Below are 56825 nucleotides of genomic sequence, written 5' to 3'. Positions count from 1 at the left end.
CCGAGGTACAGCGCCGTACCGCTGAGCAGGTCGTCGGCGAACGCCTTCGCCCGGTCGTACTGGCGTGCAGTGAGCAGAATGCTCACCACCTCGACGCCGACCTCAGCACGCAGCGGATCGTCCACGCGTGTCAGCTCGAACGCATCCTGGATGATCTCCGCGGCTGTCGTCGCCATGGTGGCCAGCAGGTCACGCGCGGCTTCGCGCAGCGTCTCCACGGCAGCTACGTCACCGGATTGCGCGACCGCGAGCACATGCGGCGCCGCAGCAGCCGCACCGCGTCCCGCGGACATCAGCTGGTTCGCAATCGCGCCATGCAGCGCCCGCTGGGCAGATGGCGGTACGTCGGCCAGCGCGGCAGATCGCAGCAGCTCGTGGCGGAACCGCAGTACCGAACCGGCGTCCGTCAGCAGACCGGCCTGGATCGCCTCCTCCAACGGCGCTGCCAACCGGGCGACCGGCGCGGCCATCAGTACGGCGACGTCCTCGAGCCGGAACTCGCTCCCGAAGACCGCAGCGGTCCGCACGAGCTCACGACTCGATTCGGACAGACCGCTGGTACGACGGCGTACCCCTTCGACCAGGCCGGCTGGGAGCGGACCAGCGGCGTTCTCGTCGCTCAGGTATAGGCCGGCGACCAATTGCTCGGCCAGGAATGGGATGCCCTGCACACCTGCGAGCTGGACGGCGAGAGCGGGGTCGACCGGGTGATTCAACCGGTCCGCGGCGAGGTCCTGGATCGCGTCCGCGGTGAGTGGCTCGAGCGGAAGGTGGTGGACAGGGACCTGGTCGCCGACCGCGTCGATCAGCTGGTCGATCAGGTTGCCGGGGCGGCTGGCGAGGAGCCACAGCAGGTTGGCGGCCGAGAGGCGGGCGATGGCGACCCGCAGTACGAAGGCAGTGAGCGGATCGGACCACTGGGCGTCGTCCAGCACGATCAGCGTGCGGGTGCCGGCCAGGCGCCGGCCGACGAGGTCAGCGAGGCGTTCGGCCAGCCAGAGCGGCTGGGTGTTGAGTGACGCCAGCTCCAGGAAGTCCTGGGTAGCGATCAGCGGCTCCGGTCCAGCGCGCAGAGCGGGTGCGAGAGAGGCCAGCGGGCTGATGTTGTCGTTCTGGTGCGCAGCCGCACTGGTGACCAGGAAGCCCTGCCGCTCGGCCTGCTCGACCGCGGCCGCGAGCAGTGCCGACTTGCCGATCCCCGGTTCACCACTGACGACGGCGAGCGAGGCGCGACCGTTGCCGGCCGAGCGCAGCGCGTCGAGGAGCTCCCCGAGCTCCCGGGACCGTCCCCGCAGCGGCGCCACCGTGGATCAACCGCACCGACGGACGGCGAGGAGGGCGTAGGTGCGGGCGGCGTGCAGTACGTCGGCCAGCACCACGTGCTCGTCGGCGGCGTGGGCGTAGCGGACATCGCCAGGTCCGTACTGCAGCGTCGGGATGCCGGCCGCGGCGTACAGCCGGAGATCCGAGCCATAAGGAGCGCCTCGGACCTCTGGAGCCGGCCTGCCGGTGTCGATCACGGTCTGCACGGTATCGGTGAGCAGTGGGTCACCGTCAGGCAGGACCCCCGATGCGAACGCACCGCCCGGCCAGGTCACCTTGACCGGGTGATCGCGCAGCCATTCGTCCTCGATTCCGGCGACCGCGTCCTCGAAAACCTTGCGCGCTTCGTCGAGCGGTTCGCCGAGGCGTACGCCGTACCTGCCCTCGGCGATCAGGTGGTCGGGAACGGTGCTCGCCCAATCGCCGGCGGAGATCGTGCCGACGGACAACGGGTTGGCGAGGTCGAGGTGGGTGAGCAGCGGATGCGGGTCCTGATTGCGCTTGGCCTCAAGCTCCTGCAGGGCGTGCTGGATCACGGTGAACTTCTCGATCGCGCTCACGCCACGACTGCGCGTCGAGCCGTGGGTGGCTAGTCCAGGGACCTCCAGCCGGAACGTCAGCGAGCCGGCGTTGGCGGGGATCACGGCCTCGGCGGTCGGCTCCGCGATCAGGCACGCCTCGCCGCGATGACCGCGGCGCAGGGTCGCGAACGCGCCGAGCCCGCCGTCCTCCTCGCCGATCACCGTGTGCACCGCCAGCGGCTTGAGCAACCGGATGCCGGAGGCAACAATCGCCGCCACCGCGCCGAGGATCGCCGCGACGCCGCCTTTCATGTCACACGTCCCGCGCCCCCACATCACGCCGTCCTCGATCCGCGCCTCGAACGCATCACCCGGCACGACATCCACGTGCCCGTTGAAGATCAGCCCCGGCGTCCCGTCCTCACCGAGCAAGCCGACACAGCCCCAGGCCTCGTCCCGCTCGACCTCCATGCCCGGGAACTCCGGGTCAGAGGTCAACGCCTCGAGATCCAACCGCCAGTGGTCGACCGATACCCCGAGCGCGCCCAGCCGCTCAGCACACCACGCCTGTACGACGGTCTCGGCCGCGGTCCCGTCGACACTGGGAATCTGCACCAGGTCACGCAGGTCCGCGATGATCCGCTCGTCGTCGATCGCGGCCAGCACGGCCCGCTCGGCCTCACTCGTCATGCGCACATCATGCATCGAGCAGGTCGAGCACCCTCCGAGCGCCGTACTCGATCAGCTCGGCCGACCCGACGCGGTCATGGACGAACTCGGCGATGCTCACGTACGCCGCCCCGGCGCACAACGCGACCGCCGCCCGCCCGCCGGCCCGCAGCGCCGCCTCGACGAACAGCTCATCCACGCCTGGTGCGGCACCGTCCCGCGCCGCCGACGTCGCCAGCGAGATCAGGTCGTACGCCCGGGAGCCGGCACCAGCCGCCTCGATGTCGACGATCCCGGTGACGCGCCCGTCCTGGACGATGAGGTTGCCGAGGTTCAGGTCGCCGTGCACGAAGTCGTCGTCGGGCAGCTCCGCATCGCGGTACGGCCGGCAGAGCAACTCGTAGCGCCGGAGCAGATCACCGCCGTACTTGCTGACGCGTTCCCACACGCCGTCCCAGCCCTCCAGGACCACGCCGCGCGACCACGCCGACCAGCTGATCCCGGGCTCCGGCACGAGACCGCGCTGCAGCTCGCAGATAGCGATCAGCTCGCGGGCGAGTGACTCGTCGACCACCGAGTAGTCGCGCACCGGCGTACCGGACACGAACTCCTGCAGCTGGTACGGCGACCCCGCGGCCGTCGTACCCACGGTCAGCCAGGCAGGTGTCGGATACCCGACCGCACGGGCGCGGCGGACCAGCTCATCCGCCCGCCGTACCCGTGCTGCCCATCCAGGGTTGTCGGTCCACTTGAGGACGACACCGCCGGTGAGCTCGAACGCACCCGACTGGAACCCACCGGTCAGTTGCCGCACGAGCCGATAATCGGTGCCCAGGGCAACGTTCAGCTCGGCGACAACCGACTCGGTGGTGTCCATCAGGGCGTGAGGCGGTGCAGGTCGCGGGGGAACAGCGTGACCTCGCGGATGTTCTCGGCACCCGTCAGCCGCGCGACGAACCGCTCGAGCCCGATCGCGAATCCGCCGTGCGGCGGCATCCCGTGCTTGAACGCCTGCAGATACGAGCTGTACGCCGGTGCCTCCGCCGACTCGCCGCGGGCTTCCAGCGCCGCGACGTAGTCGGAGTACCGGTGCAGGCGCTGGCCACCCGTGACCAGCTCCATCCCGCGGAACAGCAGGTCGAACGAGTTCGACCACCGCGGGTCCGACGGCTGCGGATGCGTGTAGAACGGCCGTTTCACCATCGGGTAGCCCTCGACCGCGACGAACTCGCTGCCGTGCTCCCGCCGCGCCCACTCGCCGATCGCGCGCTCGTCGGCCGGCGCCAGGTCCGGCTCGTCCGGGTCCGCACCGGCGATCTTCAACGCCTCGCTGAAGTGCACCACCGGTACGTCGACCGGGATCTCGGGCAGCTCGACCTGGAGCCGCTCCAATGCGCCACCGGCCCGTTCGCCTACCGCAGCGAGCATTCCGGCGACCGCCGAGCGCAGCATCACCAGCACGTCGCGGTGGTCGGTGATGAAGCCGAACTCCGCGTCCAGCGACACGTACTCCGCCAGGTGCCGGACCGTGTCATGCGGCTCGGCCCGGAACACCGGACCGACCTCGAAGACCCGCTCGAACACTCCGACCATCTGCTGCTTGTAGAACTGCGGCGACTGCGCCAGGTACGCCGGTCCGCCGAAGTAGTCCAACGCGAAGACGTTCGCCCCGGACTCCGTCGCCGTACCGACGATCTTCGGCGTCTGGATCTCCGTGAAGTCCTGACTGCTCAGGGCCTCGCGGAATCCGTGCATGGCAGCCGCGGCGATCTCCCAACCGGCGCGGACCACTGGGTGCCGAAGAGCGACCGGTGCGTTGTCCAGTACGACGGGAAGCCCCGCGCCGACGGTCGGACGCCACAGCTCGATCGGCAGTGTGGCAGCCGGTTCGGTCAACGGCTCGATCACCGGGTCGACGATCTCCGCGCCGCCCGGAGCCTGCGGGTTGGCGGCGACCGTACCGGTCACCTGAACGACAGTCTCCTCACCCAGTTCGTCCAACAACTGGGCCTGTGTGCCCTTCACGACGATCTGGGCCAGGCCGGACCGGTCGCGCAGGATCAGGAAACTGACGGCTGCGAGCCGTCGTCTTCGGTGCACCCAGCCGGCCACCGTGACGGACTGGCCTACTGCTGAGGGGATCTCATGACTGAGAATGCGCATTGCTGTTTCACCTCCAGGTCTGTTCTCGAACCCCGGAGGTGTGGGCGAAGGGGAATCTCGCGGTGCCACCACACCTTCACCGGACCCGACGGGCCCGGCCTCTTGCACAGCAGTCGCTCGGGAGTGTCTTCGCCACCGCTCCACGTATCGCCTTCACAGCTACCGGCGACTCTCTCGAACGTGGTGTACGGCGCTACTCGGTTCCGTCAGCGCGAACAGTTCCAGGATAGGGGACCCGGCAACCCCATTTTGAAACCAGCACCGCTCACCGCCGGCTGGACGTCGGCGGGATCTGGACGCTGTCGGTGTCCTCGCGACCGCCGACCCGGGCGTGGACGGTGAGCGCGTTGTTCGACCCGGTGCCGGGCAGCCACGCGTTCCACTCCGAGTTGAGCGGCTTCTTGTAGTTGTTCGTCCAGCAGGTCGCGCGCCGGATGTCACTGGTCCGGTCACAGGTCCAGCCGTTGGCCCACGACGGCAGGAAGACCAGGTTGCGGCCCCAGGAGATGTCCAGGGTCACCTTCCGCCCGCTGGCGCCGTTGACCTGCAGGAACCGGTTGTAGACGAACGGGTTCGGGTCGGTCTGCGGTGTCGGCGTGAGGATCTGCAGCAGCGACTCGTCCTGCTGGACGGCCGGCAGCACGTCGGAGTCGGTGTCGCTGACCAGGTCGGCCGTCGCGGCCACCGTGAACGTCCGGGCCGCGTTCGACGAGTCATCCGGTACGTCGAAGTTCGCCGGCAGCGAGGCGGGACGGTCGGGGTTGGTCGCCGTACACGTCTTGGTGGAGGACGAGCACTTCCAGCCGGCCGGGTTCGCCGCGATCGGCCACTCGAGCTCGGAGCCGTAGCTGAGCTTGAGCGTCACCTTGGTCCGGTCGGTGCGCGGGGCAACGGTGATGATCCGGTGGTGGACGTCCGGGTCGGCCTTGCCGTCGAGGATCTTCAGCAGGTTCTCGTCCGTGCTCGGCTGGGCTGCCACGGTCGCCGAGTCGTCGTCGTAGAGGCGGCCGGTCTTGGCCGAGACGGTGAACGTGCGGTCCACGGCCGTGCCGCCGGTCGGGCCGCTGAAGGTCACCGGCAGGGCCGACGGTGCGGCCGGGTTGCTCGCCGTACACGTGCCGGCTGATGCGTTGCAGGTCCAGCCCGGCGGGTTACCGGTGAGCGGCCAGTCCAGCTCGGCGCCGTACTTGAGCCCGATCACCACCGGGTTCGGGTTGGCGGCCGGGGTCTTGATCGTGATCACGAACCGGATCCCGCTGGCGGCGCTTGCGGTCGTCTCCCGGTTGGCCGGGCTGCCGCCGCCGCTCGGCATGCTGATCGTCACCAGGGCCTCGTCGAACACCGGGGTGGTCGGCGTTGGCGTCGTTGGCGTCGGAGTGGGTGTCGTCGGGAGCGGCGTGGTCGCGGTCGGGGTCGGCGTGGCACTCGGCTGCGTCGGCGCTGTGGTCGGCGCGGTCGTGGGCGCCGTGGTCGGTGCCGTCGTCGGGTTGGACGCCGATGGCCGGGTCGACGGCGGTTTGACCGAGGGCGGCACGACCGGCGGGACCGTCGGCTTCTGCCCGGGCGGCTGGGTCGGCTGCTGTGTCGGGGGCTTCTCGATCGCCGCCTGCGGCTTGTCGTTGCCGGTCAGCGCCATGGCCGCGAGTACGGCGGCGATCGCGACGACCACGACCGCGCCGGCGCCCACCGCAGTACGCGTGCTGTTCTCGGTGGCCTTCTTCCAACCTGTGACGACGAAGCCGACCAGTCCGACCTTCGCGCCGGACGCAGCGGCCAGGTAGCCGAGGCCCGCGGTGCCCAGCAGGGCCGGGGCGAGCAGCGCCGGCAGAGCGCTGTTGACCTCGACGAGCTCGAGGTACACCGCGGTGCACTTCGCGCAGTCGTCCAGGTGCTCGCGGACGTTCCGGTTCTCGCGCTTGGTCAGACCGCCGCGGACGTAGGCGCCCAGGCGCTCGGTCGTCCACCGGCAACGGTCGCCGGCGACGTCGGCGAGGTGCTGCTGCAGGTACGCCTGGCGCAGACCCTCGCGGGCCCGGTAGGCCAGCGCGGACACACCGTTCGCGGTCAGGCCGAGCAGGGGAGCGATCGCGGCCGGCTTCTCGCCCTCGACCTCGGTGTGCCAGAGCACGGCCTGCCAGCGCTCGGGCAGGCTGGCGAACGCCTTCGCCGCCGCACCGCTCTCGAAGCCGGTGACGGTCGGGTCGTCGAACGTCTCCGGCTCCCGCTCGTACGACGCGATGTCGTCGGTGGACTGCACCTTCTTGCCGGAGCGGATCCGGTCGACGTGCACCCGCCGTACCGTCGTCAGCAGGTATGCGCGGAAGGAGATGTCCGGGCCGCCGCCGGCCCGGAGCGCGTCGAGGACCTTGGCGAACGCGTCACTGGCCAGATCGTCGGCGTCGTTGGCCGGCACGAGCTGGCGTGCCATCCGCTCGGCGGCGTGATGGTGCCGCGCGTAGAGCTCGCCGTACGCCTCGAGGTCACCGTTGCGGACGCGCGCGATCAGTTCGGCGTCGCCGGCAACATCCGGCTGGCCTGGCGGCGTGTCCATCGATCTCCCCGTGGGTCTGACTGTCAGTGCAGCAACGTGACGGTCCGTCACTTAGTTGCCGGAGACAAGGCTCCCACGTGAGACGGATTCGCGCACCATTCCTGACGCGGAATGGTGCTCCTTCTCTGACGAGATCGCCAGCCCAGAAGTTACGCGAAAAAACTTCTGGGAATCCGCGTCATGAACCGCGTCACGGTCTGTCTCTTCGGCGTACGACGCTTCCGGCCGACCGGTCGGGAGACTGACGGGGCTGTTTCGAGGAGGGCCATGTCGCTGTTCGCGGATCTCCGCAGACGGTTCGACCTGCGTCCGGCCAAGTCCCTGAACCTGGCGGGGTCGCCCGCCCGGACCCGGCCGGAAGCGTCGTCCATCACAAGCTCGGGGGAGCAACCGTGCGGTGGGAGGGATCCGCACGGCACAGCTGGTATCGACCACAGCGCCTATCTCGCGATCGCCGAGGCGCTACAGGACGGTGCCGATGTCGTGCCTGCATCCGACGAGGTCGGTCGCCGACTGGCGACCGACGGAGTCTCGCTGGTGGAGGCACTTGATGGGCTGAGTGCGTTGTACCGCTCGATCGCCGGGGGCGAGCCGGCCTTCGAAGCGGTACGCGCACTCAGTTCCAGCTGGGCCGAGGCATCCCTCGTCTACCTGCACTCGCTGTCCTGCGAGGACCCGCTGACCGGGCTGTCGAGCCTGGCGCACCTGCGGTCCCGGCTGGGAGAGCTCTACCGAGAGGCGGAGTTCCGTGGAACTTCCGTACCGCAAACCCATGCACTGGTGGTTGTCGAACCGCTCAATCCCGCGGGTACGTCGCCGTTCGACCGCGAACTCCGCCTCGTCGACGTCGCGGAATGCCTGCGGATCGTCTTCTGCGGCGGTGACGTACTGGGTCGCGTCGGCTCACGCCGCGCGGCGGCGCTCGTCGGCCGCGAGCCGAACCTGCCGGAGCAGGTCGCGACGGTACGAGCCCTGATCACGCAGTGGCGGCTGGACACCGACGTACCCCAGCTCGCCCGGATCTGGATCGAAGGTCTGCCCGGCACCGACGAGATGGCCGGGAGGTTGCTCGACGAGCTCGCCAGACCGTGAGACCTGCGTCCGGGCGCCAACAGGGGGGCGGCCGGGCGCATCAGTCCGACGGTGGATCGCCTAACACGGGGTGGGCGATCCACCGTCGCTCATGCACGTCCAACTGCTGCTCCGGCGTACTGCGGCCGCCCCCGCGTGCTACGCAGCCGCCTCTCGTCGCTGCGCTCCTCGGCGCGACTGCTCCACACGCTCCCACCCACCCCCGGCTCATCGCCGTGCATCCTTTCCGGCTATCGCCGGACCTGCCGGCTATCGCCGGGTTTGCCGGCTGCCGCCGGCGGTCTGCTCGCTGTCGCTCGCAGGTGACTACCAGGTGGGTGTGCTCTGTTGCGCGGACTGGTCTGCGGGCTGCTGGGGTCCACTCCCGCCGGCTCGTTGCCCTGGGCGACCACTCGGCGGGCTGCCCCGTGTGTGGAGCGGCCCGTCGAGTGGTGTGGGGTTATGCCGAGCGTTGACCCTCGGGCACCGCATTGGCGGGTGTTGGGATGGTGTCTGGTTCGGTGTGGATGTAGCGGGGGCCGCGGAAGACCGAGGCGGCCGCGCCTACCAACGACATGCCGATGGCGACCGCGAACACGATGACCAGACCATGGTGGAACGGTCCCGAGATCAGCTGCGGGAAGAACTGTTTGCTGGTCAGCGTCCCAAGGTCAGCGCCCTTGATGGCCGACGGTGGCACCGCGTTCAATGCAGTCCCGATCGGGTTGTAGCCGAGGAACGCGGCGAACAGACTGCCGACAGGCGGTTGGTTCCCGATGCCCGCGGCAACGGCTTGGGGGACGCCGTGGGCTCGTAGGCCGTCGGTCAGGACCTGGGGGAGGGTCTGCGCCAGCCCGGCGATCATCATCGTGAAGAAGACGCCGATCGACAGGGACGTACCCGAGTTGAGGAACGTGCCGCTCATGCCAGCCGCCGCACCCCGGCGGTTGGCCGGGACGCTGCTCATGATCGCGCTCGTGTTCGGCGCCGAGAACAAGCCGGAGCCAACGCCGTTCAGGACCAGCAACCCGGCAAAGGCCCAGTAGCTGAAGTCCGTCGGCAGCACCATGAAACCGGCGAAGCTCAACGTGACCAGCAGCAGTCCACCGGTCGCGAGGCTGCGAGCCCCGAGGCGATCGGAGAAGTAGCCGGATAACGGCCCCGCGACCAGGAACGCCACGGTCAGCGGCAACAAGTAGATGCCGGCCCACAGCGGCGTACTCGAGAAGCTGTAGCCGTGCAACGGCAGCCAGATGCCCTGCAGCCAGATGATCAGCATGAACTGCAGCCCGCCGCGGCTGATCGACGACAGCAGGCCGGCGAGGTTGCCGGCGGAGAAGGCCTGGATCCGGAACAGCGACATGTCGAACATCGGGTCCGTGATGCGCGACTCCACCACCCCGAACACGACCAGCAGTACGACGCCGCCGATCAGCCCGGACAGCACCCACGGATTGGTCCAGCCCATCGTGTGCCCGCCGTACGGCTGGATCCCGTACGTGATCGCGATCAGCAGCGCCGTCAGCCCGACCCCGAACAGGGCGTTGCCCCACCAGTCGATCCGGGCCGCGGACCTCGTGCTCGTCTCGCGCAAACTCCGGTACGACCAGACCGTGCCGAGCAGCCCGAACGGGACCGACACGAAGAACACCAGCCGCCAGTCGACCGGCGCGAGCACACCGCCGACGATCAGCCCGATGAACGAGCCGCCGATCGCGGCCACCTGGTTGATGCCGAGCGCGAAGCCGCGGCGATCCGCCGGGAACGCGTCGGTCAGGATCGCCGCCGAGTTCGCGAACAGCATCGCGGCGCCGACTCCTTGGACGACTCGCCACAGGATCAGCCAGAGCGCGCCGCCGCTCTGCGTCAGTGGATCGAACACCAGCGCCACCGAGCCCACCGTGAACACGGCGAACCCGAGGTTGTAGATCTTCACCCGGCCGTAGATGTCGCCGAGCCGGCCCAGCGTCACGACGAGGACGGCGGTGACGACCAGGAAACCCATCAGCATCCAGAGCAGGTAGCTGACGTTCCCCGGCTGGAGCGGGTCGAGCTTGATACCGCGAAAGATGTCCGGCAGCGAGATGATCACGATCGACGAGTTCACTGTCGCCATCAGGACGCCGAGCGTCGTGTTGGACAGCGCCACCCATTTGTAGTGCGGATGGTCACCTTCGACCGCGAAGCGGCGTACGGACTTGTCGCCTGAAACCACGGGTCACTTCCCCACAGAGGTGATTGCTTAGCAATGCTAAGTATATCTCGTACCCGGAGGCGATCCTCCGGTGGGGCCCGTCGGGCTGCGATCAGGGGACGACAACGACGACCGGGGCGTCCTTGCGGCAGGTGAGGCGGTGGCCGAGTGAGCCGGTCAGGCGGTGCCAGCGCTTCGCGGACCGGCCGACCACGATCAGGTGGGCGTCGACCGTGCGCGCGATCTCGGTCAGCGTGCCGATGGCATCGCCGTACTCGCTGACGAAGCTGATCGGTACGCCGGCCTCGCCGGCTCGGCGTACTGCGTCGGCCTTGATCTCGTCGGCGAGCTCCTGGCGGCTGCTCGCGGCTGCTCCGTACGCGTACGGGGCGGCGAGGATGGCGGTCGGTTCGGCGTACGGCATCACGTAGACCGCGACGAGGTGGCCGTGGGTGCGGACGGCTTCGCCGGCGGCCCAGGCGAACGCGTCCCAACTCGTGGCGGACCCGTCGATCCCGACCACGATGGCCGGTGTACCGGGGGCCTTCTCCTGACGGAGCTGGATGCGCCGTTCTTCGGCGTCGTAGTTCATCTGGTCACCTCTTCGGCAACGGGGTACGGCTGTCCTGACTTTCGCCGGCGAGCTCCATCAGGCGGAGGAGTGCGGGCAGGGCCGCGGTGAGCGTCTCGGTGTCCTGGTCGTCGAGCTTCTCGATCAGCTCGGTCAGCGCCGACGCACCCGCCGTACGCATCGCACGGAGCTGCCGGCTGCCGGCCTCGGTGACCGCGACCAGGACCACGCGGGCATCGCCGGGGTAGCGGCGCCGCTCGGCGAGACCGAGGTCCGTCAACTGGGTCACCAGCGCCGTCATCGACGGCTGGGTGACCTCCTCGCTGACGGCCAGATCGGTCAGGCGGCGCGGGCCGGTGCGCTCCAGCGTCGACAACACGGAGACGGCGGTCAGGCTCAGGGTGCGGTCCCGGCGCCTGATCGCCACGGCGGCGAGGCCGAACAGAGCCTCGCCCACGGCGTCGTTGCCTGTGGTCATGCGACAAGTATAGGCACGTCTATATAGATATGGTGATGAAACGCGGGTTTTTGTCCGCAGGGGTCATTAGGCTGCTGGTATGTGCGGTAGATACGCGTCCGGCCGGGCCCCGTCCGATCTCGTCGAGGAGTTCGAGATCGAGGCGGGCAACGTGCGTGAGTCGGTCGAGCAGCTGGGGGAGAACTACAACGTCGCGCCGACCAACCAGGTGGTCGCGGTGGTCGAGCGGAAGAACCGCGAGGTCCCGGACGAGACGATCCGCAAGCTGACCACGGTCAAGTGGGGGCTGGTGCCGTCCTGGGCCAAGGGCACCTCGATCGGGAACCGGCTGATCAACGCCCGGATGGAAACGGTCGCGGAGAAGCCCGCATTCAAGAAGGCGTTCCAGACCCGGCGCTGCATCCTGCCCGCCGACGGGTACTACGAGTGGTACACCGCCGAGGAGAAGGTCAACGGCAAGCCGGTCAAGCAGCCGTACTTCATCCACCCGCCGGACGGCAGCATCCTCTCGATGGCCGGGCTGTACGAGATCTGGCGGGACAAATCCGTCGAGGACCCGGACTCCGACGACGCCTGGCTGTGGACCTGCACCGTCCTGACGACCTCGGCGACCGACGACCTCGGCCGGATCCACGACCGGATGCCGCTCCTGGTCGAGCGCGAGCGGTACGACGCGTGGCTCGACCCGCTGTCGTCCGACACCGACGATCTGCTCGACCTGCTCGTCCCGGCGGCGCCCGGTCGACTCGAGGCGTACGCCGTCTCGAAAGCGGTCAGCTCGGTCAAGAACAACGGCCCGCACCTGCTCGATCCGTTGCCGCCGGACGGGGTGGATCCGATCGACAAACCGCCGGCTCCTGAGGAGACGACGCTCTTCTGAGTTTCCTGTCCACCGAATCCCGTCGCTGATGACAGGATGGGGCGGGTGACCGACGAACGCATTGTGGGGACGCCGCACGGGGACGCCCGGATCGTCGCGTACCGCGCCCGCCGGCCGGTGGCGACGTTGGCTCTCGGTCATGGTGCCGGGGCCGGGATCGAGTCGGGTGACCTGGCCGCGCTGGCCGGCCGGCTGCCGAAGCAGGACATGAACGTGTTCCTGATCGAGCAGCCCTGGCGTCGCGCCGGCCGCAAACTCGCGCCCGCGCCGAAGGTGCTCGACGAGGCCTGGATCGCGATCATCGGACAGCTGCGGGTGCGTACGCCGCTGGTGATCGGCGGCCGCAGCGCCGGCGCCCGGGTGGCCTGCCGGACTGCGAGCAGCCTGGGGGCTTCCGGCGTACTCGCGATGTCGTTCCCGCTGCATGCGCCGGGCAAGCCGGAGAAGTCACGGGTCGGTGAGCTGGAGCAGGCGGGGCTGCCGACGCTCGTCGTCCAGGGGGAGCGGGATCCGTTCGGTACGCCGGAGGAGTTCCCGCCGATGACCGAGATGGCGGTCGTGCCGGACGCGGACCATTCGTTCAAGGTGCCGAAGCGGGCCGAGCTGGATCAGCAGGAGACGTACGACCTGCTGGTCGAGGCCGTGTTCGAGTGGGTGACCCGCGAGGTGTCCGGATAGCGGTCGGCGCTGACGGCGTCCGCAGTACGGGAATGGCCCCGCGACCGGGCGTGTTGTGACGAACATGATGGCGACGAGAGTGGCTCCGGAGCGGAGTACCGGGAAGACACCGGTATTCTCGATCACGATGCCGACTCCCACCACGACCGAGACACCCGAGCAGCGCACCGCGCGGTTCGAACGCGAAGCGCTGCCGTTCCTGGACCAGATGTACGCCGCGGCGATGCGGATGACCCGTAATCCGTCGGACGCCGAGGACCTGGTTCAGGACACCTTCGCGAAGGCGTACAGCTCGTTCCACCAGTTCACGCCGGGTACCAACCTCAAGGCGTGGCTGTACCGGATCCTGACCAATACCTTCATCAACGGTTACCGGAAGCGGCAGCGTCAGCCGACGCAGTCGCCGACCGAGGAGATCGAGGACTGGCAGCTGACGGCTGCCGAGTCGCACACTCCCGGTGGGCTGAAGTCGGCCGAGGCGGTCGCGCTCGAGCACCTGCCCGATTCCGACGTCAAGTCGGCCCTGCAGTCGATCCCGGAGGATTTCCGGCTCGCTGTCTACCTGGCCGATGTCGAGGGCTTTGCCTACAAGGAAATCGCCGAGATCATGGGCACGCCGGTCGGCACCGTCATGTCGCGGTTGCACCGCGGCCGGCGCCAGTTGCGTGACCTGCTGGGCGATTACGCACGGGATCGCGGCCTGATCCCGGCGGACGACGAGAGTACGGACGCTTCCGCCCCGGACGTCAGCACCGACGCGACCGCGTCGGTGTCCAGCACCGGCGGAGATGCGGAGAAGGAGGAGTCGTGAGCTGCGGCGAGCACCACGACGTCGACTGCGGAGAGATCCTGCAGCGGGTCTACGTCTTCATCGACAACGAACTCGAGGACGCCAGTTCCGACGAGATCCGGCAGCACCTCGAAGAGTGCGCCCCCTGCCTGGACGAATACGACCTGGAACGCTGCGTCAAGAAACTGGTCCACCGCTCCTGCGGCTCCGACCACGCCCCCGACGCCCTCCGCCAAAAAATCCTCCTCCGCCTAACCCAAATCCAGGTAGAAACCACCATCACCACCACGGATTGACGTTTCGCCGGATGCTGTAGCGATCTGGTCACGTAACGTGTGAGTCGTCGAATCTGTAAACGTAATCGTGGCCGTGCCGAACGTCTTCGAGCAATTTCGCCGCGACGACTTCCAAATGCGGCGAGTTGGTGTGAAGTATCTCCATCGCGGACTCGAGGTACCGGGTAGCTGCCGGAAAGTCGGCTTCAGCGGCACTGATCTTGCCGTGCTCGAGAATGAAGGAGCCTTCGCGCAGCCTGTTGCCAAGGGCGCGGACCAGGACGATTCCCTCGTCGAGGATCGCGTGAGCTTCTCGGTATTCACCGCGGCTGGCGTGGGCGCCCGCAAGGCCTTGCATGGCCTGGGTCTGGAGATCATCGCTCTTGCCACGCTTCGCGGCGTCAAGGCTCTTGAGCAGCGGCCCGACCGCGTCGTCGACCCGCCCGACGAGCAGATGTGAGAATCCGGTGTTGAGGTAGCGCTTGCTGACCGACCGTGAATCCTGGGACTGCTCGGCAAGCTTGATACCACGCTGGTACGACGCGTCCGCGAGAGCGTAGTCCCCGTTGCGGTCGTAGAGAGCTCCGAGGGCTACATGGGCCACTCCGACCACGGTCTCGTCACCGAGTTCCTGGCTCAGTTGCAGGGCTTCGTTCCCGTAGTCGATGGCGTCGGCCACCCGGTTGAGTCGGCCGAGTACGTGCGCTATGGAAGTGCAGCAGCGGGCCTGGCCGCGAAGATCCGGGAGGGCGCGGAACCTGGCCAATGCCCGGAGCAGACGCTCGGCCGCAGCCTCGAGACTCCCGTTCTCCACTTCGGGAATCGCGGTGTCGTGCTCCAGCCAGGCTGCCATCGGCCCCAGTTCGAGCTGGGTCGCGATCTCCAGCGCCGTGCCACACATCTCTCTCATCTCCACCCAGCGGGATCGCGATTCGAGATACCCGAACAGCGACAGCACGAGCTCCGGGATCTCCGCGGTTCGAGCGAGGGAGGACTGGCTCGCCTGGTGGTAGCGATCCGTCAGGTTGCGCTGCTCGTCGTCCAGCCAGCTGAGCGCCGCTTCCGTGTCGCTTGTCGTCGGCAACGGCTCGAAAGGTGCTGTCGCCAGCGCGATCCGTGGATTTGCCGGATGCGTCCGGCTCTGAACCGCCCAGCCGATCTCCGTGTAGAGGCGGAGCGCCCGTTGCACGCCGGCGTCGCGCTCCTCGGTCGTGAGGATCTCATCAGCTCGTTCGCGAGCGTAGGCGCGGATCAGGTCGTGGAAGCGATAACGCTCGGGCGCGACCGACTCGAGCAGGTTGAGGTCGACAAGACGCTCCAGAATCGCATCGGTGCGGTGCAGCGGTAGCTCGAGGAGCCGTGACGCAACGACCGTGAGCAGGTCAGAGCCATCGAGCACGCTGAGCAGCGGCAGCACGCCGGCGGCATCCCGGTCGAGCGGACGATCACTCGAGTCGAGGAAGTCCACGGAACTGGCGATGCTCGCACGGACACTGTTCTCGTCCGAGCCGAAGCCGTCGAGACGACGCTTCTCGTCCTGGAGCACCGCTACCAGGTGGTGAATCGGCCAGGTCGGCCGGGACGCGAGGCGGCCGCCGATCAGACGAACGGCGAGCGGTAGGCGGCCGGAGATCGCGGTCAGATTCCTCGCGGCGTCCGGCTCGGCGGCCACTCGCGCTTCGCCGATGACACCGGTCAGAAGCTCGACGGACTCGGACTCGGACAACGCGTCGAGATGGACCTGGCGTGCCCCGGCTAACGTGGCAAGCGATCCACGGCTGGTGATGATCGCTGACGATCCTGCATGTCCAGGCAACAGTGGCAGCACATGCGTTATGTCGACGGCGTTGTCGAGCAGTATGAGCAGTCGACGGCCGGCGAGCTCGGACCTCAGGACTGCGGCCGCTTCCTCCACGTCACCGGGGATGAGCCGGACGTCGACGCCAACCGACCGAAGGAGCTGCCGCTGCGCGTCCGCGACAGCCATCGGGGTCCCCGGGCCGTAGCCGCGCAGGTTCAGGTAGAGCTGACCATCCGGGTAGCTGTCCGTCAGGATGTGCGCCGCCTGGACAGCCAGCGCGGTTTTGCCGATGCCGCCCATGCCGGTCACCGCGACCAGACCGACGGGCGCCGAGCCGGTGGGATTGCGCAGTACGGACAGCATCGCGTCGAGTTGCGCGCCCCGGCCGGTGAAGTCGCGCGCGGCCGGAGGTAGTTGCCATGGCACCGGAGATGCGGCGACACCGGCGGTTGCGTCCGCGGCCTGTGTGGCCGGCGCAGAACCGTGCCCCTTGCCGCGGGCAACGGCAAGGAACTGGTCCGCCTCAGCAGGGGTGAGATCAAGCGCTTTGGTGAGCCCGCGGATCGTGTCCATCCGTGGGCGGCTGCGGGTACCGCGCTCGAGAACGCTGATGGCCTGTTCGCTCAGGCCCGCCTTCTCTGCCAGGGCGGCCTGGGTGAGGCCGGACCGGGTGCGGAAGGTGCGGAGGAGCTCGCTCAGGGTCGTCGACAGTTCGGCCACCTCCTCACACCTCGGATCCGCGCTGGATACGGTCAGTACCGGAAACCTCCGGGGCCAACTCTAGGGGGATCCGCCGACGGTCGGTCGCCGTTATCCACAGCGGTGTCGGGCCGGGGGCAGGACCAGGGTTCCGGGATGCGACCGAACCAGTCACCCGAATACCCAACGATCGTTTGAAAGATCGCATTCGGTACGCAGCCGGAGACTCTCCGAATACGGGACCTCTTAATAAACTGGTCTGCTGTAAAGCTGTGACCAAATCGCAAAGACCCCGGATTTCTCCGAGGTCCTCGCTGTCTGTAGCCGCCCTGCGTTCAGGCGTTGGGGCGCTTGCCGTGGTTCGCGCCCTTCTTCTTGCGTGCGCGACGCTTCCGGCCGGTCTTTCCCATTCCTAAGCCTCCTTGAAACAACTGCAAAGAGTCACAGTCTCTCATACCGCGCTCATCGGCTCCTGTCATGCGGCGAGTCACGGTCTGGCCTACAGTGTTTCGCGGCCTGCCTGCTTAGGCAAAATAATGAAGAGTCAGCGACGTGCTGTCTGCCCCCCTACGTCCCTCCGATCACCGGGACGTAAGACTGCGACCCGCTGATCGGAGGTGACGTGTCGTGTTTGGTAGTGACGGTTGGGAGTGGTGACGGTTAGAGTTCGCAGGTGAACAGCCGCTGGCCGCTTCGCTTGACAGTGGCGATCAGCTCAGCTGTCGCCGCGCTCGTACTCGTCGTTGCGTTGTTCAAGACCAGGCTGGACGTGCCAACAGTCGCTCTTGGTCTGCTGTTGCTGGTCGGCGTGCTTCTTCGTTCGAAGGTCGGACCCGTCCGGGCGGTTCTGGACCATGTTGTCTGTATCGCTCTGCTGTCTTTGTCCGGGCCGGCATCGACCGTCGTTGTCGCCGTCCTGCTACCTCTTACACAAGACCGTCGTTTGCCCCTGATGCGACGGGTCTTCAATGGCGCGCAGGCTGTTCTGTGCGCTGCTATGGCCGGCCTGGTGTATGTGCGGACCGGCGGTGTTCGTGGCGACGCCGTTCTGGAGCAGCCCGGACACGCAACTGTTTCCGGCTTCCTCGCGATCGTTACCTGGTTGACGGTGAATGCGGCCTTGATGTGCCTCGTCCTGTGGCTCGATCGTGGCGGCACATCGCCGCTGACCTTCCTGCGTCGGGTGGCCGCGCCGACTGCGCCCGCGATGACGGGCTACGGGCTGCTCGGAGTTTTGCTGTCGGTCGTGTGGCTCGGAGGACTGGGCATTGTCGCGGTTTTCCTGGTCGTCGTGCCGTTGTTGGTCGCCCGGTGGACACTGAGTCTCTACGAGACCGAGCGCAACGCGCAGGCAGCGACCATGCGGGCGTTCATCCAAGTCATCGAGACGAAGGACCTGTACACCAGAGGTCACTCTGAACGGGTCAGCGAAGGAGTCGGCGTGCTCGGCCGGCACCTGAGGCTCACCGACGACCGCCAGCAGGCTCTGGAACATGCCGGACTGCTGCACGATGTCGGAAAGGTCGGCGTCCCGACGCGGATCATCCAGAAGCCCGGCAGGCTCGAAGATTTCGAAATGGATGCGATCCGCCTCCATCCCGCCAGAGGTGTCGAACTGATCGGCAACATCCCGTTCCTCGAAGAGGTCAAGTCTGCCGTGCTGCACCATCACGAGAAGTATGACGGCACCGGCTATCCGGCCGGTCTGGCCGGCGAGAACATCCCGTACTTCGCTCGCATCATCGGCATCGTCGACGCCTTCGACTGTCTGACCTCGACGCGCTCGTACCGTGCTGCCCGTGGGGTCGAGGAGACTCTCGAGATCCTGCTGCAGGACCGGTACACGCATTTCGATCCCCGCCTCGTCGACGCGTTCGTCGAGGTGATTCGGAAGGACGGCTGGAAATCCGCGGCGGCAGACCAGCCTGCACCGGACGAGACCGTGCGGGTTGCCATCGACCACGACGATCTCAGTCTCGGCAGCGGCGGTGGTGCCTCCGGCTCGGCGGCGGGACCGGACGCAGGCTGATGGTCGGTGTTTCCGAAGGGTCCGAGGTCCGGCGCCTGGGCAGCGGGGTCGTGATCCTGTTTGCCGGTGCCGTCGTAGGAGTCACCGCACTTGCCATGACTGTTCGCCGTGGTGTCACGGACTGGCCGTACGCGGTCACGTTCGGGCTGCTGGTCGCGATCGGCGAGACGATCCAGTTCCGCGTGGATCGAAGTAAGAACCGGGCGCCGATCGCGACGAGTGCGGCACTGGGTTATGTTCTGCTGCGTCCGCCGGAGGTTTCGATTCCGCCGGACGTCGCCCAGGTCATCGCGGTGACCGGGTTGGCTACGCTCGCGGGGCTTCTGCCGCGCGTGATCGCCGGTCTGCCGTGGGACGTGGTGGTTTCGGCCCGGCGCACGCTGTCGGTTGCTGCCGCTGCCGCTGTGTTCTCGGCCGTGACGCCGGCCGACCTGTACTGGGACCGCTCCTGGACCTCGGCGATCGAGTTGACGGGCGCGATGCTGCTCGCAGTCCTGACGGCCGCGGTGCTGGATGCGCTGGTCGGGGCGGGGCAGGCGACCGAGAAGTACAACCAACCGTTCCCGGCAGCGTTGCGCGACGAGACGATGATTGCCGCGCGCATCGGTATGGCGATGGCGATCAGCGGGATGCTGCTGGCGATCGGGACCTCGTTGCTGGGTTTGTGGGGACCTCCACTGGTCGTGGTGCCGTTGTTCCTGACGCAATTCGCGTTCCGGCGGTTCGCGTCGGCGCAGCGGACTTATCGGACCACCGTTCGTTCGATGGCGCGCAGTACGGAGATAGCAGGCTTCAGCAGCCCGGGGCAGAATGCGCGGACGGCGCAGCTTGCGGTGGCGCTGGGGCATGATCTGGGGTTGACGCCGGCCAGGATGGAGGCGTTGGAGTATGCGGCGCTGCTGTCGGGGGTTGGGCAGTTGGCGTTGGCAGATCCTAGTCCGGGTGGGGCTTCGTTGTTGCGGACTCGGGAGGAGCGGCAGCGGGCGGCGGAGATCGGGGCTTCGGTGATCGAGCGGTCGGGGGTGCTGGATCATGTGGCGGAGATCGTCAGGCACTCCAACGATCCGTACCGGCAGGGGCGGGCCAACAACGCGGATATCCCGGTGGAGAGCGGGATCGTGAATGTTGCGCTGGCCTACGAGCAGTTGGTGGGGGAAGGGTCGGGGCAGTCGCCGGACAAGGCGATGGAGTCGATCGGGTTGGGGATCGGTGCGGAGTACGACCCGGTCGTGGTCGAGTCACTCAGGCGCGTGATCGGTCGCGGCTTCCGCTTCTGAGCAGGCCTCGGGTGACAGCCTGAGCAGCGCGGGAGTTCCGGCGCAGGGTTCCAGTTCGTCCCAGACCGGGGCGGTTGTCGCAGGCACCCGCCCGGAGGCGCCCATCCCGGCGTACAGCAGGAGGCCGGCGCCGGCGGCGATGAGTACGTCGCCTGGGCTGACGGCCTGGCCGAGCCCGGGAAGAGCGACGGGTACGACGTCCCCGAGCCACGGCAAGCGGGTCGCAGCATCGGACAACTCGTGCCGCGGATCGCTCACCACCCCGGAGCCCACGCCCGCACGAGCGAGCGCTGCGAGTGACACCGGCATCGCTCCGTTCAACGCGACCACGAGCGCGTTGCTGAAGAAACCCAACGCCAGCAGGCCGACGCCGGGATGGCGCACGTTGAGCCGCAGGAAGACCGCGATGCACACCGCGGACCCGATCAATCCGACCGGGTAGACCGTGCCGCCGAAGGCCGAGCCGAGCAGTTGCCCGATCGCGGCCGCGGCCAGCCAATGCACGCCGGTCAACGTGTTGTTGGCCAGCCGTCCGAAGCCGCCGCCGGTCGCGAGCGCCGCCCCGGCAGCGAGCACCATGACGAGGAGGACCAGCAGCACGTGTGCGATTCTGCCGAACCCGCGGCCCGAACCCGGGCAAGCTGACCCCGCAGCGTGTCGACTTAGCTGCAAAAGGTAACGGCGGCCCCGCAGGACCGCCGTCACCCATCAAGCTCAGGACTTCGCCGTAGCGGCTCCGCCGTCGTCGAGGATCTCCGGCAGGTCCTTCACACCCGGGTCGCCGCGGTCGGCGAGGTAGTCCGTCGGGTGCGTGGTGTCCTGACCGTCCGGCACCTTCAGCGCGCGGAACACGAACGTCAGCACGATCACGATGAGCAGGTTCAGCACGAACGCGGTCAGCGCGATGTACGCCGGGGTGTTGGTGCCCGGGATGTTCGCCAGCGACCCACCGAAGTGCTTCTTGGTCGCCGGGTTCACCACGTTGTACGCCGAGATCGTGCCGAACACCATCGCGACAGCCCAACCGGTCAGCAACGCGTACCGGTGGAACCAGCGCGTGTAGAGACCGACGACGATCGCCGGGAACGTCTGCAGGATCCAGATACCGCCCAGGAGTTGCAGGTTCAGCGCGATCGTCTTGTCCATCGCGAGCACGAACACCAGCGCGCCGACCTTCACCAGCAGCGACGCCAGCTTGGAGACCTTGGCCTCCTCCGCCGGTGACGCCGACGGCTTGATGAACGCGCGATAGATGTTGCGCGTGAACAGGTTCGCCGCCGCGATCGACATGATCGCCGCCGGCACCAGCGCGCCGACCGCGATCGCCGCGAACGCGATCCCGGCGAACCAGGACGGGAACTCCTGGTCGAACAGCCGCGGGATCGCCAGCTGCGGGTTGGCCAGCCCGTCCAGACCCTTCACGTTCACGTTCGCCTTGATCGCCATGAAGCCGAGCAGGGCGAGCAGGCCCAGCAGCAGCGAGTACGCCGGGAGGATCGCCGCGTTCCGCCGTACGACGTTGCGGGTCTTCGTCGACAGCACGGCGGTGACCGAGTGCGGGTACATGAACAGCGCCATCGCGGAACCCAGACCCAGCGTCCAGTACGACACGTAGCCCGCGTTGCCGGGGATGAACGACCCGGTCGGCTTGCCGGTGGCCGGGTTCGTCTTCGCCATCTTCTCCTGGGCCGCACCGAAGATCGAGTCCCAGCCGCCGAGCACATGCGGCAGGTAGAAGATCGCGACCAGGATCACCACGTAGATCAGGAAGTCCTTGACGAACGCGATCATCGCCGGCGCCCGCAGCCCGGACGAATACGTGTACGCCGCGAGCACCGCGAACGCGATCAGCAGCGGGAGGTCCTTGGCCAGCGTGTTGCTGCCGCCGAGACCCATCGTCTCGAAGACCGCCTGCATACCGACCAGCTGCAACGCGATGTACGGCATCAGGGCGAGGATGCCGGTCACCGCGACCGCCAGCGACAGCGCCTTACTGCCGTACCGGCCGGTGACGAAGTCGGCCGGCGTCACGTACCCGTGCCGATGCGAGACCGACCACAAGCGGGCCATGAAGACGAACACGATCGGGTAGGCGACGATCGTGTACGGAACGGCGAAGAAGCCGCTGATCGCACCTGTCGCGTACATCGCGGCGGGCACCGCGATGAACGTGTACGCCGTGTACAGGTCGCCGCCCAGCAGGAACCAGGTGACGAACGTACCGAAGCTCCGGCCGCCCAGACCCCACTCGTCGAGGTTGTCCAGATGGCCGGCGCTACGCCAGCGCGACGCCATGAAGCCCATCACGGTGACACCGCCGAAGATGACGATGACGATGATCAACTGCACCCAGTCGACACTCGTGTTCACTGTCCGGCCTCCTTGGTGTCGACGTCGGCATCGGGGGCGTCAGGGTCACCAAGTCCCTGCGCGGCCCGGCGCCGGCGTTCCTCGGCACGCAGCAGCCGGTAACTGATGCTGACCAGGATCGCGGACAGGAACACCCACATCAGCTGGTACCAGTAGAAGAACGGGAATCCCCACAGGTGGGGGTCGGCCTTGGCGTACGTCGGCACGAGCAGCGGTACGACGACCGCCACAACCAGAAGCACACCGGAGATCCAGTACGCGGGCCTGACCGCGGACAATCGAGACACTGCAAACCTCCTCGGGACACAGGCGCAACGCAGCACGCTACCGTTCGATGACAGTCGGTACTAGACCTTCAGGTTGGTGCATGGATAACGAAAAGGCATGGTTCGTACGGCGCGTCGTGCTGTCCGTCCTGTTCCTCGTCATCGTTGCCGTGCCGCTGTATCCGGAACTGTTCGGGCTGGACGAGGTCACCCCGTTCACCCAGCTGGCCGCCTTCCGTCCGCAAGGTCTGGTCGTGGTCCTACTGCTGGCGCTCCTGATGCTCGTACGACGCGGCTGGCGCATCGCCGCCGTACTCGTCGCTTCGCTCGCGCTGATCGGCGGCGCCCTGATCGCGCCGCGTCAGTTCTCCGATGCCAGGCCCGCTCCGGCCGGCGCGCGGGTGCTGACGATCATGGTCGCGAACGTGCTCGGCGGTGGTGCCCGCGCCGCGGATGTGGCGCAGGTGATCCGAGACCGCAAGCCGGACCTGGTTTCGTTGCCGGAGGCACAGGTTGACGTCCGCGAGGAGATCCGGGCGCAGCTGCAGGACCAGCAGTACAAGGGCTTCACGGCCCAGCCGAGCAAGGCGCCCGAGAGTGCGACCAGTGTGCTCGTGTCGTCCTCGCTCGGGAACGTGGCGTTCGCGTCCGAGCCCGGGACGACCTTCGGCAACATCATCGTGACCGGTGGCAACCTCGGCGCGATCCGGCTGATCGCCTACCACGGCTTCCCGCCGCTGACCGACTCGGTCACGACCTGGAAGAACGACCTCCTGCACGTACGGCGCTGGTGCACCGAGGACGCGCCGACGATAGTTGCAGGGGACTTCAACGCGACCGTCGACCACGCGGACTTCCGGCACGCGCTGGGCGGTTACTGTCGCAGTGTCGCACCGACCGTCGGCGCCGGCCTGCAAGGTACCTGGCCGGCCGACCAGCCCGTCGTACTGCGGACGCAGATCGACCACGTGGTGGTGACGCGGCAGTTCGAGCCGGGTCGGTTCACGACGTACCCGATCGAGGGCACGGACCACCGGGCCGTCGTGGCGACGGCCGGCATTTCTACGACGGGTTAGTGGCCGGGCGGTAGATGTAGGGCTGCGAGGCCTGGACGGCTTCGGTCAGCATCAGCAGCAGGTCGGCGCGGGCCTCGATCGGGCGGCCGAAGAGCTCGTCGTCGCCGGGGATCGGGAACCCCTTCACGCCGATCGCCAGCTGGCTGAGCAGGACGTGCAGGACGCCGCGGGCGTTGAACACCGCGGGCGTCGGCCACTCGGGCAGGGTCTCGTGCATCAACGGCTGCTGGCCGGCGGTCGCCGCGATCGGCTTCAGCCAGCGCTCGAGCTCGTCGCTGCTCAGCATGTTCCGGTGCAGGATCGTCATCACCGCGTGCGCGACCCGGTCGTGCTCCTCGTGCACCCAGCGGTACGGCGTGTCCTTGACGATCCGGTCCGCGAGTACGTCGAGCAGCGCCCGCAGTACCCCGGCGTCGCAGTGCCGGGACCGGGCCAGCGCGCCGATCGCGTCGGCGCCATGGGCAACGGCATGCGCCCAGCCGCAGTCCTTGACGAACCCGCGCAGGTCGCGTTCGCGCAGCAGCCAGGTCGCCAGCCGGTCGCCCCAGCGCATCACCACCTCGTCGTGCACGAGGAACTCGGCGTTGTCGCGGTGGATCACCTCGGCCAGCGTCAGCGCGGTGAACGAGCGGCGGAACACACTGTCGGTGCCGTCCTCGCCGAGCCCGTAGTTCAGTCCGGCACAGAGGCCGTCGCCGAACCCGGGCAGCAGGTCGTCGTACACCCCGCGCTCCAGCCAGGTGGCGAGCGTCGGGTAGGCGAGGGCATCACGGACCTGCGGGTTGGTGCTGGCCAGCCCGCGGACAAGCTCCTCGGTGAGCTCGGTCAGCGTACGGTCGTGCGGTACCGCGTAGTCCGCGGCCATCACGTCCTGCCAGTACGTCGACTCCACCCGAGCATCCTTTCATCCGTGCTGAATCAACTAACACCTGTCTACACCAACTTGTCGAGCGGACCACTCCGAGTGCTGGTATAAGACCGTCGGTAGCATCGAACCTGTGCCGTCTCTGACCGACGTGGCCCGAAACCACACCACCCTGGACCAGGCCGACCTGGACCGCCTGCAGCTGCTGATCTCCGACTGGCAGATGCTGGCCGATCTGTCGTTCGCCGATCTCGTGCTCTGGCTGCCGGACACCGAAGGGCTCGGGTTCTGGGCCGGTGCCCAGATGCGCCCGACGACCGGCCCGACGGCGTACCTCGACGACATCGTCGGCAGCTTCATCCCGCGCGGCCGCCGGCACCTGCTCGACCAGGCGTACGACGGCGGCCGGATCTGCCGCGAGGGCGATCCCGAATGGCGCGACGACGTACCCGTCCGGGTCGAGACGATCCCGGTACGACGCGGCACCCGGGTGATCGCGGTGATCGCGCGGAACACCAACCTGCTCGGTGTCCGTACGCCGTCCAGGCTCGAGATCGCCTATCTGCAGAGCGCGACCGACCTGGCCCGGATGATCACCGACGGCATCTTCCCGTACGGCGGTGAGCGGCTGCTCTCCACCACGCCACGCGTCGGTGACGGCTGCATCCGGGTCGATCGGCACGGCATGGTGACGTTCGCGAGCCCGAACGCGTTGTCGGCGTACCGGCGGATGGGTCTTGTCACCGATCTCGTCGGCAGCAGGCTGAAGGATGTCACCGCGGAGTTGCTGCATTCCGGACACAAGGTCGACGACGTGCTCGCGTCGGTGGTCACCGGCCGCGCGGCCAAGGAGATCGAGATCGAGAACTCCGACGCGACGCTGTTCCTGCGCGCGATCCCGCTGCGGGCCGACGGTGCGCACGTGGGGGCGCTGATCCTGCTCCGTGACGTCACGGAGCTGCGGAGCCGGGAGCGGGAGCTGGTCACCAAGGAGGCGACCATCCGGGAGATTCATCATCGCGTCAAGAACAACTTGCAGACGGTCGCCGCGTTACTCCGGATGCAGGCCCGAAGAATCGCCGTACCGGAAGGACAGGCCGCCTTGTCCGAAGCGGTCCGGCGGGTCGGGTCGATCGCGATCGTGCACGAGACGCTGTCGGAGTCGTTCGACGAGCATGTGGACTTCGACGATGTGGCCGACCGGGTCGCCGCGATGGTCGCGGATGTGTCGACGGTCTCGACCGCGGTGGAGACGCGGCGGAGCGGGACGTTCGGCGTACTCGACTCCGAGGTGGCGACTCCGCTGGCGATGGTGCTGACCGAACTGATGCAGAACTCGGTCGAGCACGCCTTCGGCGCACGCGACGGGGGAGAGGCGCACGGCACGATCGAGCTCACCGCCGAGCGGTCGGTCGGACGCCTGCACATCGACGTGATCGACGACGGCAAAGGGTTGCCGACGAACTTCGACTCCGAACTGTCCGGCAACCTGGGCCTGTCCATCGTCCGCACCCTCGTCATCGGGGAGCTGGACGGGACCCTTGAATTCGGCAACCGTCACGACGGAAAGCCCGGCACCCAGGTCACCCTGGACATCCCGGTCAAGGATTAGGCCGGGGAAACACAAAGGCCCCGCGGTGTTTTCCGCGGGGCCCCGAGAGGACTTACTCAGGCGGTGCGGATGCGCTGGCGGGCGTTGCGGCGCTTGAGAGCGCGGCGCTCGTCCTCGCTCAGACCGCCCCAGACACCGTGGTCCTGGCCGGCTTCCAGCGCCCATGCCAGGCACTGCTCACGCACGTCGCAGCGTCGGCACACCTGCTTGGCTTCCTCGATCTGCATGATCGCGGGGCCGGTGTTGCCGATGGGGAAGAACAGTTCCGGGTCCTCGTCGAGGCATACGGCCCGGTGGCGCCAATCCATGGCGGATCCCATCTCTCTCAGTAGTTGACGTAAGCTGACGGGTAGGTCTGTGCCCAATCAGCGGTGCTGTACTCGTCGGTTCGTCTCGCACTGGGGGGTTTTAGTGCGACGCGTTGTGAACGCATTCACGAACGAGACCATGTTCCCAATCTTGGCGGATCGAAACAAGGGTTATGGAGTTGTCGATCCGATCACAACGCTTCCTTAACACTCGGAACTGGCGCAGGGTCGTACGCTCCATCCGGTTATCGGACGGAGCCGCTCTTCCGCAATCACCCGTTCACTGCAGGTAACCGTTCCAACCTTCTTTTGGTTACGCACAACCCTCAAATCCCTGTAGGGCCTTGGGTCCGCGAGGCCCCCGAGAACATGCGGCACTAAGCTGGCGAAGTGCCGACCGACTCCCCAGCTGCCGCCGTCCCGAGACCGCTCAAGTTAGCTGCGGCAGTGGTCGCTTTGGAAGGCCTTGCGCTGATCGTTCTGGGAATTGGCGAAGCCTTGACGCTTCATGGCGATCGCTTGGTGCTCGGCCTCACCACGGCCGGCTTCTTCCTCGTGTACGGCGTGGCCCTCGGCTTCGTCGCGCGTGGTCTGTCGAAGGCCGTGCGCTGGAGTCGCGGGCCGACGGTATTCACACAATTGATCCAGCTCCTGGTCGCGTACAGCTTCTGGGGCGGATCGACCAAGGTGGTCGCGATCGCGCTCGCCGTCGCGGCCCTCGCAGTACTGATCTGCGTGTTCCAGAAGGCTTCCACGGACGCACTGGCCGGTGGCGAGGCCAACGATCACCCGGTGCTCTAGGCAGCTATTCCTTCAGCAGGCCGGTGCGGAGCTCGGTCAGCGTCCGGGCCAGCAGCCGGGAGACGTGCATCTGTGAGATGCCGATCTCCTCGGCGATCTGGGACTGCGTCATACCGCGGAAAAATCGCAGTGTCAGGATGCGCTTCTCGCGGGTGTCCAGCTGTGCCAGCAAGGGTTTGAGCGACTCCCGGTACTCGACGCTCTCCAGCGCTTCGTCCTCGCCGCCGAGGCCGTCCAGGACCGTGGTCGCGTCGGTCTCGTTCTGGTCGGGAGCGTCCAGGGACAAGGTGTTGTAGGCGTTCGCGGACTCGAGCCCTTCGATCACCAGATCCGGTGAGAGTCCGAGCCGGTCGGACAACTCGGCCACGGTCGGCGCCCGGCCCAGCTCCTGGGTCAGCTCGGCGGTGGCTGCGGTCAGTGACAACCGCAGCTCCTGCAGCCGCCGCGGCACCCGGATGGCCCAGCCCTTGTCGCGGAAGTACCGCTTGATCTCACCCAGGATCGTCGGCGTCGCGTACGTCGAGAACTCGACACCGCGATCCGAATCGAAACGGTCGATCGCTTTGATCAGGCCGATCGTGGCCACCTGCACGAGATCGTCGTACGGCTCACCGCGGTTGCGGAACCGGCGGGCCAGATGCTCCACCAGCGGCATGTGCAGTGCGACCAGACCGTCCCGCGCCGCCGTGTGCGCGGCATCGGAAGGCCCCGAGGCGGCAGCCATCCGCTGGAAGAGGTCTGCCGTTCGGGTACGCAAATCCGTGGTCTCCCGAGGCTCGCCCGGGGTTTGCTCGACGGTCACGCGGTCTCCGTCGCGGTGGCCGTGGCCGTCACGGTGATCGTCAGTCTGCCGTCGATGGTCTCGGCGGCAGCCGACTCGACGAGCGCGGTCAGAACTGTCCACCCGAACGAGTCGGTGTCCGGCATCCAGCCGCCCGGCACGATCGCGCTCGCGCGCACCGTCAGCTGCGGCGGCTCGATCTCGAACACGCACTCCAGCACGCCGTCGGCCGCCTCCGGCAGCAGCAGCGCGCAGGCCTCGTCGACCGCGATCCGCAGGTCGTCGATCGCGTCCAGGGTGAAGTCGTTGCGGGCAGCGAGATTGCCGACCACAGATCGCGGTACGGCGATGTAGGCACTGTCCGCCGGGATACTCAGGCGGACCTCGGCGGCTCGTCCCGTGCTGCTCACATCGTCTCCCTCGATCGATCCCCAACGCCGTACATCATCCAACCTCACGGACGCTGATGCACAGCGAACGGGGCCGACCGAGGCAAATCCCCTGAAATCAGGGGTGTTCGTGCTCCGAACGCAGCCGCGAGAGGAACGCCTGGGTGCGGGAGTGCTGCGGATTGCCGATCACGTCCTTCGGCGGGCCGGCCTCGACGACCACGCCGGCGTCCATGAAGACGACCGTGTCCGCGACGTCGCGGGCGAACGACATCTCGTGGGTGACCACGATCATCGTCATTCCGTCGAGCGCGAGCTCCCGCATCACCGCCAGCACCTCGCCGACCAGCTCGGGGTCGAGCGCCGACGTGGGCTCGTCGAACAGCATCAGCTTCGGCTGCATCGCCAGCGCCCGCGCGATCGCCACCCGCTGCTGCTGGCCGCCGGACAGCTGCGCCGGGTAGGCGTTGCAGCGGTCCGCCAGCCCGACCCGGTCGAGCAGCTTCATCGCCCGCTCCCGCGCGACCTTCTTGGACTCACGCTTCACCTGCGTGGGCGCCTCGACGATGTTCTCCAGCGTCGTCTTGTGCGGGAACAGGTTGAACCGCTGGAACACCATCCCGATCTCGCGGCGTTGCGCCGCGATCTCCTTGTTCTTCAGGCGGTACAGCTTGCCGTCGCGCTCGTTGTACCCCATCAGTTCGTCGTCGACCCAGATCCGGCCGCCGTCGATCGTCTCGAGCTGGTTGATGCAGCGCAGGAACGTCGTCTTACCCGAACCCGACGGCCCGAGCAGACACACCACCTGACCGCGATCGACATCGAGGTCGATGCCTTTGAGTACTTCGTTGTGGTGGAAGGACTTCGTCACATTCACCGCGTGGACCAATGGCATCAGGCGCCTCCCGCCCCGGCCGGCCGCGCGGCTCGTGGTGCCTTGGTCCCGAAGCCGCGGCCGAAGTGCCGCTCCAGGAAGTACTGGCCGACCATCAGCACGCTCGTCGCGGCGAGGTAGTACAACGTCGCCGCGACCGCGATCGGGAACGTCTTGTAGTACGTGCTGCCGATCGACTGCAGCTGGTAGAACAGCTCGCCGATCACCGGTACCGCGAGCAGCAGCGAGGTGTCCTTCAGCATCGCGATCGTCTCGTTGCCGGTCGGCGGCACGATCACCCGCATCGCCTGCGGCAGTACGACGCGGCGCATCACCTTGCCGCTGCTCATCCCCAGCGCCTCGGCCGCCTCGGCCTGCCCCTTGTCGACGCTCATGATGCCCGCCCGGGCGATCTCGGCCATGTACGCCGCCTCGGACAGCCCGAGCCCGATCACACCGGCGACGATCCCGGTGAACACCTGGTTGGCGTCGAGGGTGAAGAACCGCCAGTCACCGGACATCCCGAGCCAGTCGATGATCTTCCAGTCGAACGGGATCCCGAACGCGATGCCCTGCGGGAACAGGATCCCCAGCGTGCCCATCGTGAACAGCAGGATGTACCGCGGGATGCTCCGGAAGAACCAGGTGAACACCCACGACACCCCGGCCAGGATCGGGTTGTCCGACAGCCGCATCACGGCCAGCAGCACGCCGCCGCCGACACCGACGATCATCGACAGCACGGTGACCAGCAGCGTGCCCTTGAGGAAGCCGTTGATCACCGGCTGCTGGTTCATCGCCTGGAAGACGAAGCTCCAGTCGAAGGCCTTGTTCGTCACGAGCAGGTGCACCAGCATCGCGGCCAGGATCACGATCACGGCGATCGCGACCCAGCGGCCGGGATGCCGGACCGGTACGGCGTTGATCGCCCCCGGCCGATCGGGGCTTGCGTCCGTCGGCCGGGTCTCCGTTGTGTCGGTGCTCATGGGAGCCTCACGGGTTCACGGCGAAGTCGGTGAGCGCACCCGAGTCGTTGTTCCACTTCTGCAGCGTGCTCTTGTAGGTGCCCTCGGTGTTCAGGGCCTTCAGCGCCTCGGTGATCGACTGCGCGAACGCCGTCTCCGCCTTCGGGATCACATAGCCGTACGGCGCGGCGTCGTAGATGTCACCGAGCTGCTCGAGCGCACCGTTGGTCTGCTTGATCGCGTACAGCACGACGGGGGAGTCGGCCAGCATCGCGTCGGCCTTGCCGCCGACCAGGTCCGCGGTGGCCTGGTCCTGCTTCTCCCGCACGACCAGCTTGATCTCCGGCTTGCCGGCGGCCTTGCATGCGGCCTGCCGCTTCGGCATGTCGTCCTCGAGCTGCGTCGTACCCTTCTGCACCGCGACGGTCTTGCCGCACGCGTCGTCGGCCTTGACGCCCTTCGGGTTGCCCTTCGCGGTCGCCCACAGCGTGCCGGCGTTGAAGTAGCTGACCATGTTGACCTGCTGCTTGCGCTTGTCGTTGATCGTGAACGACGAGACGCCGACGTCGTACTTGCCGCTCTGGACACCGGTGATGATCGTGTCGAAGCCGGCCGGCTGCCAGTCGACCGTGACGCCGTACTTCTGCGCCACCGCGTTGAACAGGTCGACGTCCATGCCGACGACGGTCTTGCCGCCCTGCAGGAACTCGTTCGGCGGGTAGCTGGCGTCCACGCCGACGACGATCTTCCCGGCCGACTTGATCTTCGGCGGCAGCGAACCACTCAGATCCGGTCCGCTGCTGGCGGGACCGCTCGAGGGAGCGCTGGAGGGGGCGCTCGACGGAGAGGTGGACGAACCACCTTCGAGAGAGTTCGAACCGCAGCCGGCGGCGGCGAGAACCAGGACACCGGACAACGCCAGTGTCCTACGCAGGACAGACATCTAGGTCCTCCAAACCCGGGCACCGGTCGGCCCCGGTGCCATGTGTCCGCATCTTGACACAAGGACCTGTGGGCAGCGCACGGACCAACCCCTAATGGAGACCGATTCGTAGTCTGCGGCGTTTCACACTGCGGCCCGTCGATCGCCCGGGCACGCAGCGTGACGATCAAACAGTTGGTTCGACGTGCGTCGGGTCGAGGACACGGCGCAGGAACGTACGGGTGCGCTCCTCCTTGGGGCTTCCGATCACGTCGGCCGGCGGGCCTTGCTCGACGATCACGCCGCCGTCCATGAACACCACCCGGTCGGCCACCTCGCGGGCGAACGCCATCTCGTGCGTGACGACGAGCATCGTCATACCGTCCAGGGCGAGTTTGCGCATCACCGTGAGTACGTCGCCGACGAGCTCGGGGTCGAGCGCGGACGTCGGCTCGTCGAACAGCATCAGCGCCGGGTCCATCGACAACGCCCGCGCGATCGCGACCCGTTGCTGCTGGCCGCCGGACAGCTGGGCCGGGTACGCGTCGATCTTGTCGCTCAGCCCGACCCGCTCCAGGTTGGCGCGGGCGATCCGGTCCGCGTCCTGCTGCCCGCGCTTGAGAACGGTGCGCTGGGCAACAGTGCAGTTGGCCAGCACCGAGAGATGCGGGAACAGGTTGAACTGCTGGAACACCATCCCGATCTGCTGCCGGGCCGCGTCCAGGTGGCAGTCCGGGTCGGTGATGTCCTCACCGCGGACGATCACCTGTCCCTCCTGCGGTTTCTCCAGCAGGTTCACGCACCGCAGCAGCGTCGACTTGCCCGAGCCGGACGGCCCGATCACGCAGACGACCTCGCCCTGCTCGACGGTGAAGTCGATCCCGCGCAGGACGTGGTTGCTGCCGAACGACTTGTGCAGGTTCTTGATCTCTACGAGTGCCATTTACCGGGTCCTCGCCGTTCGCGCCTCGAGCCGGCGGGCCAGGATGCCCAGCGGCAGGGTGATCGCCAGGTAGCAGAAGCCGCAGACCACGATCGGGGTCAGGTTCGAGTCGGTGTTGGCCAGGTCCCGCCCGAAGCCGGTCAGCTCGTACCCGTCGGCCGAGACGCCGATCATGAACACCAGCGAGGAGTCCTTCACCAGCAGGATCAGGTCGTTGGTCAGCGGCGGCAGCACGATCCGGAACGCCTGTGGCAGCACGATCTTCCGCATCGCCACCCCGGCCGGCATACCCAGCGAGCGAGCCGCCTCGACCTGTCCCTTCGGCACCGCCTGGATACCTGCCCGGATCACCTCGGCCATGTACGCCGAGGCCACGATCCCGAGCGCCAGCCAGACCACGCCGTACGGGTCCCAGGGGATCGTCATACCCGGGAACGCGAGCGGCAGCAGGCTGAACGCGATGAACACCACGATCGCCGGCAGCCCGCGGAAGAACTCGATGTACGCCGTCGCGATCCACCGGTACGGGCCGACCTGGCTGAGTTTCATCAACGCCAGCAGCGTGCCGCCGGCCAGACCGATCACGAAGGCGCCGGCCGTGTACTCCAGGGTCTTCACCAGGGCCTGGAGTACGCCGGCCTCGAAGGTCGACTTGATGAACTCCGGCCGGAAGAACACGCTGCCGACCTGGCGCCAGTTCGCGCTGACCGCGGCGACCACGATCAGGAGGACCAGGACGGCGTACTGGATCCAGCGGGAGCGCTGAGCCCGCTGCCGCGGGCTCAGCCCCTTCCGCTCAACGGTTGTCGGGGTCGAGGTACTCACTTCGCCGGCTCAACCCCGAACCACTTCTTGTAGATCTCGTTGTACTTGCCGTCGGACTTGGCCTTGGTCAGCAGCTCGTTGAACTTCGACACCAGCTTCGGGCCGCTGCCGTCCTTGAGCGCGCCGAAGCCGTACTGCTCACCGGTGTTGAACTCGGCGACCACGGCCATGTCCGGGTTGTCCTTGACGAAGTCGTACAGCACGCCGTTGTCGTTGATCGCGGCGGCGACCCGGCCGGACTTGACGTTGTTCTCCTGCAGCGCCAGGTCGTTGAACGGGATCACCGTGTACCCGTTGGCGGCGGCGTTCTCGTCGGCGTACTTCTTGCCGGTGGTGTCGGCCTGGGCGCCGAGCTTCTTGCCCCGCAGGTCCGCCAGCGTTTTGATGCCGGAGTCCTTCTTGGCCATCAGCACCTGGGTGGCGTCCATGTACGGGTCGGTGATGCTGATCGCGGCCTGACGCTCCTTGGTGATCGTCATCGCGCCCATGCCCATATCGCACTTCTTCGCCTGGAACGCGGCGCCGGACGTCACCTGGGCCCACTCGATGTTCACCACGTCCTGCTTCAGGCCCAGGTCGTCGGCGACCAGGTTCAGCAGGTCCACGTCGAAGCCGACGACGTCGGTGCCGTCCTTGTACTGGAAGGGCTTGTACGGCAGGTGGGTGCAGACGGTGAGCTTGCCGGGCTTGACCAGCGTGATGCCGGCCGCCTTCGCCTTGTCATCGGAACCGCCGCTGCCCGAGTCGCTGCCGCAGGCGGACAGGGACAGTCCGAGTACGGCGGCCACGGCGACAACAGCTCGAGTCTTGCGGAGAGTGGGGACGAAATTCATCGCGAGTTCTCCTCGACAGGGGTTGTGAATGCCGCATCTTGGCACACGGGAGGGCATGTGGGACCCCTCACAGCAGACCAGTTACGCCTGTGGTTTACTCGGACGCACGGGCGATCCCCTGTACTCGAACGCTTTCTTCCGCTGATTTTCGAAAGGGCTCTCATGGTCGCCCAGCCTCTGGAAACCCCTATTTCCGACCCGTTCGCGGGTGATGCCGTCTTCGAGCTGCACCGCGGCGGCAAGATCGAGGTCACGTCCTCGGTCCACGTCCGGGACGCGGACGATCTCTCGAAGGCCTACACGCCCGGTGTCGCGCGCGTCTGCACCGCGATCGCCGAAGACCCCTCGCTGGTACGCCGCTACACCTGGAAGTCCAACGTGGTCGCAGTCGTCACCGACGGCACCGCCGTCCTCGGGCTGGGCGACATCGGCCCGGCCGCGTCCTTGCCGGTGATGGAGGGCAAAGCCCTGCTGTTCAAGGAGTTCGGCGGCGTCGACTCGGTGCCGATCGCGCTGGACTGCACCGACGTGGACGAGTTCGTCGAGACGGTCGCGCGGATGGCGCCGACGTTCGGCGGGATCAACCTCGAGGACATCTCCGCACCGCGCTGCTTCGAGATCGAGCGCCGGCTGAAGGAGCGGCTCGACATCCCGGTCTTCCACGACGACCAGCACGGTACGGCGGTCGTCGTACTCGCCGCTCTCCGGAACGCTCTGCGGGTCACGGGCAAGCAGATCGAGGACATCCGCGTGGTGATCTCCGGCGCCGGAGCGGCCGGGGTGGCCTGCGCGCGGATCCTGCTGCAGGCGGGCGTCGGCGACCTCGCCGTGGTGGACAGCAAGGGCGTGCTGCACGAGGACCGCGCCGACCTGAACCCGGTGAAGCTGTCGCTGGCCCGCGACACGAACACCGGCGGTCTGTCCGGCCGGTTGGTCGACGCGCTCGTGGGTGCGGACCTGTTCCTCGGCGTGTCCGGCGGAACCGTGCCGGAGGAGGCGATCGCGCAGATGGCCGACAACGCGATGATCTTCGCGCTGGCCAACCCGAATCCCGAAGTGCACCCCGATATCGCGCACCGGCACGCTGCGGTGGTCGCGACCGGCCGCTCGGACTTCCCGAACCAGATCAACAACGTGCTGGCGTTCCCGGGCATCTTCCGCGGCGCCTTTGACGCCGACGCCACTCGTATCACCGAGGGCATGAAGCTGGCCGCCGCCGATGCGTTGGCGGGCCTGATCGCGGCCGAGGACCTGCGGCCCGACTACATCATCCCGTCACCCTTCGACGAGCGCGTCGCACCGGCCGTCGCGGCAGCGGTAGCCGAGGCCGCGGTGCGGGACGGCGTCGACCGCGGGTGAATTCGGTAACTGACTTGCTGCGGACCACCGCCTAAGGTGGTCCGCATGCTTGCTGCTTACGCCTCCAAGTTCGACGCCGACAACCCGATCGCCGCGCTGGAGGTGGGGGAGCGGCCGGAGCCTGAGGTCCCCGAGGGTTGGGTGACGATCGAGGTGAAGGCGACGGCGCTCAACCATCACGATCTGTGGTCGTTGAAGGGGGTCGGGCTGGCCGAGCAGAACCTGCCGATGATCCTCGGTTGCGACGCGGCCGGCGTGGACCCGGACGGGAACGAGGTCGTCGTGCATGCGGTGGTCTCGGATCCGGCGTGGAAGGGCGACGAGACGCTCGACCCGAAGCGGTCGCTGCTGAGCGAGCGGTACCAGGGCACGCTCGCGCAGAAGGTCGCAGTACCGGCGCGGAACGTCGTACCGAAGCCGGCCGGGTTGACCTTCGAGCAGGCGGCCTGCCTGCCGACGGCGTGGTTGACGGCGTACCGGATGTTGTTCACGCAGTCGGGGCTGAAGCCGGGCGACACCGTGCTCATCCAGGGTGCGGGCGGTGGTGTCGCTACCTCGCTGATCACGTTGGCGCGGGCTGCGGGGATGCGGGTGTGGGCGACCAGCCGGGACGAGGCGAAGCGGGCCAAGGCGGTCGACATCGGCGCGCACGAGGCGTTCGAGTCCGGCGCGCGGCTGCCGGAGCGCGTCGACGCGGTGATGGAGACGGTCGGGCAGGCGACCTGGTCGCACTCGCTGAAGTCGCTCAAGCAGGGCGGCACGCTGGTGATCTCCGGTGCGACCAGCGGTCAGGCGCCGAAATCCGCCGAGCTGAACCGGATCTTCTTCCTCCAGTTGCGCGTCCAGGGCTCGACGATGGGCACCCGGACCGAACTGGCCGAGCTCCTGCAGTTCATGGCGACCGCGGGCATCTCGCCGCATATCGACTCGATCTTTCCGCTCGCGGACGCCCGCGACGGCTTCGCCAAGATGAACGCAGGCGACGTCTTCGGCAAGATCGTCTTTACTGTCTGAGTGCAACCCGAGATCCGCCCCGTCACGGTCGACGACGCCGAGGCCGCGGCCTGGTGTCACCTGCTCTGCTGGCGGGAGGCGTACGCCGGGCTCGTGCCGGCCGACCTGCTCCTGGAGCGTACGTCGAACCTCGAACGCCGGATCGAACGCTGGACCACGCCCCTGGGCGAGGGGCGGCGGCGCTGGATCGCGCTGAACCCGGACCCGGAAGCGCCGGTGCAGGACAGGGTGGCCGGTTTCGTCGGGATCGGCCCGGGCCGCGACGACGACGCGCCGGTGCCGTTCGAGCTGGAGGCGATCTACACCCGGCAGGCGTTCTGGAAGACCGGGCTCGGCACCCGCCTCCTGGATGTTGCCGTCGGCAAACAGCCCGCGTTCCTCTGGGTCTTCGAGGGAAACGAGCAGGCGCTCGGCTTCTACCGCCGGCACGGGTTCGCGCCGGACGGGGTCGGCAAGCACGATCCGTACTTCGATCTGCGTGAGATACGCCTCGTCCGGCGCTGACGTTTCATGCCGGAAACATTGGCGTCGCACCGGGGCAACGCGACGGGTTCAGTCTGTTCCTACCGATCCGCCCGATCGATGAGGAGCGATGAGCCCATGAGGCCTACTTTGACGGTGATCGTTGACCCGGCCGACCGCTGGATGACGAAGGCCGCGTGCGTCGGACAAGCGCCGTCGTACGACGAGACCGCGACCCAGTGGGAGCAGCGGAAGGCGCAGGCGATCTGCCTGACCTCCTGCCCGGTGATCGAGGAATGCCGGGAATGGGCCCGCCGGACGAAGTTCACCGGCACCGCCGCCGGCGAGAAGTTCCTCTACGGCCGCCGCCGCGGCCGCCCGGGCCCCCAGGAACGCCGCAACCGCCCCCCGATCATCGAAGAGCAGCAGGCTAGTTAGACCTCGAGGAGCTCGTCGGCGCGTTCTGCGTCGGCGGGCTTTTCCGTGCGGCGGAACGGTGAGGTGATCGTCCGCAGCACCTGGTCGCGGTTGTGGATCGCCGCGCCGATCGCCAGCACGAGGTAGACCGCGCTGATCACGTACCGCCCGGTCTGGCCCGGTACGGCGAACTGGACCGCGAACAGCCCCAGCAACGTCCACGCCGCCCAGCGCGGGAACCGCAGGTTGAGCAGGATCGCGATCCCGAGCAGCGTCTGCGTCGCGGTGAGGAGGAACTCCTCGATCTGCCGCCCGTCCAGGTGCAGCGCCGGGCCGCCGCCACCGATGCCGTACGCGATCGGGAGGCTGCCGATCAGCAGCGTCCACTGGTTCACCTTGGCCGAGATCAGCAGGCCCAGCGCCGCCGCGCCCTTGCCCCGCCAGGCGAACAGGATCGCCACGATGAACTCCGGCGCCTCGGACGCCAGCGGCGCCAGCCACTGGACCAGCAGGAACTGGTCGATCCCCAGCGCGTGCCCGCCCTGCACCAGCGAATCCGCGAACGGCTCCGCAGCCGCCAGGATGATCCCGGCCGAGACCAGGAACATCGCGGTCACGGTGATCCGGCGCTGCAGCTGAGGCAGCGCGCCGATCGTCGCGGCCGGCCCGATCAGGTCCGGCTCGTCGTCATGCTCGGACGTGGCCGCGCGGTAGAGGTAATAAGCGAAGAAGGCGAGCAGCAGGATCCCGAGCACCAGGTGGATCTCGCCGGTCACCGGGATCACGAACGCGACCACACCGGCGACGGCCAGGAACCCCAGCTCCCGGCGGTACCCGGACTCGAGCACCAGCGCCTTGACGGACTGCCCGCTGCGGCGCGAAGCGACGTACAGGCTGATGAGTACGACGCTCGACCAGCCGAGGCCGAGGAGCAGTCGGTTCGACCCCGTCATGTTGGCGGCGGCGAACTGCACGTAGTCCGGATTCGAGCCGGCGGTGTGGGCGAAGTACAGGTCCACCGCGTACTCCGGCAGGACCGCGATGACGGCCAGCAAGGCGATCGCCAGACCGCCGGAAATGTCCATCTCCGCCGCCTCGGCGGCCCAGGCCAGTACGAACGATGCGGCGACCACGGCGAGGCCGAAGATGAAGATCGAAGCCAGTGCCGGGGGATGGGTGCCGGTGAGCCGGAGGGCGACCGCGGGGATCGCCACCAGGAACAGCAACAGCACGGGGCGGAGCGCTCGGAACATGGTTCCAGCCTGCCACCGTTTCGATACTTTCGCAATTGCGAAAGTGTGAGACCGTCATCACCACGGCCCGGCGAGCTGTCCGCAGACCGGTCTACCGGTCACAATGACTGCGCGATGACCAACCCTGAACCGACGAAGGCTCAGCTCGATTCCGCCGCGGGCACCTTTGCCATGCTCTCCGCACCCGTCCGGCTGCACCTGGTGTCGCTGGCCGCGCAGGGGGAGTACGACGTCGGCACCCTGGCGGACCGCGTGGGCGTGAGTATCGCCACCGCGAGCCAGCACCTCGGCAAGCTCCGGCTGGCCGGGATCATCACCGCCCGCCGCGAGGGCCGGCGACACATCTACACCGTCGACGACCCGCACGTGCTCAACCTGGTCGACCAGATCTTCGAGCACATCGCCCCCGACGGCTCACTCGCGCCCGACCCACCACGCCGTACCCGTCCGCCACACACCGACTAGAGCACGTGCCGCAGATACCGCTGCGGCCCCTCCAAGTACGCCTTCCAGTTCCGCACGAGTTCCAGCTCGTCCCACGTCGTACGCCGGATGCCCCACTCGCCGACCTCGAGGATCGCGGCGCCGGGCAGGGCTGAGATGAGGGGCGAGTGGGTCGCGCAGAGGACCTGGGAGCCGGACTCGGCCAAGCGGTTGAGGACGCCGACGACGGCCAGGCTGCTGGAGAACGAGAGGGCGGACTCCGGCTCGTCGAGGCAGTAGAAGCCCTGGCGGGTGAAGCGGCTGCTGATGAGGTTGAGGAAGCTCTCGCCGTGGCTGAGCTCGTGGAAGACCGGGTCGGGTGGGCCCGAGGTCTTCGGGTTCTGTTCGAGGTAGGTGTAGAAGCCGTGCATGGTCTCGGCGCGGAGGAAGTAGCCGGCGCGTTTGCCGCCGACGCCGCGGGTCAGCTGCAGGTCGTCGGCGAGGGAAGACTCGGTGGCTCGGGTTGTCAGCCGGGCGCCGGTCGAACCGCCCTCGGCGGACAGGCCGAACGCCATCGCGACCGCCTCGACGATGGTGGACTTGCCGGCGCCGTTCTCGCCGACCAGGAACGTGACGCCGGGGTCGAGGTCGAGGCCGTCGGTGAGGAGTTGGTGGACGGCCGGGATCGTGTGCGGCCAGGTCCCGGACGGACGAATGCCCTCCGCCGCGGCAACCCGGCGTACGGGCTGCGAGGCGAAGGGCATTCGCTCAGGTTACTAGTCGTCCTCGTCGTCGAGCCGGGCCAGCCAGGTGGCGAAGCGCTCGATCGGCGTTTCGAACTCGGGGTTCAGGTCGACGAACTCGCGCAGCCGTTCGGCCACGAAAGCGAGCGTGACATCCTCCTCGCCACGCCGCTTCTCCAGCTCCTCGATCCCGCGGTCGGTGAAGTACACGTCAGCTGAACGCCTGCTTCAGCAGCGTCGTCTGCTCGGTGCCGTGGACACCGTGCGAGCCGACCGCCGGGGCTGCCATCGCCGGCCGGGACACCCGGTAGAACGGCTTGCCGCCCAGGTGCTCGGTCAGGTTCAGCGCCATGAACGGCCACGGGCCCTGGTTCGCGGGCTCGTCCTGAACCCAGCGGATCTCGGTCGCGTTCGGGTACTTCGCCAGCTCGGCCGCGATCTCCTCGGCCGGCAGCGGGTACAGCTGCTCGACCCGCAGTACCGCGGTGCTGATCTTGTCCGGCTCGACCTTCTTGCGCTCGGCCAGCAGGTCGTACACGATCCGGCCCGACGCGAGGATGACCCGCTCGACGGTTGCCGGGTTGGCCTCGGCCTCCGCGTCGTTGATCACCGGGCGGAAGGTGCCGTGGGTCAGCTCCTCCGGCAGCGACACCGCCTCCTTGCGCCGCAGCAGCTGCTTCGGCGTGAACACGACCATCGGGTTGTGCTCCTCGCCGAGCGTGTGCCGGCGCAGCAGGTGGAAGTACGACGCCGGCGTGGACGGCTGGGCGACGGTCATCGCGTTCTCCGCGCACAGCGCGAGGAACCGCTCGATCCGGGCCGAGGTGTGGTCCGGGCCCTGGCCCTCGTAGCCGTGCGGCAGCAGCAGCACGACACCGGACTTCTGGCCCCACTTGGCCTCACCGGACGAGATGTACTCGTCGATGACCGACTGCGCGCCGTTGACGAAGTCGCCGAACTGCGCCTCCCACAGGGTCAGCGCCTCCGGCCGCGCCACGGAGTACCCGTACTCGAAGCCGAGCGCGGCGTACTCGCTCAGCAGCGAGTCGTAGACGTAGAAGTTCGCCTGACCCTCGTCCAGGTTCTGCAGCGGGACGTAGTCCTGCCCGTTCACCCGGTCGATGACCGCGGCGAACCGCTGCACGAACGTCCCGCGGCGGCTGTCCTGACCCGCGAGCCGGACCGGCCGGCCCTCGAGCAGCAGCGAACCGAACGCGGTGATCTCCGCGCTGGCCCAGTCGATCGGGCCCTCGGTGATCGCGTGCGCCCGGCGCTGCAGCTGCGGCATCACCTTCGGGTGCACGGTGAAGCCGGCCGGCAGCGTGGTGTGCGCGTCGGCGATCTTCTTCAGCACCTCGGGCGTGGTCGCGGTCGCGTCCGGGCCGTCCGGCTTGTCCGGGTAGACCGGGGCCGTCACGTACGGCGGCGGGGTGTCCGGCTGGTTCTTCGCCTCGCGGACCTCGGCGAACACCCGCTCGAGCCGGTGCTGGAAGTCCATCATCGCCTGCTCGGCCTCTTCGATCGTGATGTCGCCACGACCGATCAGGGCCTCGGTGTACAGCTTGCGGACCGAGCGCTTCTGCTCGATCAGGTCGTACATCAGCGGCTGGGTGAAGCTCGGGTCGTCGCCCTCGTTGTGACCGCGGCGGCGGTAGCAGACCAGGTCGATGACGACGTCCTTGTTGAACGCCTGCCGGTACTCGAAGGCCAGGTCGGCGACGCGGATGCACGCCTCGGGGTCGTCGCCGTTCACGTGGAAGATCGGCGCCTGCACCATCCGGGCGACGTCGGTGGAGTACATCGACGAGCGGGACGAGGCCGGCGAGGTGGTGAAGCCGACCTGGTTGTTCACGATCACGTGGATCGTGCCGCCGGTGCGGTAGCCGCGCAGCTGCGACAGGTTCAGCGTCTCGGCCACGACGCCCTGACCGGCGAAGGCCGCGTCGCCGTGCACCAGCACGGGCAGCACCGGGAACGCGGCGCCGCGGTCGAGGATGTCCTGCTTGGCCCGGACGATGCCCTCGAGCACGGGGTCGACGGTCTCCAGGTGGGACGGGTTCGCCGCCACCGACACCTTGATCTTGTCGCCGAACTCCGAGACGAACTCGCCCTCGGCGCCCAGGTGGTACTTGACGTCGCCGGAGCCCTGCACGGTCCGCGGGTCGATGTTGCCCTCGAACTCGCGGAAGATCTGGCCGTACGACTTGCCGACGATGTTCGCCAGCACGTTCAGCCGGCCGCGGTGGGCCATCCCGATCGCGACCTCTTCCAGCCCGGCGCCGGCCGCCTCCTCGCAGAGCTCGTCGAGCAGCGGGATCGTGGTCTCCCCGCCCTCGAGCGAGAACCGCCGCTGACCGACGTACTTGGTCTGCAGGAAGGTCTCGAACGCCTCGGCCTCGTTCAGCTTGGCCAGGATCCGCAACTGCTCCTCGCGCGGCGGCTTGGTGTGCGGCCGCTCGATCCGCTCCTGCAGCCACTTGCGCTGCTCGGGGTCCTGGATGTGCATGTACTCGATACCGGTGGTCCGGCAGTACGAGTCGCGCAGGATGCCGAGGATCTCGCGCAGCTTCATGAACCGCCGGTCGCCGCCGAACGAGCCGGTGGCGAACTCGCGGTCCAGGTCCCACAGCGTCAGGCCGTGGGTGGCGACGTCGAGGTCGGGGTGGCTGCGCTGCTTGTACTCCAGCGGGTCGGTGTCGGCCATGATGTGGCCGCGCACCCGGAACGCGTGGATCAGCTCGAGGATGCGGGCCTGCTTGCTGATGTCCTCCTCGTGGCTGTGCGGGAGGTCGGCGGCCCAGCGGATCGGCTCGTACGGGATCCGCAGCGACTGGAAGATCTCGTCGTAGAAGCCCTCGCCGCCGAGCAGCAGCTGGTGCAGGCGGCGCAGGTACTCACCCGACTGGGCGCCCTGGATGATCCGGTGGTCGTACGTCGAGGTCAGCGTCATCACCTTGCTGACCGCGAGCTTGGCCATCGTCTCGTCGGCCGCACCCTGGTACTCCGGCGGGTACTCCATCGCGCCGACGCCGATGATGCAGCCCTGGCCGGTCATCAGCCGCGGCACCGAGTGCTGGGTCCCGATCGTGCCGGGGTTGGTCAGGCTGATCGTGGTGCCCTGGAAGTCGGGCAGCGCGAGCTTGTTGTCCCGGGCCCGGCGGACGATGTCCTCGTAGGCCATCCAGAAGTCGGCGAACGTCATCGTCTCGGCCGACTTGATCGAGGGCACCAGCAGCTGCCGGGTGCCGTCCGGCTTCTGCATGTCGATGGCCAGGCCGAGGTTGATGTGCGCCGGGTTGACCAGGGTCGGCTTGCCGTCGGTCTCGTCGTACGACGCGTTCATCTCCGGCAGCGTCTTCAGCGCCTTGACCAGCGCCCAGCCGATCAGGTGGGTGAAGGACACCTTGCCGCCGCGGGCGCGCTTGAGGTGGTTGTTGATGACGATGCGGTTGTCGATCAGCAGCTTGACCGGGACCTGGCGGACACTGGTCGCGGTGGGGACCGTGAGGCTGGTCTCCATGTTCTGCGCCGTCCGGGCCGGGGCCCCGCGGAGGATCTTCCGGTCGGCCTCGCCGGCCGGGGCGGCCGCGGGCTGGGCGGGCTTGGGCTGGGCGCTGGACGGCTGGTTCACCGTACCTCCGGTGGGAGCTGCCTTCTGGGGTGCGGCGGCCTGCGCAGGGGCCGGCGCTGCCGGGGTCTGAGTAGCGGGGGACTGCGTCGCCGCCGCGGCGGCAGGTGCGTTCGAGGCGGGCACGGTCGGCGCGCTGCCGCGGCTCGGCGCCTCGGGCGTCTTGTTGTCGGACACCGCGTCCGGCCGGGGAGCGTCGGCCGGGGTAGTCGTCACCGGCTTCGCGTCACCGTCGGGGTTGTACGTCTTGAAGAAGTCGAGCCACGCCGGATCCACCGAGTTCGGGTCCTGCTGGTACTTCTCGTACAGCTCGTCGACCAGCCATTCGTTCGCACCGAAGGCTGCTAGGGGGTTGGTGTCTGATGGCTCGGTGGCCACTTGGCAGTTCGCCTCTTCCGATTTCGGGTCCGGTAGCACGGTTAATTCAGATGTTATGGGTGGTGTCCCATGCAAAGGCTAATAGCACGCGGACCACTTCCACAGCCCGGGACCACCGGACCAGTGTGTCGAGTGGTCGGGCTCCGGCGAGTCGATCGACCGGGGCCTGAAACACTGCTCACAAAGGTGTTTCAGGCCACACGCCCCGCTCTCGCCACCCGTCGGTGCGGAGAGCAACGGCGGCGACTCCGGGACCCCTTGCAGATGTGGCTTTCCGGCGTCCGTTCCGCCCGCCCGGGCGGGGGTTGTTGAGCGTAGCTGCCCACTGTATGCAGTTGTCCACTCGCCGCCGGTGATGATCACAACTGCGCAAAAAGTGTGGCCAACGTCACGCTCCAAATCAGTCCACCTGGGAATGATTGGCCTTCATCGGTTGGTCAGCCGCCGGACCAGCTTGAGCCCCGACCAGGTCGCGTCGATCGCGCAGACCTTCACGTCGACGACGCCGAGCGGGAGAGCAAGCTCGCGGATCCCGTTCTCGTCGAGGTCGGTCGCGACCCCGGACGACCGCTTCGGCCAGGCGGTCCAGATCATCCCGGCCGTCATCGTCTTCGCGAGCAGCACGGGTAGCCGTTTTGTCAGCCGGGCCCGGTCCGGGCAGAACATCAGCACGACGTCATACGGCGACCGGCCGGCCCGGCGCGCCACCGTCGTACCGGCCGGCAGTCCTTCGATCGCGAAACCGTCCGGAGCGTTGTCGAGCAGGACCACGTGCTCGGGCTTGATGCCGAGTTTCACGGCCAGCGGCTTACCCGAGTAACCGGAGGTGGTCATGAAGTGATCGTAGGGCGGCATACTGACGGGATGGCGTTGACGGATGAGGCGATCGTCAAGATCAAAGGGATGATCACCTCGGGGGAACTGGGTCCGGGGGATCGACTGCCGAAAGAGGCGGATCTGGCCGCGCGACTGGGCTTGTCGCGGAACTCGCTGCGCGAGGCGGTCAAGGCGCTCACGCTCGTCAACGTGCTGGACGTCCGGCACGGGGACGGTACCTATGTCAGCAGTCTCGACTCGGCGCATCTGCTGGACGCGCTCAACTTCATGGTCGACCTGCACCAGGACGACTCGGTCCTGCAGTTCTTCGAGGTACGGCGGTTGCTCGAGCCGGGGGTCGCCGCGCTGGCGGCCACCCGGATCAGTCAGGAGCAGGTGATCGAGCTGCGGCTGCTGACCAGTGACCTCACGCCGGACGCGGACGTCGAGGAACTGGTCGCGAACGATCTGCGGTTCCATCGCGCGATCGCCGAGGCGACCGGGAACCAGGTCGTCTGCTCATTGCTCGACGGCATCTCCGGCGCGACCCAGCGGGCCCGGATCTGGCGCGGGGTCACCCAGGCCGGTGCGGTCCAGCGGACTCTCGCAGAGCACGCCGCGATCCTGGACGCGATCGAGATCGGCGACGCCGAGGCGGCCCGTGCCTGGATGACCGCTCACATCGCCGGCGTCGAAACCTGGCTGCGCAAGGCCCCATGACCGGTGCGCCGCCTCCACCCCGCAGTGCGCTGACGCTGCGGATCGTGTTGTCGGCCTTCGGGGTGGCGCTGTTCGCGGCGGCCACTGTGCTGGCTGTCGGCTACGCCCTGCCGACGGGATGGGTGATCACCTTCGGGGCGCTCGGGGTGGTCGCCCTGGTGGACCTGGTGGTTGTTGCCTGGCGCAAGCATTCGGAAAACAGTTGAAGGGTGCTGGGGGCGGGCCGTATCCTGTTGGACGTCCCATTCCCGGCGTCAGGGGTTCGAGTTGTCGAACTGAGGTCTTTCTCCGCAACTGATCGATCGCCACCTGTCTGGTGCGCGGTCTCCGTTCGAGACCTCAGCTGGAGTCGACACTCATGAGTATTTCCCTGTCCTGTACCGACCTCTTCTTCGCCTGGCCTGACGGCGAGGTCCTGTTCGACGGACTGACCTTCGTCGCCGGGCCGGTCCGCTCCGGCCTGGTCGGCCGCAACGGCGCCGGCAAGTCGACGCTGCTCCGGCTGATCGCCGGCCGGCTCACCCCGCAGCGTGGGGCGATCCGGGTCAGCGGCGAGCTCGGGTACCTGCCGCAGGACCTGACCCTCGACACGTCCCTGCGGGTCGACCAGGCGCTCGGCATCGAGGACGTCCGGAAGGCGATCATCGCGATCGAGTCCGGCGACGCCTCGGAGCAGAACTTCGCGATCGTCGGCGACGACTGGGACGTCGACGAACGCGCCGAGGCGCTGCTCGGCAAGCTCGGCCTGGGCGCGATCAGCCTCGACCGCAGCGTGGGCGAGCTGTCCGGCGGCGAGACGATCCTGCTCGGCCTCGCGGCCGAGTTGCTCCGGCGTCCCGACGTACTGCTGCTCGACGAGCCGACCAACAACCTCGACCTGCGGGCGCGGCGGCATCTGTACGACGCCGTCGACCAGTTCCGCGGTGCGTTGGTGATCGTCAGCCATGACCGGGAGCTGCTCGATCGGGTCGACCAGATCGGCGATCTCCGCAAGGGCGAGGTCACCTGGTACGGCGGCAACCTGACGGCGTACGAGGAGGCGGTCGCGACCGAGCAGGAGGCGGCCGAGCGGATGCTGCGGGCGGCCGAGGCCGATGTCCGCAAGCAGAAGCGTGATCTGGTCGAGGCGCGGATGAAGATGGATCAGCGCCGGGCCCGCGGGCAGCGTGCCTTCGAGGCCGGCGGGATCCCGAAGATCGTCGCCGGGAACCTGAAGCGTGGCGCGCAGGTGTCGGCCGGCAAGCACCTGGGGATGCAGTCGGAGCGGCTCGATTCGGCGCAGGAGGCGTTGGCCGACGCCGAGGAGAAGGTCCACGACGACGACACGATCCGGGTCGACCTGCCGAAGACCGCCGTACCTGCTGGTCGCGTGGTGCTGCGGTTGGAGGACCACGAGCTGCGGACCGGTGCGCACGTCGACTTGGAGATCCGCGGGCCGGAGCGGATCGCGCTGACCGGGCCGAACGGTGCTGGGAAGACGACGCTGTTGCAGTCGATCGTGTCGGGGGAGCTGCCGGTGGTGCCGTTCCGGTACCTGCCGCAGCGGCTCGATCTGTTGCGTGACGACCTGTCGATCGTCGACAACCTGGCATTGCTTGCCCCAGGCACCGAAAACCAGGAACGGCGGTCGCGGTTGGCCCGGTTCCTGTTCCGGGGGCGGGCGGCGGATCAGCTGGTCAGCACGCTCTCCGGCGGTGAACGCTTCCGGGCGACCCTCGCGGCGTTGCTGCTCGCGGAGCCTCCACCTCAGCTGCTGATGCTCGACGAGCCGACGAACAACCTGGACCTGGCGAGCGTGGCGCAGTTGAAGGATGCGTTGGCTTCGTACAACGGTGCGCTGGTCATTGCGAGCCACGATCTGCCGTTCCTGCGGGAGATCGGGATCACTCGCTGGGTAGAGCTGACACCCGAGTCGCTGACCGATATCGATCCGCTGTAGGGGTCTGCAGACAGAGACGAGTCAGGTCTCCAGGCAGACGCGGTACCCATGCCTCCACCCGCACCGTGGAGGCATGAAAACACTCCAGAAACCTCTCCGCGAAATTGCTGCCTACTTGGCGATCACCTACGTGCTCGCTCTGCTGATCGCGTTCGCCCTGCCGAACGGGCACTTCAACCTGCTGCTCAGCGTCATGGTGCCGACCGTGGCAGTGGGCATCCTGACCTTCACGATCACGCCGCCGGGCAGTCGCCGCCGGCTGTGGCGGCAGATCGGGCTGAACCGGGCCGGTTTCCGGTCCTGGCCGGCCGCGATCTTGGTACCGCTGCTGCTGTGCGGCGGCGCCTACGGGACCGCGCTGCTGATCGGCGCCGGGCGGATGCACCTCGGCGAGATCTCGGCCGCGACCGTGCCGGGCTGGGCGATCAACTTCGCGATCGCCTTGGTCGTCCCGACGGTGATCATCCTCGGTGAGGAGATCGGTTGGCGCGGCTACCTGCTGCCGCGCTTCCAGCAGCTGACCGGTCGTCGGCGCGCGGCTGTGGCCACCGGGTTCGCCCACGGGCTGTTCCATCTGCCGCTGATCCTGATCGCGACGACGTACGACACCGGCGGTGCGCGCTGGATCGTCGCTCCCTCCGCGGTACTGACGATCACGGCGGCCGGCGTGTTGTATGCGTGGCTGCGGGACCGGTCGAACAGCGTCTGGCCGGTTGCGATCGCTCACAACGCGGCGAACACCGTGTTCGATCTGGGCGCTTCGGCTGTGGTCGCGACCTCCGGGTCGAGCCTGGCGTACGTCGCCGGCGAGACCGGGTTCGCCACCCTCGGGGCCTGTGTCGTGGTGGCTGTGGTGTTGCTGCGATGGGCGCGGGTGTGGCGTGCTCCGGTTGAGTCTGTTGAACAGCAGCCCGTACCGGCTCTGCACGCGTAGTCTCCGGATATGAGGGGGCAGGTTGGGCCGGCCCCGGGTCGGCAGAGCTGGTGGATCGTCGCGTCGCAGCGCTTGTCGCCGTACCTCGACCCGTTGCTCGGGATCGTGGCTGCGGCGGCAGCGCTGACCTCGCTGCTGACGACCGACCCGGCTTCGGTCGACCCGCGGCTGGAGAATCCGGACGTTGTCGCGGCGATCGCCACCGTGGTGGCCGCCGGTGGGTTGGCCTGGCGGCGCAGTCGGCCGGTCGCGTCGTACGCCGCGATGGTGGTCGGCGGCGTGGTGGTGAGCCTGTCGGGGCACTACATCGGGTTGTTGTCGGTGCTGATCCTGTTCAGTCTGTACTCGCTCGCCGCCCACGGCCGCCGTCGGGACGGGCTGGTCGGGCTGGGCGTTGGAGTCGCGGTGTTCGGGGGATTGGCGCTGCTCGACGTACCCGACCTCCGTACGTCGGACCTGCTGTTGGCCGTCGCGCTGCTGGTGGCGGCGTGGGCGGTCGGCGACGCGATCCGGTCGCGGCGCAGGCAGCAGCAGGACCAGTTGCTGGCCGCGGTCACCGAGGAGCGGCTGCGGATCGCTCGCGAGCTGCACGACGTGGTCGCGCACAGCATGTCGTTGATCGCCGTACAGGCCGGTGTCGGTGCTCATCTGATCCGCAGCGACGCACTCGCGGCCGAGCATTCGCTCGAGGTGATCGCCGAGACGAGCCGTCGAGCCCTTGAGCAGACGCGATCGATGCTGGGCATGCTGCGTGCGGAGAACGAGGACGGAACCCGGCCGCCGACGCGTGGACTCGACGACGTGGCGGAACTGGTCGAGGACATTCGGGCCGCCGGTCTCGACGTCGCGCTGGAGCGGTCGGGTACGGCTGAGCTTGACACTGCGATCTCGCTGACGGCGTACCGGATCGTGCAGGAGTCGTTGACCAACGTGATCAAGCACTCCGCCGCCAGGACCGCGACGGTGACGGTGGCCTGCACCGTTACGACGATCGAGCTGGAGATCGTCGATCCGGGTCCTTCGCGGGCCTCGGCGACGGGATCGGGCCATGGGCTGGTCGGGCTTGACGAACGGGTGCGGCTGGTCGGCGGTCGCGCGGAGTACGGGGCTCATGGGGCTGGGTTCCGCGTGCATGCGGAACTGCCGGTCGGAGTACGTCGGTGATCCGGGTCGCGGTTGTCGACGATCAGGACTTGGTTCGGGCCGGGTTCGTGATGCTGCTGCGGTCGGCCGGGGAGATCGAGGTGGTCGGGGAGGCGCGGGACGGGCTCGAGGCGATCGCGCTGTGCCGGCGTACGGCGCCTGACATCGTGCTGATGGATGTGCGGATGCCACACCTCGACGGGTTGTCGGCGAGTCGCACGATCCTTGCCGATCCGGCCTGCCAGGGGACGAAGGTCGTCGTGCTGACGACCTTCGACGACGACGATCTCGTGCTGGAGGCGCTGCGGTCGGGGGCCAGCGGGTTCCTGCTCAAGGAGACGCGTCCGGCGCAGCTGCTCGAGGCGATCGAGGTCGTAGCGGCGGGGGAAGCGTTGTTGCATCCGCGGATCACGCGCCGGCTGATCGAACGGTTCGCCGCGCTCCCGGACGCTCGGCCGGGGACCGCCGATGACGGGTTGACCGAGCGCGAGCGCGATGTGTTGCGCGCGGTGGCGCAGGGGTTGTCGAACCAGGAGATCGCGGCGCGGCTGCATCTCGGGTACGGGACGGTCAAGACGCATGTGAGTCATCTGCTCACCAAGCTCGGGTGCCGGGATCGGGCTCAGTTGGTGATGTACGCGTACGAATCCGGGGTCGCTGTGCCGGGTGCTTCTTGATTTGGGATACCCCCTAGGGGTATCTTGCCGGGCATGGACGAGCACGGTGGGCAGATGGATCACGGCGGGCATGCTGGGCACGGGGATCACGCTGCGCAGTTCAAAGACCGGTTCTGGATCAGCTTGGGACTGGCCGTGCCGGTGGTGTTCTTCAGTGCGATGTTCGCGGATCTGCTGGGGTACACGCGGCCGGACTTCCCCGGCTCGGGGCTGATCGCGCCGGCGCTGGGGACGGTGATCTTCGTGTACGGCGGGCAGCCGTTCCTGACCGGTGGTTGGAGCGAGTTGAAGTCCCGTCGTCCCGGGATGATGTTGCTGATCTCGATGGCGATCACCGTGGCGTTCGTCGCCTCGTGGGTGACTACGCTGAAGATCGGCGGGTTCGACCTGGACTTCTGGTGGGAGCTCGCGCTGCTGATCGTGATCATGCTGCTCGGGCACTGGCTGGAGATGCGGGCGCTCGGTGCGGCGTCGGGTGCGCTCGATGCGCTGGCGGCGTTGCTGCCGGACTCGGCGGAGAAGGTCACCGATGACGGCGGGGTCGAGGTGTCGTTGCACGAGCTGCAGGCGGGGGACGTCGTACTCGTGCGGTCCGGTGGCCGGGTGCCGGCGGACGGGACGGTGGTCGACGGGCAGGCCGAGGTCGACGAGTCGATGATCACCGGGGAATCACGGCCGGTGTCGCGGGCCGTGGGTGACGCGGTGGTGGCCGGAACTGTTGCCACTGACAACGCTTTGCGGGTCGAGATCACAGCGGTCGGTGACGACACTGCGCTGGCTGGGATCCAGCGGTTGGTTGCTGAGGCGCAGGCGTCGTCCTCGCGTGCGCAGGCGTTGGCTGATCGGGCGGCCGCGTTCTTGTTCTACTTCGCGTCGATCGCTGGGGTGATCACGTTCGTGGTGTGGGCGTTGCTGGGGAAGGTCGACGAGGCGGTTACGCGAACGGTGACCGTGTTGGTGATCGCCTGCCCACACGCCCTCGGGCTCGCCATCCCGCTGGTGATCGCGATCTCCACGGAGCGCGCGGCGAAAGCCGGCGTACTCGTGAAGAATCGGTTGGCGTTGGAGCGGATGCGGACCATCGACGCCGTCCTGTTCGACAAGACCGGCACCCTCACCAAGGGCGAACCGGCCGTCACCGGAGTCGCCACCGTCGGCTCCGTTTCACACGACGAACTGCTGGAGCTGGCCGCCGCGGTAGAAGCCGACAGCGAACACCCACTGGCAAAAGCAATCGTCCGGGCCCACGCCGAGCGAGTACCCGTCGGTGGACGAATGATCGCGTCGGACTTCCGGTCGTTGACCGGGCGGGGTGTGCGGGCGGTTGTTGATGGCTCCGAGGTTGCTGTTGGCGGGCCGGCGTACCTGCGGGAACTCGGCTTGACGGAGCCTGGCGAACTGGAGGCGGACGTCGCCGGGTGGAAGGAACGCGGGGCGGCCGTCCTGCATGTTGTGCGGGATGGGCAGGTGGTGGGGGCTGTTGCGCTTGAGGATGAGGTGCGGGAGGAGTCTCGGCAGGCTGTGGAGGCGTTGCATCGGCGGGGGGTGAAGGTGGCGATGATCACCGGGGATGCGCATCAGGTTGCGGATGCGGTCGCGAAGGAGTTGGGGATTGATGAGGTGTTTGCGGAGGTGCTGCCGCAGGACAAGGACGCGAAGGTTGCCGAGCTGCAGAGCCGTGGGTTGAAGGTTGCGATGGTGGGGGACGGAGTGAACGACGCACCGGCTCTGGCGCGGGCCGAGGTCGGGATCGCGATCGGGGCGGGGACTGATGTTGCGATCGAGTCGGCGGGGGTTGTGCTCGCCGCCGACGACCCGCGTGCCGTCCTCTCGGTGATCGAGCTGTCCAAGGCCAGCTACCGCAAGATGTGGCAGAACCTCATCTGGGCCACCGGCTACAACGTCATCACAGTCCCGCTCGCCGCCGGCGTACTCGCCTTCGCAGGCATCGTCGTCTCGCCCGCCGTCGGCGCGCTGCTGATGTCGATCTCCACCATCGTCGTAGCCCTCAACGCCCAGCTCCTGCGCCGCCTCGACCTCTCACCGGCCCGCCTCGCCGCGTAGCCCCGACAGCACGACCGCCACCAGGCGCCGTACCGCAGCCTTCGACGGTACGGCGCCGGCCGCGCCCAGCGCATGCACGCAGTACGTCGCCAACTCCTTCGCCGGCACGTCATCACGTACGTCGGTCATCAAGCCGGCCAAGAAATCGACCAGATGCTCCCGCCCCCGAGCCACATGCTCCGACCGATGCAGCGAAGCGGCCGGGCCCGGCGACGGCGGGTGCTCGTGGCAGATGAACGCATACGCCTCCAGCACGGCCTCGAGTCGCCCGGTGTTCGTCCAGATCTCGGTGAGCTGCCGCAGATGATCGCCGACCTGCCGCTGGTGCCACGCGGTCAGGATCGATTCGACGTCAGGGAAGTACTTGTAGAGCGTCGCCCGCCCCACCCCGGCCCGCTGAGCGACCTCAGCCATCGTGACCCCGGTCAGCCCACGCTCGGCAACCACGGCAGCCGCCGCATCCAGCACCGCCTCCTGCACAGCCTCGCGGTGGCTCGCGATCGTGTCGTTCCACAACTTCGGCATGTCGGGATTCTAGCTGGACAGTCTGCCTATGATCGAGACACAGTGTCTCGAAAAAGGAGATTGACGTGCCTGCACTCGAAGCTCACCTCGACACCCCGCGTGCCGAGCGGTACCTGGCCCAGCTGACCAGCCATCTGGGCCACGGGCCGGGTGGCCTGAAGGTCCTGTCCACGGCGGCGGACGAACTTGTCGTGGATCTCGGCACGGCGACCTGGACCGTCCGGGCGACGGGCGATCAATTGGTACTGCGGGTCGAGGCCGGGGATCAGGCCGAGCTCGAGCAGCAGAGCGAGCGCGTGGCGCACCGGATCGAGCAGATTGCCCGGCGTGACGCACTGCGGGTCGACTGGCGCCAGGGCTGAGCACTGGGCTGCTTGCACAGTGAAGCCCGGTCGAGTGTGCACACTGGACGGTGAGACAGCCCGCCAACAGCCGTACGTTCGGTGAAATCCCAGGGCTGGAGGTTTTCATGGCCGGTACATCTGTTGGTGCGGACGATTACGCGCTCGCCCGCGTCCCGGAGCAAGCGCGGTACTCCTGGTGGTCTGTCGCGACCCAGCGGTTCGGGCAGATCTCGGCGCTGAGTCAGTTCCTGCTCGGCGCGACGCTCGGGTTCGGCATGAGCTTCTGGACCGCGTTCTGGGCGCTCACGCTCGGCGCGGTGATCCTCGAACTCGTGGCGATCCTGATCGGCGTCATCGGCGCCCGCGAGGGTCTGCAGACGTCGGTGATCGCGCGCTGGACCGGTTTCGGCCAGGCCGGCTCGTCGCTGATCGGGCTCGCGATCGGGATCAGCCTGATCGGGTGGTTCGGGATCCAGTCCGCGGTGTCCGCGGCCGGTCTGAGCCAGCTGATCGGCGTACTCCCGACCTGGGGCTGGTCACTCGTCTTCGGTCTCGCGGTGACGCTCGTCGTACTGCGCGGCTTCCACTCGATGGCCTGGGTCGCGTACGTGACCGTCCCGGCCTTCCTGGTCCTGGTCGGCTGGTCGATCATCAGCGAGCTGTCCGACCACAGCTTCGGCTCGCTGGTGAACGCCGCGCCGCCCGGCCCGCACCTGAGCCTGCTCGAGGGTACGACGCTCGTCGCGGGCGGATTCATCGTCGGCGCGGTGATCACGCCCGACATGACCCGCTTCAACCGCAGCGTCGGCGACGTCGTCAAGCAGACCATCCTCGGCATCACGCTCGGCGAGTACGTGATCGGCCTGGTCGGCGTACTGCTCGCGCACGCCGTCGGCTCGGCGAACGTGATCACGATCGTCACCTCGTCGGTCGGCTGGGTCGGCACGCTGGTGATCATCCTCGGCACGATCAAGATCAACGACTGGAACCTCTACAGCTCCGGCCTGGGCATCGTGAACTTCATCGGCACGGTCTTCGGCCGGCACGTCAACCGGGCCGTGGTCACGCTGGTTGTCGGCGTACTCGGCAGTGTGCTCGCGGCCGGCGGGATCCTGGACAAGTTCACCGAGTTCCTGACCGTGCTCGGCGTTGCGTTCCCGCCGATCGCCGGAATCATGGTCGCGGAGTACTTCGTGGTGAAGCGCTGGCGCCCCGACCTGGACGCGACCAGAGCCGCCGGCACGCTGCCCGCGACCGCGCCGACCTGGGTGCCGGCCACGATCGTGATCTGGATCGGCGCCGCGCTGATCGGCAAGTACGTCGGCTGGGGACTGCCCAGCATCAACTCACTCGTCGTCGGCTTCCTGGCGTACGTCGTGGCGGGCAGGCTCGGCCTGATCCGCGGCGTCGGGACAAGCCGCACCATGGACAGTGCGCCGGCCGAGATCGGCGTCGTAGCCCAACCTGGGAGGATCTGAATGCGTATCGGCATCGATGTCGGTGGCACCAACACCGACGCCGTGCTGCTCGATGGCACCGGCGGGGATGTCAGCGTGCTCGCGGCCAACAAGTCCGCGACCAGCGCGGACGTGACCGCGGGCATCATCGACACGCTGGACCGGCTGCAGGCGGAGCGATCCTTCGACCCGGCGCAGGTCCAGGCCGTGATGATCGGCACCACGCACTTCATCAACGCACTGGTCGAGGCGCGGCGGCTGGCTCCGACGGCGGCGCTCCGGCTCGGTCTGCCGGCCACCGCCTCGCTGCCGCCGCTGGTGGACTGGCCGGAGCGGCTGGTCGAGGCGATCAGCGGACGGAGCTACCTGGCGCACGGCGGGCACGAGTTCGACGGCCGGCACATCGCCGAGTTGGACGAGGACGAGCTGCGCCGGCACGCGGGTGACATGGTGAAGCACGGCGTACGGTCGGTGGCGATCTCGTCGGTGTTCTCGCCGGTGAGCAACGAGTTCGAACTGCGTGCGGCGGAGATCCTGCGCTCCGAGCTCGGCGACGACGTGGCGATCTCGCTGTCGCACGAGATCGGCCGGATCGGCCTGCTGGAGCGGGAGAACGCGACGATCATCAACGCCGCGCTCCGCGAGCTGGCCGCGAGCATCGTCGACGGACTGTCCGGTGCGGTCGCCGGTCACGGCATCTCCGCGCCGCTGTACCTGAGCCAGAACGACGGCACCCTGATGGACGTCGACTTCGCCCGCCGGTACCCGGTCGCCACGTTCGCGTCCGGCCCAACGAACTCGATGCGCGGTGCGGCATTGCTGTCCGGGCTCGACACCTGCGCGGTCGTCGACGTCGGCGGTACGACGAGCGATGTCGGCGTACTCACCCACGGCTTCCCGCGCGAGGCGACGACCGAGGTCGACGTCGCCGGCGTGCGGACGAACTTCCGGATGCCCGACGTACTCAGCATCGGGATCGGTGGCGGCAGCTTGGTGGCCGAGGGCAACGACCAGGTGACGGTCGGGCCGCGCTCGGTCGGCTATCGGCTGACCGAGGAGGCGTTGGTCTTCGGCGGCAAGACACTGACTGCGACGGACATCGCTGTCGCAGCCGGTCGTGCTGAGGTTGGCGACGTCGCAGCGGTCGCGGATCTGGATCCGACGCTGGTGAAGTCGGCTCTGGCGCGGGTGGCGGCAGATATCGCGGACGCGGTCGAGCGGATGCGTACGTCGCCTGACCCGCTCCCCGTGGTGGCGGTCGGCGGTGGGTCGATCCTGCTGCCGGACGATCTGCCCGGCAGTCTCGCCGTCCATCGGCCGGATCACTTCGCGGTCGCGAACGCGATCGGCGCGGCGATCGCGCAGGTCGGCGGCGAGGTCGACCGGGTGTACGCGATCGATCCCGGCCGCCGGGACGCGGTGGTGGACGAAGCGCGGCAGGAGGCCGTCGACCGTGCGATCGCGGCCGGCGCCGATCCTGCGGCCGTGCGGATCGTGGACTTCGACGAGGTCCCGATCCCGTACCTGCCGGGCAACGCGACCCGCATCCGCTGCAAGGCCGTCGGCGACCTGCGCCTCGGGGAGGCGTCGTGAGCGCGACCGCGGGGCGAGTGCATGCCCGCCGGGCGGCCGGGGTGGAGTGGTTGCGATGAAGCTTCGGGCTGAGGACCTGGGGTCCCTTGCTCGCGGTGCCGCCGTGCTGGGCACCGGGGGCGGAGGGGATCCGCACATCGGGAAGCTGCTCGCGCAGCAGGCCGTGCGGGAGCACGGGCCGGTGGAGATCGTTGCTGTTGGCGACCTTCCGGACGACGCCTGCGTGTTGCCGGTGGCAATGATGGGCGCACCAACGGTGATGGTGGAGAAGTTGCCGTCCGCGGACCAGATCTCGGTCGCGGTGCAGACGCTGGCGAAGTACGTCGGGAAGACGCCGACCCACCTCGCCTGTATCGAGGCCGGCGGGGTCAACTCGACCGTACCGGTGATCGCCGCCGCGCAGCTCGGGCTGCCGCTGGTGGACGGCGACGGGATGGGACGCGCGTTCCCCGAGCTGCAGATGGTGCTGCCGACGCTCGCCGGGATCGAGGCGACCCCGATGTCGATCGTCGACGAGAAGGGCAACCGCGGCGTTTTCGACACGGTCACGAACGAATGGGCCGAACGGCTGGCCCGCTCGGCGACGATCGACATGGGCTGTTCGGCGATCGTCTCGCTGTACGCGATGACCGGCGCCGAGATCCGCGGCGCGTTCGTCGCCGGCACGCTCAGCAAGTGCGTCACGATCGGCCGGGCGATCGAGCAGGCCCAGCGTGAGCACAGCGATCCGGTCGCGGCCGTGGTCGGCGAGCTCGGCGGACGGCTCCTGCATGTCGGCAAGGTCGTCGACGTACAACGCCGTACGACGACCGGCTTCGCCCGCGGTGACGCGACCGTCGACGGGCTGGACGCGTCGCACGGTCACGTGATGGTGCTGCGCTTCCAGAACGAGCACCTGGTCGCGGAGCTGGAGGGTACGGCGGTCGCCACCACGCCGGACCTGATCATCGTGCTCGACACCGAGACCGGCGAACCGATCACCACCGAGGCGCTGCGGTACGGCCACCGGGTCAGCGTGCTCGCCGCGCCGGCCGACGAACGCTGGCACTCCCCGGAAGGTATCGCGCTGGTCGGGCCGCGGTACTTCGGCTACGACCTCGACCCGATCCGGGCTTTGGAGACCGTATGAGCTGGAA

General features: G+C 68.0%; 56 protein-coding genes (2 of these 56 running past the window's edge). 27 read left to right on the top strand and 29 right to left on the bottom strand.

Going from position 1 to position 56825, the window contains the following annotated elements; all coding sequences use genetic code 11:
* The 5 genes from FDA38_RS32845 to FDA38_RS32825 all read right to left on the bottom strand — a co-directional run.
* Positions 1-1304 carry the 5' portion of an ATP-binding protein gene (locus FDA38_RS32845; protein WP_137258070.1) on the bottom strand. 1258 nt of this gene lie to the left of the window's left edge, so 1304 of the gene's 2562 nt are visible here — the first part of the coding sequence; its start codon is at positions 1302-1304; its stop codon lies beyond the left edge, outside the window.
* 6 nt (positions 1305-1310) lie between these two features.
* Positions 1311-2534, bottom strand: coding sequence for an ArgE/DapE family deacylase (locus FDA38_RS32840; RefSeq protein ID WP_137258069.1), 1224 nt, complete (start codon positions 2532-2534; stop codon positions 1311-1313).
* A gap of 7 nt (positions 2535-2541) precedes the next feature.
* Positions 2542-3390 carry a phosphotransferase family protein gene (locus FDA38_RS32835; RefSeq protein ID WP_137258068.1) on the bottom strand — a complete coding sequence of 283 codons (849 nt, stop codon included), beginning with the start codon at positions 3388-3390 and terminating at the stop codon, positions 2542-2544.
* Positions 3390-4676, bottom strand: coding sequence for an aspartate--tRNA(Asn) ligase (aspS, locus tag FDA38_RS32830; RefSeq protein ID WP_137258067.1), 1287 nt, complete (start codon positions 4674-4676; stop codon positions 3390-3392). The genes FDA38_RS32835 and aspS overlap by 1 nt, the downstream gene beginning before the upstream one ends.
* Before the next feature lie 265 nt (positions 4677-4941).
* On the bottom strand, positions 4942-7227 hold the full coding sequence (locus FDA38_RS32825; RefSeq protein ID WP_137258066.1) for a sigma-70 family RNA polymerase sigma factor: 2286 nt from the start codon (positions 7225-7227) through the stop codon (positions 4942-4944).
* Positions 7228-7494: 267 nt separating this feature from the next.
* Between FDA38_RS32825 and FDA38_RS32820 the strand changes: the two genes are divergently transcribed.
* A complete protein-coding gene (locus FDA38_RS32820; RefSeq protein WP_137258065.1) occupies positions 7495-8319 on the top strand; it encodes a hypothetical protein in 825 nt (274 codons plus the stop codon).
* A gap of 439 nt (positions 8320-8758) precedes the next feature.
* Here FDA38_RS32820 and FDA38_RS32815 read toward each other — a convergent pair whose 3' ends face one another.
* The 3 genes from FDA38_RS32815 to FDA38_RS32805 form a co-directional block, all read right to left on the bottom strand.
* Complete coding sequence (locus FDA38_RS32815) at positions 8759-10513, bottom strand: MFS transporter (RefSeq protein ID WP_233715071.1); 1755 nt, start codon at positions 10511-10513, stop codon at positions 8759-8761.
* Between the two features lie 91 nt (positions 10514-10604).
* Positions 10605-11084 carry a universal stress protein gene (locus tag FDA38_RS32810; RefSeq protein ID WP_130439642.1) on the bottom strand — a complete coding sequence of 160 codons (480 nt, stop codon included), beginning with the start codon at positions 11082-11084 and terminating at the stop codon, positions 10605-10607.
* A gap of 4 nt (positions 11085-11088) precedes the next feature.
* A complete protein-coding gene (locus FDA38_RS32805; RefSeq protein WP_233715070.1) occupies positions 11089-11541 on the bottom strand; it encodes a MarR family winged helix-turn-helix transcriptional regulator in 453 nt (150 codons plus the stop codon).
* A gap of 79 nt (positions 11542-11620) precedes the next feature.
* Between FDA38_RS32805 and FDA38_RS32800 the strand changes: the two genes are divergently transcribed.
* The 4 genes from FDA38_RS32800 to rsrA all read left to right on the top strand — a co-directional run bounded on the left by FDA38_RS32800 (position 11621) and on the right by rsrA (position 14185).
* On the top strand, positions 11621-12421 hold the full coding sequence (locus FDA38_RS32800) for an SOS response-associated peptidase (RefSeq protein ID WP_137258064.1): 801 nt from the start codon (positions 11621-11623) through the stop codon (positions 12419-12421).
* Between the two features lie 36 nt (positions 12422-12457).
* Positions 12458-13099: an alpha/beta hydrolase family protein gene (locus FDA38_RS32795; RefSeq protein WP_137258063.1), complete on the top strand. Its 642-nt coding sequence runs from the start codon at positions 12458-12460 to the stop codon at positions 13097-13099.
* Positions 13100-13226: 127 nt separating this feature from the next.
* Positions 13227-13910, top strand: a complete 684-nt coding sequence (locus FDA38_RS32790; protein WP_170989953.1) for a sigma-70 family RNA polymerase sigma factor — start codon at positions 13227-13229, stop codon at positions 13908-13910.
* Positions 13907-14185 (top strand): mycothiol system anti-sigma-R factor, encoded by a 279-nt coding sequence (gene rsrA / locus FDA38_RS32785; RefSeq protein WP_130439634.1) that lies wholly within the window; start codon positions 13907-13909, stop codon positions 14183-14185. Before FDA38_RS32790 ends, rsrA begins: the two co-directional genes overlap by 4 nt.
* Before the next feature lie 28 nt (positions 14186-14213).
* On the opposite strand, the gene FDA38_RS32780 is transcribed toward rsrA, so the two are convergent.
* Complete coding sequence (locus FDA38_RS32780) at positions 14214-16685, bottom strand: helix-turn-helix domain-containing protein (protein ID WP_137258062.1); 2472 nt, start codon at positions 16683-16685, stop codon at positions 14214-14216.
* Between the two features lie 314 nt (positions 16686-16999).
* Positions 17000-17074, bottom strand: coding sequence for a 50S ribosomal protein bL37 (locus FDA38_RS43720; RefSeq protein WP_369759046.1), 75 nt, complete (start codon positions 17072-17074; stop codon positions 17000-17002).
* Between the two features lie 338 nt (positions 17075-17412).
* Between FDA38_RS43720 and FDA38_RS32775 the strand changes: the two genes are divergently transcribed.
* The gene (locus tag FDA38_RS32775; protein ID WP_233715069.1) at positions 17413-18693 is read left to right on the top strand and encodes an HD-GYP domain-containing protein; all 1281 of its coding nucleotides are present in this window, start codon (positions 17413-17415) and stop codon (positions 18691-18693) included.
* 95 nt (positions 18694-18788) lie between these two features.
* On the top strand, positions 18789-19970 hold the full coding sequence (locus FDA38_RS32770; protein WP_233715068.1) for an HD-GYP domain-containing protein: 1182 nt from the start codon (positions 18789-18791) through the stop codon (positions 19968-19970).
* On the opposite strand, the gene FDA38_RS32765 is transcribed toward FDA38_RS32770, so the two are convergent.
* The 3 genes from FDA38_RS32765 to FDA38_RS32755 all read right to left on the bottom strand — a co-directional run bounded on the left by FDA38_RS32765 (position 19932) and on the right by FDA38_RS32755 (position 22627).
* Entirely contained in the window at positions 19932-20570 is a 639-nt protein-coding gene (locus tag FDA38_RS32765; protein WP_233715067.1) for a DUF5317 domain-containing protein, read from the bottom strand. The two genes, FDA38_RS32770 and FDA38_RS32765, sit on opposite strands and share 39 nt — an antisense overlap.
* A 114-nt stretch (positions 20571-20684) precedes the next feature.
* Complete coding sequence (gene mctP / locus FDA38_RS32760; RefSeq protein ID WP_137258498.1) at positions 20685-22274, bottom strand: monocarboxylate uptake permease MctP; 1590 nt, start codon at positions 22272-22274, stop codon at positions 20685-20687.
* A gap of 62 nt (positions 22275-22336) precedes the next feature.
* Positions 22337-22627 (bottom strand): DUF3311 domain-containing protein, encoded by a 291-nt coding sequence (locus FDA38_RS32755; RefSeq protein WP_137258060.1) that lies wholly within the window; start codon positions 22625-22627, stop codon positions 22337-22339.
* A gap of 80 nt (positions 22628-22707) precedes the next feature.
* Here FDA38_RS32755 and FDA38_RS32750 point away from each other — a divergent pair, with 80 nt between their 5' ends.
* Positions 22708-23682: an endonuclease/exonuclease/phosphatase family protein gene (locus FDA38_RS32750; RefSeq protein ID WP_137258059.1), complete on the top strand. Its 975-nt coding sequence runs from the start codon at positions 22708-22710 to the stop codon at positions 23680-23682.
* Here FDA38_RS32750 and FDA38_RS32745 read toward each other — a convergent pair.
* Positions 23669-24574, bottom strand: a complete 906-nt coding sequence (locus FDA38_RS32745; RefSeq protein WP_137258058.1) for a DUF2785 domain-containing protein — start codon at positions 24572-24574, stop codon at positions 23669-23671. The genes FDA38_RS32750 and FDA38_RS32745 overlap by 14 nt on opposite strands.
* Positions 24575-24680: 106 nt before the next feature.
* Between FDA38_RS32745 and FDA38_RS32740 the strand changes: the two genes are divergently transcribed.
* Positions 24681-26159 (top strand): sensor histidine kinase, encoded by a 1479-nt coding sequence (locus FDA38_RS32740; protein WP_137258057.1) that lies wholly within the window; start codon positions 24681-24683, stop codon positions 26157-26159.
* A gap of 56 nt (positions 26160-26215) precedes the next feature.
* Here FDA38_RS32740 and FDA38_RS32735 read toward each other — a convergent pair whose 3' ends face one another.
* Positions 26216-26467 (bottom strand): WhiB family transcriptional regulator, encoded by a 252-nt coding sequence (locus FDA38_RS32735; RefSeq protein ID WP_130383822.1) that lies wholly within the window; start codon positions 26465-26467, stop codon positions 26216-26218.
* Positions 26468-26914: 447 nt separating this feature from the next.
* Between FDA38_RS32735 and FDA38_RS32730 the strand changes: the two genes are divergently transcribed.
* The gene (locus FDA38_RS32730; RefSeq protein ID WP_137258056.1) at positions 26915-27268 is read left to right on the top strand and encodes a hypothetical protein; all 354 of its coding nucleotides are present in this window, start codon (positions 26915-26917) and stop codon (positions 27266-27268) included.
* A 4-nt stretch (positions 27269-27272) separates the two neighbouring features.
* Here FDA38_RS32730 and FDA38_RS32725 read toward each other — a convergent pair whose 3' ends face one another.
* From FDA38_RS32725 to FDA38_RS32690, 8 genes are all read right to left on the bottom strand, one after another.
* On the bottom strand, positions 27273-28070 hold the full coding sequence (locus FDA38_RS32725; RefSeq protein ID WP_137258055.1) for an RNA polymerase sigma factor SigF: 798 nt from the start codon (positions 28068-28070) through the stop codon (positions 27273-27275).
* The gene (locus FDA38_RS32720; protein ID WP_137258054.1) at positions 28067-28459 is read right to left on the bottom strand and encodes an ATP-binding protein; all 393 of its coding nucleotides are present in this window, start codon (positions 28457-28459) and stop codon (positions 28067-28069) included. Before FDA38_RS32720 ends, FDA38_RS32725 begins: the two co-directional genes overlap by 4 nt.
* 97 nt (positions 28460-28556) lie before the next feature.
* A complete protein-coding gene (locus FDA38_RS32715; RefSeq protein WP_137258053.1) occupies positions 28557-29333 on the bottom strand; it encodes an amino acid ABC transporter ATP-binding protein in 777 nt (258 codons plus the stop codon).
* Entirely contained in the window at positions 29333-30298 is a 966-nt protein-coding gene (locus FDA38_RS32710; protein ID WP_137258052.1) for an amino acid ABC transporter permease, read from the bottom strand. The genes FDA38_RS32715 and FDA38_RS32710 overlap by 1 nt, the downstream gene beginning before the upstream one ends.
* 7 nt (positions 30299-30305) lie before the next feature.
* Positions 30306-31220: an ABC transporter substrate-binding protein gene (locus FDA38_RS32705; RefSeq protein WP_137258051.1), complete on the bottom strand. Its 915-nt coding sequence runs from the start codon at positions 31218-31220 to the stop codon at positions 30306-30308.
* Positions 31221-31386: 166 nt separating this feature from the next.
* Positions 31387-32142 carry an amino acid ABC transporter ATP-binding protein gene (locus FDA38_RS32700; protein ID WP_137258050.1) on the bottom strand — a complete coding sequence of 252 codons (756 nt, stop codon included), beginning with the start codon at positions 32140-32142 and terminating at the stop codon, positions 31387-31389.
* Positions 32143-32967, bottom strand: coding sequence for an amino acid ABC transporter permease (locus FDA38_RS32695; protein WP_137258049.1), 825 nt, complete (start codon positions 32965-32967; stop codon positions 32143-32145).
* Entirely contained in the window at positions 32964-33800 is an 837-nt protein-coding gene (locus FDA38_RS32690; RefSeq protein ID WP_137258048.1) for an ABC transporter substrate-binding protein, read from the bottom strand. The genes FDA38_RS32695 and FDA38_RS32690 overlap by 4 nt, the downstream gene beginning before the upstream one ends.
* Positions 33801-33962: 162 nt before the next feature.
* Between FDA38_RS32690 and FDA38_RS32685 the strand changes: the two genes are divergently transcribed.
* The 4 genes from FDA38_RS32685 to FDA38_RS32670 all read left to right on the top strand — a co-directional run bounded on the left by FDA38_RS32685 (position 33963) and on the right by FDA38_RS32670 (position 37073).
* A complete protein-coding gene (locus tag FDA38_RS32685; RefSeq protein ID WP_137258047.1) occupies positions 33963-35159 on the top strand; it encodes an NAD(P)-dependent malic enzyme in 1197 nt (398 codons plus the stop codon).
* A gap of 45 nt (positions 35160-35204) precedes the next feature.
* On the top strand, positions 35205-36173 hold the full coding sequence (locus FDA38_RS32680) for a zinc-binding dehydrogenase (protein WP_137258046.1): 969 nt from the start codon (positions 35205-35207) through the stop codon (positions 36171-36173).
* The gene (locus tag FDA38_RS32675) at positions 36174-36677 is read left to right on the top strand and encodes a GNAT family N-acetyltransferase (RefSeq protein ID WP_137258045.1); all 504 of its coding nucleotides are present in this window, start codon (positions 36174-36176) and stop codon (positions 36675-36677) included.
* A gap of 96 nt (positions 36678-36773) precedes the next feature.
* Positions 36774-37073 (top strand): WhiB family transcriptional regulator, encoded by a 300-nt coding sequence (locus tag FDA38_RS32670; protein ID WP_137258044.1) that lies wholly within the window; start codon positions 36774-36776, stop codon positions 37071-37073.
* On the opposite strand, the gene FDA38_RS32665 is transcribed toward FDA38_RS32670, so the two are convergent.
* Positions 37070-38305: a sodium:proton exchanger gene (locus FDA38_RS32665; RefSeq protein ID WP_137258043.1), complete on the bottom strand. Its 1236-nt coding sequence runs from the start codon at positions 38303-38305 to the stop codon at positions 37070-37072. The genes FDA38_RS32670 and FDA38_RS32665 overlap by 4 nt on opposite strands.
* 114 nt (positions 38306-38419) lie before the next feature.
* On the opposite strand from FDA38_RS32665, the gene FDA38_RS32660 reads away from it, so the two are divergent.
* Positions 38420-38770, top strand: coding sequence for an ArsR/SmtB family transcription factor (locus tag FDA38_RS32660; RefSeq protein ID WP_137258042.1), 351 nt, complete (start codon positions 38420-38422; stop codon positions 38768-38770).
* Here FDA38_RS32660 and FDA38_RS32655 read toward each other — a convergent pair.
* The 4 genes from FDA38_RS32655 to FDA38_RS32645 form a co-directional block, all read right to left on the bottom strand.
* Positions 38767-39492 carry an AAA family ATPase gene (locus FDA38_RS32655; protein ID WP_137258041.1) on the bottom strand — a complete coding sequence of 242 codons (726 nt, stop codon included), beginning with the start codon at positions 39490-39492 and terminating at the stop codon, positions 38767-38769. The two genes, FDA38_RS32660 and FDA38_RS32655, sit on opposite strands and share 4 nt — an antisense overlap.
* A gap of 12 nt (positions 39493-39504) precedes the next feature.
* Positions 39505-39681: a DUF6104 family protein gene (locus tag FDA38_RS42430; RefSeq protein ID WP_165546322.1), complete on the bottom strand. Its 177-nt coding sequence runs from the start codon at positions 39679-39681 to the stop codon at positions 39505-39507.
* 1 nt (position 39682) lies between these two features.
* Positions 39683-43477 (bottom strand): multifunctional oxoglutarate decarboxylase/oxoglutarate dehydrogenase thiamine pyrophosphate-binding subunit/dihydrolipoyllysine-residue succinyltransferase subunit, encoded by a 3795-nt coding sequence (locus tag FDA38_RS32650; RefSeq protein WP_170989952.1) that lies wholly within the window; start codon positions 43475-43477, stop codon positions 39683-39685.
* Positions 43478-43903: 426 nt separating this feature from the next.
* Entirely contained in the window at positions 43904-44311 is a 408-nt protein-coding gene (locus FDA38_RS32645) for a DUF3052 domain-containing protein (RefSeq protein ID WP_137258039.1), read from the bottom strand.
* A gap of 30 nt (positions 44312-44341) precedes the next feature.
* Here FDA38_RS32645 and FDA38_RS32640 point away from each other — a divergent pair, with 30 nt between their 5' ends.
* From FDA38_RS32640 to FDA38_RS32610, 7 genes are all read left to right on the top strand, one after another.
* Complete coding sequence (locus tag FDA38_RS32640; protein WP_137258038.1) at positions 44342-45013, top strand: FadR/GntR family transcriptional regulator; 672 nt, start codon at positions 44342-44344, stop codon at positions 45011-45013.
* Positions 45010-45219, top strand: coding sequence for a DUF6343 family protein (locus FDA38_RS32635; protein ID WP_137258037.1), 210 nt, complete (start codon positions 45010-45012; stop codon positions 45217-45219). The genes FDA38_RS32640 and FDA38_RS32635 overlap by 4 nt, the downstream gene beginning before the upstream one ends.
* 152 nt (positions 45220-45371) lie before the next feature.
* Positions 45372-46952 carry an ABC-F family ATP-binding cassette domain-containing protein gene (locus FDA38_RS32630; RefSeq protein WP_137258036.1) on the top strand — a complete coding sequence of 527 codons (1581 nt, stop codon included), beginning with the start codon at positions 45372-45374 and terminating at the stop codon, positions 46950-46952.
* A 73-nt stretch (positions 46953-47025) separates the two neighbouring features.
* Positions 47026-47886: a CPBP family intramembrane glutamic endopeptidase gene (locus FDA38_RS32625; protein WP_137258035.1), complete on the top strand. Its 861-nt coding sequence runs from the start codon at positions 47026-47028 to the stop codon at positions 47884-47886.
* Between the two features lie 9 nt (positions 47887-47895).
* Positions 47896-49050, top strand: a complete 1155-nt coding sequence (locus tag FDA38_RS32620) for a sensor histidine kinase (RefSeq protein WP_137258034.1) — start codon at positions 47896-47898, stop codon at positions 49048-49050.
* Positions 49047-49706 carry a response regulator gene (locus FDA38_RS32615; protein ID WP_137258033.1) on the top strand — a complete coding sequence of 220 codons (660 nt, stop codon included), beginning with the start codon at positions 49047-49049 and terminating at the stop codon, positions 49704-49706. The genes FDA38_RS32620 and FDA38_RS32615 overlap by 4 nt, the downstream gene beginning before the upstream one ends.
* A 33-nt stretch (positions 49707-49739) precedes the next feature.
* Positions 49740-51770, top strand: coding sequence for a copper-translocating P-type ATPase (locus FDA38_RS32610; RefSeq protein ID WP_137258032.1), 2031 nt, complete (start codon positions 49740-49742; stop codon positions 51768-51770).
* On the opposite strand, the gene FDA38_RS32605 is transcribed toward FDA38_RS32610, so the two are convergent.
* A complete protein-coding gene (locus FDA38_RS32605; protein ID WP_137258031.1) occupies positions 51747-52295 on the bottom strand; it encodes a TetR/AcrR family transcriptional regulator in 549 nt (182 codons plus the stop codon). The genes FDA38_RS32610 and FDA38_RS32605 overlap by 24 nt on opposite strands.
* Before the next feature lie 65 nt (positions 52296-52360).
* Here FDA38_RS32605 and FDA38_RS32600 point away from each other — a divergent pair, with 65 nt between their 5' ends.
* From FDA38_RS32600 to FDA38_RS32580, 5 genes are all read left to right on the top strand, one after another.
* Positions 52361-52657 carry a DUF2218 domain-containing protein gene (locus tag FDA38_RS32600; protein WP_170989951.1) on the top strand — a complete coding sequence of 99 codons (297 nt, stop codon included), beginning with the start codon at positions 52361-52363 and terminating at the stop codon, positions 52655-52657.
* A gap of 107 nt (positions 52658-52764) precedes the next feature.
* On the top strand, positions 52765-54117 hold the full coding sequence (locus tag FDA38_RS32595) for a purine-cytosine permease family protein (RefSeq protein ID WP_137258029.1): 1353 nt from the start codon (positions 52765-52767) through the stop codon (positions 54115-54117).
* Complete coding sequence (locus FDA38_RS32590; protein WP_137258028.1) at positions 54118-55689, top strand: hydantoinase/oxoprolinase N-terminal domain-containing protein; 1572 nt, start codon at positions 54118-54120, stop codon at positions 55687-55689. It begins immediately after the preceding gene.
* A 55-nt stretch (positions 55690-55744) separates the two neighbouring features.
* Positions 55745-56818 carry a DUF917 domain-containing protein gene (locus FDA38_RS32585; RefSeq protein ID WP_137258027.1) on the top strand — a complete coding sequence of 358 codons (1074 nt, stop codon included), beginning with the start codon at positions 55745-55747 and terminating at the stop codon, positions 56816-56818.
* Positions 56815-56825, top strand: the start of a protein-coding gene (locus FDA38_RS32580) for a DUF917 domain-containing protein (protein ID WP_137258026.1). It continues 1102 nt past the right edge of the window; 11 of the gene's 1113 nt are visible here — the first part of the coding sequence; the start codon lies at positions 56815-56817; its stop codon lies beyond the right edge, outside the window. Before FDA38_RS32585 ends, FDA38_RS32580 begins: the two co-directional genes overlap by 4 nt.

Source organism: Kribbella jiaozuonensis (genome assembly GCF_005233875.1).
Lineage (GTDB): Bacteria > Actinomycetota > Actinomycetes > Propionibacteriales > Kribbellaceae > Kribbella > Kribbella jiaozuonensis.
This window is presented reverse-complemented; position numbering and strand designations above follow the sequence as displayed.

Bases quoted from the DNA above. Each gene is read 5' to 3' on its own strand.
- FDA38_RS32605 (WP_137258031.1), bottom strand. From the start codon at position 52,295: ATGCCGAAGTTGTGGAACGACACGATCGCGAGCCACCGCGAGGCTGTG.
- FDA38_RS32810 (WP_130439642.1), bottom strand. From the start codon at position 11,084: ATGAACTACGACGCCGAAGAACGGCGCATCCAGCTCCGTCAGGAGAAG.
- FDA38_RS32625 (WP_137258035.1), top strand. From the start codon at position 47,026: ATGAAAACACTCCAGAAACCTCTCCGCGAAATTGCTGCCTACTTGGCG.
- FDA38_RS32665 (WP_137258043.1), bottom strand. From the start codon at position 38,305: ATGTTCCGAGCGCTCCGCCCCGTGCTGTTGCTGTTCCTGGTGGCGATC.
- FDA38_RS32735 (WP_130383822.1), bottom strand. From the start codon at position 26,467: ATGGATTGGCGCCACCGGGCCGTATGCCTCGACGAGGACCCGGAACTG.
- FDA38_RS32630 (WP_137258036.1), top strand. From the start codon at position 45,372: ATGAGTATTTCCCTGTCCTGTACCGACCTCTTCTTCGCCTGGCCTGAC.
- FDA38_RS32685 (WP_137258047.1), top strand. From the start codon at position 33,963: ATGGTCGCCCAGCCTCTGGAAACCCCTATTTCCGACCCGTTCGCGGGT.
- FDA38_RS32585 (WP_137258027.1), top strand. From the start codon at position 55,745: ATGAAGCTTCGGGCTGAGGACCTGGGGTCCCTTGCTCGCGGTGCCGCC.
- FDA38_RS32840 (WP_137258069.1), bottom strand. From the start codon at position 2,534: ATGACGAGTGAGGCCGAGCGGGCCGTGCTGGCCGCGATCGACGACGAG.
- FDA38_RS32590 (WP_137258028.1), top strand. From the start codon at position 54,118: ATGCGTATCGGCATCGATGTCGGTGGCACCAACACCGACGCCGTGCTG.
- FDA38_RS32835 (WP_137258068.1), bottom strand. From the start codon at position 3,390: ATGGACACCACCGAGTCGGTTGTCGCCGAGCTGAACGTTGCCCTGGGC.
- FDA38_RS32790 (WP_170989953.1), top strand. From the start codon at position 13,227: ATGCCGACTCCCACCACGACCGAGACACCCGAGCAGCGCACCGCGCGG.
- FDA38_RS32750 (WP_137258059.1), top strand. From the start codon at position 22,708: ATGGATAACGAAAAGGCATGGTTCGTACGGCGCGTCGTGCTGTCCGTC.
- FDA38_RS32660 (WP_137258042.1), top strand. From the start codon at position 38,420: ATGACCAACCCTGAACCGACGAAGGCTCAGCTCGATTCCGCCGCGGGC.
- FDA38_RS32805 (WP_233715070.1), bottom strand. From the start codon at position 11,541: ATGACCACAGGCAACGACGCCGTGGGCGAGGCTCTGTTCGGCCTCGCC.
- FDA38_RS32645 (WP_137258039.1), bottom strand. From the start codon at position 44,311: ATGACCACCTCCGGTTACTCGGGTAAGCCGCTGGCCGTGAAACTCGGC.
- mctP (WP_137258498.1), bottom strand. From the start codon at position 22,274: ATGGGCTTCATGGCGTCGCGCTGGCGTAGCGCCGGCCATCTGGACAAC.
- FDA38_RS32635 (WP_137258037.1), top strand. From the start codon at position 45,010: ATGACCGGTGCGCCGCCTCCACCCCGCAGTGCGCTGACGCTGCGGATC.
- FDA38_RS32620 (WP_137258034.1), top strand. From the start codon at position 47,896: ATGAGGGGGCAGGTTGGGCCGGCCCCGGGTCGGCAGAGCTGGTGGATC.
- FDA38_RS32795 (WP_137258063.1), top strand. From the start codon at position 12,458: ATGGGGCGGGTGACCGACGAACGCATTGTGGGGACGCCGCACGGGGAC.
- FDA38_RS32610 (WP_137258032.1), top strand. From the start codon at position 49,740: ATGGACGAGCACGGTGGGCAGATGGATCACGGCGGGCATGCTGGGCAC.
- FDA38_RS32700 (WP_137258050.1), bottom strand. From the start codon at position 32,142: ATGGCACTCGTAGAGATCAAGAACCTGCACAAGTCGTTCGGCAGCAAC.
- FDA38_RS32680 (WP_137258046.1), top strand. From the start codon at position 35,205: ATGCTTGCTGCTTACGCCTCCAAGTTCGACGCCGACAACCCGATCGCC.
- FDA38_RS32595 (WP_137258029.1), top strand. From the start codon at position 52,765: ATGGCCGGTACATCTGTTGGTGCGGACGATTACGCGCTCGCCCGCGTC.
- FDA38_RS32800 (WP_137258064.1), top strand. From the start codon at position 11,621: ATGTGCGGTAGATACGCGTCCGGCCGGGCCCCGTCCGATCTCGTCGAG.
- FDA38_RS32715 (WP_137258053.1), bottom strand. From the start codon at position 29,333: ATGCCATTGGTCCACGCGGTGAATGTGACGAAGTCCTTCCACCACAAC.
- FDA38_RS32820 (WP_137258065.1), top strand. From the start codon at position 7,495: ATGTCGCTGTTCGCGGATCTCCGCAGACGGTTCGACCTGCGTCCGGCC.
- FDA38_RS32655 (WP_137258041.1), bottom strand. From the start codon at position 39,492: ATGCCCTTCGCCTCGCAGCCCGTACGCCGGGTTGCCGCGGCGGAGGGC.
- FDA38_RS32640 (WP_137258038.1), top strand. From the start codon at position 44,342: ATGGCGTTGACGGATGAGGCGATCGTCAAGATCAAAGGGATGATCACC.
- aspS (WP_137258067.1), bottom strand. From the start codon at position 4,676: ATGCGCATTCTCAGTCATGAGATCCCCTCAGCAGTAGGCCAGTCCGTC.
- FDA38_RS32770 (WP_233715068.1), top strand. From the start codon at position 18,789: ATGACTGTTCGCCGTGGTGTCACGGACTGGCCGTACGCGGTCACGTTC.
- FDA38_RS32825 (WP_137258066.1), bottom strand. From the start codon at position 7,227: ATGGACACGCCGCCAGGCCAGCCGGATGTTGCCGGCGACGCCGAACTG.
- FDA38_RS32690 (WP_137258048.1), bottom strand. From the start codon at position 33,800: ATGAATTTCGTCCCCACTCTCCGCAAGACTCGAGCTGTTGTCGCCGTG.
- FDA38_RS32670 (WP_137258044.1), top strand. From the start codon at position 36,774: ATGAGGCCTACTTTGACGGTGATCGTTGACCCGGCCGACCGCTGGATG.
- FDA38_RS32710 (WP_137258052.1), bottom strand. From the start codon at position 30,298: ATGAGCACCGACACAACGGAGACCCGGCCGACGGACGCAAGCCCCGAT.
- FDA38_RS32705 (WP_137258051.1), bottom strand. From the start codon at position 31,220: ATGTCTGTCCTGCGTAGGACACTGGCGTTGTCCGGTGTCCTGGTTCTC.